This window comes from Roseovarius bejariae (assembly GCF_009669325.1).
Taxonomy (GTDB): domain Bacteria; phylum Pseudomonadota; class Alphaproteobacteria; order Rhodobacterales; family Rhodobacteraceae; genus Roseovarius; species Roseovarius bejariae.
Genome location: NZ_SZWE01000001.1, coordinates 1,019,711 through 1,073,783 on the forward strand (window position 1 = coordinate 1,019,711; position 54,073 = coordinate 1,073,783).

Here is a 54,073-nt window from a genome sequence, read left to right on the forward strand (position 1 = left end):
GTAGCCGACAGACCACAACAATATCTCAAAGATGGTATCAATATCCCGAGTTACAATTCTCGTAAAAGCCTATCCGCAGCCGAGTAAAAAGCACAGTGAGACGGTATGTTGTGCCGGACTTGATGCATCAGGCAAATGGAAACGATTGTACCCAATTCGTTTCCGGCAATTGGCTGACCAACAAGCGTTTCGCCGGTGGAGCATAGTAGACTTTGAATATTCGAAACCCCAAAATGACGTTAGACACGAAAGCTGCCGGGTTCACGAAGAGAGCATAAAAGTCGTTAGCGAAGTAAAAAACAAACAAGAGCGAGAGCACCTCGTAAGTCGAGCCATCGTAACATCTGAGATTGAAGCTGCCTCGAGTGGGGATTCATTAGCCCTAATTCGGCCTGAAAATGTTTCCTTAATTTGGAGGAAACGCAGTCCTGCTGAATTAGACGAAGCGCGTCGAGCTTTTGAAGACCAAGCACGGCAAGCCAGTATGTTTGATAAGGAATTAGACCTAATTGAGCCGTGCCCCTTCGAGTTCACAATGCGTTTTACAGATGGCGACGGTAAAATAAGAAATAAGAGATGCAGCGACTGGGAAACATCAGCTGCGTTTTTTAAACTCTCACGACGGTACGATGAAAATGCGGCGCTGGAACACCTAGAGACTACATATTGTAAAGACTATGTAGAAACTGGTCTAGTTTTAGCTCTGGGCAACATGGCAAAACGCCCACAGACTTGGCAACTGCTCGGTATTTTTCCGACAGCTAAGCCACTGCAAACGATGCTTGATCTATAAATCACTCATCCATCTTCAAAGCGCTAATAAACGCCTCTTGCGGGATGTCCACCTTGCCGAACTGGCGCATCTTCTTCTTACCGGCCTTCTGTTTCTCCAGAAGCTTCTTCTTCCGGGTCGCGTCGCCGCCGTAGCATTTGGCGGTCACGTCCTTGCGCATCGCGGACAGGGTTTCGCGGGCGATGACCTTGCCGCCGATGGCCGCCTGGATCGGGATCTTGAACATGTGGCGCGGGATCAGGCCCTTGAGCTTTTCGCACATGGCCCGCCCGCGCATTTCGGCGCGGTCGCGGTGGACCATCATGGAAAGCGCATCGACGGGTTCGTCATTCACCAGAAGCTGCATTTTCACGAGGTTGTCCTGCCGGTAGCCCGTGATCTCGTAATCAAACGAGGCATAGCCCTTGGTCACCGATTTCAGGCGGTCGTAGAAATCGAAGACCACCTCGTTCAGCGGCAGGTCATAGACCACCATGGCGCGGGAACCCGCATAGGTGAGGTCCTCCTGGATACCGCGGCGATCCTGACAGAGTTTGAGGACATCGCCGAGGAAGTCATCGGGCACGAGGATGGTGGCCTTGATGCGCGGCTCCTCAACGTGATCGACGAGGGTGAGGTCGGGCATGTCGGCGGGGTTGTGCAACTCCTCCATGGAGCCGTCTTTCATGTAGACGTGATAGACCACCGAGGGCGCGGTGGTGATCAGTTCGATGTCATACTCGCGTTCGATCCGGTCGCGGATCACTTCGAGGTGCAAAAGCCCGAGGAAGCCGCAGCGGAAGCCGAAGCCGAGGGCGGCGGAGTTTTCCATCTCGAAGGAGAAGGAGGCGTCGTTGAGGGCCAGTTTCTCGATCGCGTCCCGAAGGCTTTCGAATTCCGAGGAATCCACCGGGAAGAGGCCGCAGAAGACCACCGGGATCGAGGGTTTGAAGCCCGGCAGGGGTTCGGCGCATTGTTTCTTTTCGTGGGTGATCGTGTCGCCCACGCGGGTATCGCGCACCTGCTTGATCGAAGCGGTGATGAAGCCGATCTCGCCCGGGCCGAGTTCGTCTACGACGGTCATGGCGGGGCGGAAGACGCCGATGCGGTCCACGCCGTAGGTGGCGCCGGTTTGCATCATGCGGATCTTGTCACCCTTCTTGAGGACGCCGTCCATGATGCGAACAAGCACGACGACGCCGAGGTAGGGGTCGTATTTACTGTCGACCAGCATGGCCTTCAGGGGCGCGTCGCGGTCGCCGGTGGGGGCGGGCAGGTGATCGACGATGGCTTGCAGGGTTTCGCGGATGCCCTGCCCTGTCTTGGCCGAAACGGGGATGGCGCCCGAGGCGTCGATGCCGATGACCTCTTCGATCTGTTCGGCGACGCGGTCGAGGTCACTGGCCGGCAGGTCGATCTTGTTGAGCACCGGGATCAATTCGTGATCCGCCTCGATGGCCTGGTAGACATTGGCCAGCGTCTGCGCCTCCACCCCTTGGGTGGAATCCACCACCAGGAGCGAGCCTTCGACCGCGCGCATGGAGCGGGAGACCTCGTAGGAGAAATCGACGTGGCCGGGGGTGTCGATGAGGTTGAGCACGTATTGCTGCCCGTCATCGGCGGTATAGTCGATGCGGACGGTGTTGGCCTTGATGGTGATGCCGCGTTCGCGTTCGATGTCCATGCTGTCCAGAAGCTGATCCTTCATGTCGCGTTCGGCGACGGTATCGGTCATCTGGATCAGGCGGTCGGCCAGCGTGGATTTCCCGTGGTCGATATGGGCCACGATCGAGAAATTGCGGATATGCGAAAGCGGTGTCATGGGTGTGGGATATGGAGGGGTTTTGGGGGGTGGTCAAGGTGGGACGTCACCGGCCAGTGGTGAAACCCGCGTTCTGTTGCGGAGGGGCTGCCGGGGGCCCCGGACGGGATAAACATTAGTCGTATGACGGGCTGTCGGGCCTCACGTCTCACTTTGGTGCAATGGATTTCGCGGCCGAAAGGTCGGACCTGTCACGCATACGGGGCATGAGCAGCCTCCTTGTGCGGAGATCAGCAATGAAGACGGTTATTGTCGGGGCGGACGATCGGGACGCGGAGCCGCTGTATGACGGCGCGCTGGAGCATATCAGGCGCAGTTACTGTACGGCGTTTTCGGCGGATACGGATATTCGCCCGGCGCGCTTGGTCGTCACGCTTGCCCGGTCGGGGCAGATCGCCTGTGCCGCGGGTATACGGTGCCATGACGAGGGGTTTTTCTCGCAGCAGTACCTGGACGAGCCTGTCAGTGATGTCATTGCCCGCAAGACCGGCGGCGATATGGGGCCGCGGGATATTCTGGAGGTGGGCGGGCTGGCCTGTAGCACCCCGTTTGCCGCCTATCCCACGTTGCGCGCGGTTTTCGAATGGGGGCGCGAACGCAGGATCGGCTGGGGTCTGTTCACCGCGACGGCGGAGGTGCGGCGGTTGATCCAGCGCTCGAAGATCGCGCCGCTGATGCTGGCCCGGGCCGAGGCGGCGCGGGTCTGCGACCCGGCCCGGTGGGGCAGTTATTACGAGCATGACCCGTGGGTTTGCGCCTTTCGCGATCCGTCGCAGGGGCAAGGCCCGGTGATCCCCCATGCGGAGTCGGCGTGATGAGCGGTCAAGTCTTTCGGGCCATTGCCCGACACGCGGATGACACCCCGGATCGTGTGGCGTTGCGCGCGGGGACGCGGTGCATTGATTATGGACGGCTGGCGGCCTTCCTTGCGGCCAATGGCGCGATGCTGTCCGGTGGCCCGAAGGTGATCGGCATTGCAAGTGCCGACCCCATGGATGCGGCGCTGGCCGATCTGGCGTTGAGCTATCACGGGCATATCCCGGTGCATTTGCCGCCGTTCTTTTCGGCCTCGCAAACCACCCACATCATCGGGGCCGCCGGGATAGAGGCGGTGATCGGCGAGACAGCGTGCGGCGTGCCGACCATGACGCTTATCCGCCCGGAGGACAGCGCGCCCTTGCGGGCCACCTTGGCACCACCAAGGCGGGAGGGCTATCGGGTCATCTTTACGTCGGGGTCCTCGGGGAGGCCCAAGGGCGTTCTGATCGGGGAGCGGCAGATGGCAGCGGCCATTGACGGTCTGGCCGTGGCCATCGGGCCGAAAGCCACCGATGTTCACCTGTCGCTTTTGCCGATGGCGCAGCTTCTGGAGCAGATCGCGGGGCTTTACCTGCCGCTGCTGGCCGGGGCGCAGGTGCGGTTTTGCGCCGAGGCCCTGCCTGCGCTGTTCGGCGGGCCGATGGCGCCGGTTCTGGAGACCTTGCAGGAGGCACAACCGACAACGACGATTCTTGTCCCGGCCTTCCTTGCGCGGCTGGTGGCCGGGTTGAAGGCCACGGGGCGCCCTGCCCCCGACAGCCTGCGCTTCGTGGCGGTCGGCGGTGCGGCAACCGCGCCTGCCCTGCTGACCGAGGCCGAGGCCATGGGCCTGCCCGTCTACGAGGGGTATGGCCTGTCGGAGTGTTGTTCGGTTGTCGCGCTGAACCGTCCGGGGGACAAGCGCCACGGCACGGTGGGACGGGTTCTTGACGGTGTCGAAGTGCGGATCGAAGACGGCGAAATCATCGTTTCCGGCCCGACGGTCATGGACGGCTATCTGGGCCAGCCGCCGGTCGGCGGCGATTGGGCCACCGGCGATATGGGCCGGATCGAGGACGGGCGGTTGGTTGTCGAGGGCCGCAAGGATTGGCGGATCGTCACCCCGGAGGGGCGCAACATCAGCCCCGAGTGGGTCGAAGCCTGTCTTGGGGCCGATCCGCGCATTCCCGCCTCGGGCCTGCATCTGGGCGCCGACGGGCAGCTTGTACTGATCGCGGCGGTCGCGGCGCCGGTCAGCGCCGATGAGGTGGCCCGGCTGCTGGCCGACCTGCCCGGCTATGCGCGGCCCGCGCGGGTGGTGTTCGTGCCGGCCTCATTGGAGGGGCTTCTCAAGCCCGGCGGGGGCATCGACCGAAGCCAGCTTGCCCCGCTGTCGGAAACCAACCCCGCGCATCCACTTTCTTTTGACTCGAAGGAGTGTGTCGCATGACCAAGCAAACACCAACCGCCCTGATCACCGGGGCCGGATCCGGCATTGGCCGCGCCTTGGCGGTCGAGGCCGCGCGGCGGGGGTATCACCTGATCCTTGTGGGCCGTCGGCGGGCCCAGCTTGAAGAGACGGCTGACCTGACGGGGCCGGCGGAGGCCCGGATCGTCAGCGCCGACATCACCACGCCGGAGGGCCGGGCAACCATAGCCGAAGCCGCGGGCGACCGGCTGGACATCGTGGTGAACAATGCCGGGAGCCTCTGTGTCGGGCGTTTGACCGATCTGGACGACGAGGCCCTGTCGCGGACAATCAACACGAACCTGACCGCCGCCCTGCTTCTGACCCGCGACCTTGTGCCCGCGCTGGCGGCGGCGCAGGGCCGGATCGTCAATATCGGCTCGATGTTCGGGATGATCGCCTTTCCCTATTTCGCCGCTTATTCAGCCACGAAATTCGCGACCCGCGGCCTGTCAGACGCACTGCGCCGTGAGTTGTCAGAGTTCGGTATCTCGGTGACATATGTGGCGCCCCGCGCCACCCGGACCCCAGCCCAGAGCCGGTTTGCACATCTGGTGGAGCCCTTCGGCATGGCCCTTGACGACCCCGAGCGTGTGGCCCGGCGCGCATGGGCCGGGATCGCCGCGGGCAAGGCCACGGTTTACCCCGGTCTCGGCGAGCGGGTTTTTGCACTGGTGCAGGCCGTGGTGCCATCGCTGATCGACACTGCCTTGATCCACAAGGCGCACACCCCGCGGACGCAAGCCGCCCTCAAGACTTTCAACGAACAAAAAGAGGCCTGAGCCATGACCTATAACATCATTCGCCCCGATCATGAGGGACAATCGCCCTGTGACATTGCCATTCAGGGCCGTATTCGGCGTGATCTGGACAAGGACGGCTGGACCCTGTTGCGCGGGTTTCGGCCGGATATGGCCGGATTCAGCGCCCTGACCACGGCCCTGTGCAACAAGATCACCTTTGATCCGGCACGCGAATATGGCGATGCCAACACGCAAAAGGTGGATGCCGGGACCGGGCCGATTGGCCTGCACACCGAGAATGGCAACACGCCGGTTTGCCCGGATATCGTGGCCTTCTTCAGCCCCGTTGCCGCCTTCGAGGGATCGCAAACCACGGTTTGCGATGGCCGCGCCGTATTCGAGGCGATGGACGACGAGACCAAGGCGCGCTGGCAACAGCCGATGGTGGTGGAGCGGTATTTGCCGGAAGAGCTGTGGAAGCGGTATCTGGCCAATGAGCACCCGGCCATTTCCCGCCCCGAAGAGGTGACCGAACAGCATGTCGAAGAATTCCGCGCGGCGATCCCGAACCAGGAATTCGACATGCTGGAGGATGGCGGGATCAATTATCGGCTGACGGTGTCGCCGGTGCGTGGCTCGGCCCTGTCCGGCGGGCAGGGGTTTGCCAACGCGGTTCTGGGGCCGTCGCATAATTACGCCCCGCCCCGGTATCGGTTCGCCGAGGGCGAAGAGATCGAGCAGGACGAAATCGAGGCGCTGCGCGACCTTGCCGAAACCTGCACACATGAAATCAACTGGCAGGATGGGGATATTGCCGTTCTGGACAACACCCGCGTCATGCATGGCCGCCGCGCCATCGTCGACAACAATCGCCAGCTTTTCATCGGCATGGGCAACCTGTGACCCGCCCGGCCAGTGATGTGACCATACCATATAGGAGACTTGTGAAATGAAACGTATTGCAGCCTTGATCATGCTTTCGATCCTTGCCGGGGGGCCTGCGCTGGCCGACCCTATCGAGGGGCTTTGGCGCACCGCCCCGGATGACCACGGCGATGTCGGCTATATCCGTGTGGGACAATGCGGCGCGACGTACTGCGGGGTTCTGGAACGGGCCGAAAATGCGCAGGGTCAGGCGATCCAGCCCGATACGCTCGGGCGCAAGATCGTCTGGAACCTGTCGCCGGGCGGCAACGGTGAATACGAGGGGCGGATCTATGCACCGGACCGGGACAAGGAATACATGTCGCGCCTTGAGCTGTCGGGCAATCGCATTTCCGTCAATGGCTGTGTTCTGGGCGGCTTGATTTGCCGGAACGGCGGCCATTGGACCCGCGTGCAGTAAAACCGCCATTTCGCACCGGTCGGATGCGACCGGCGAAAATCAACTCAGGCCTCCTTCGGGGGGCCTGTTTGCCTTGTCCTGCCCGGCCAAATGGCGCAATGATTTGGCAGGTTCGGCCAATGCCGCCTTACGGGAGGCATGACCGCCCGTGTGTTTCGCTCGCATCGAGGATGCCATCAATGCAGTCTACAGGTTCCATGCAGGCCAGTACCCTGAAATATGTAACGGTTTTCCTGATTGGCAGCGTCATATTCTTCGTCTTCGATGTGGCCAGCGACATTTACGAACGGGTGATTGCCAACAACGCACCAAGCCTGCTGGACCTGACCCATTTGTTGTTCGAGGTGTTCTCGGCCGCGGCCCTGATCCTTGCCATTCGGATCCTGATGCGTCAGCTTCGCTGGCTTCAGGCGCGCAACACGGAGCAATCGGAATCGCTCAACTTCCTGCGCGGTGAGATGGACAGTTTCGCGCGGGGCAAGTTTGACGAATGGAACCTGAGTTCGGCCGAGCGTGACATCGCAATGTACATGCTCAAAGGGCTGAGCATCGCCGAGATCGCGCAGGCCCGATCGACCGCCGAAGGCACGGTCAAGGCGCAGACCTCGAACATTTTCCGCAAGACCGGCGTGGCCTCGCGGATGGAGCTTATGAGCCTGTTCATGGACGAGTTCATGGACATTGGCGCCAACCTTGAGCCGGCCCGTCAAAAAGCCGGGTAAATGCACAGGCCCCGGGCATGTGAATTGCCGCGGGTTAAAGCCTGTACGCACGTTTGAGAGCAGACTGACACGATCAACACGGGGGCCGAACTTGGCCCGGCCGACGCGGCGGAGCGTCCGGCCATCTGGCAGGAATGTTGAAGATGAAGGTCGCTGACATCATGAGACACCCCCCGATCACGATCCTGGCCTCGGCCAGTGTTCCCGAGGCCGCAGCGCAGATGCGCGCGGGGCATGTCGGGTGTCTGGGCGTTTTGGAGAACGGCCGGCTTGTCGGGGTGATTACGGACCGCGACATCGTGATGAGGGCCGTCGTTGGCGGCGAGCGGGCGATGCGCCTTCGGGTGCGTGACGTGATGAGCCCGGAAGTGCTGTTTTGTAGCGACAGGCAAAGGGTGGAGGATGCCGCCGCCGCCTTGGGCGATCATCAGGTCCGCCGCCTGCCGGTCTGCGATGCGCGAGCACGGCTGGTGGGTATGCTGTCGGTGGACCGGATTGCCGAAGAGTATTCCGAGCATCTGGCCGGTGAGACGCTTGGGGAGATTGTCGAAACGCGCCTTGGCCCTAGACCCTAGGCCCTGAAGGGCAGGATTTCGCGTTCAAGGGCCTCGCGGTCCACCCCGGCCAAGCGCGCGAGCGCGCAGGCATCGAGAACGCGCACCTCGATATGGTCGCGCATCGCAAGGATCTTGTTGCGGGTCAGGCGGCGCATCGTCCGGCAGACATGCACCGACGACAGGCCAACGTAATCGCCAAGCTGCTGTTGGGTCATCGGAATGTGAAAGCTGGGCGTCTCATGATCATCGGTGCCATCGATACGGATACAGAATTCGAGGATCGCATAGGCGATGCGCATCTCGGCGGTCCCCTTGCCCAATCGTAGCATCCGTTCGGCGCGGCGGGCCTGTTGGGCCGCCTCGGACAGATGGGCCAGTCTTTGCATTTCGGGCCAGTGGCCGGTCATGCGTTCCCAACTGCGGTAAGGCATGGCGGCGAGCGCCCCGTCGCTCAGCGCCTCGATGTTCACCGAAGATGTCTTTCCGTCTGCGGCGACCGGATCGACGATGTCACCGGGCAGGGCAAAATCTATGATCTGGTTCTGGCCCTCCTGCAAGGCTTTCGACAAGGCCAGCCAGCCATCGAGAACGCAATAGACGGCCCGGCATCCCTGGCCTTCGAGAAGCAATGTCCGGTTCTTTGAAAAAGGCAACCTATGCTGATTGAGGGCATTGTGAAGTTCACGTGGGAACGCCTTGGCGCCCCCCGCCCACGGGACGATGCGCGCGGCTTCGGTCATATCAGCGGCCAGTTGGTATTCAGCGAACACGGCTGTGCCCTCCTTATCGGTCAAAACCACCATGTCGGGAAACTCACGATTTACCGCGCCGGACCCGATCACCCCATCCTCCGGCGCTTTTCACTGTCGAACTATACGAGGCGAAAACAGCCCCATCTTGACAGATGTCAAACCGCCGGGGCGCCCTTTGTGGGATATGGTCGATACGGGCGACTTGCCGCTGGTTTGTCAGGTGCGGGGTTTTGGGGGTATCATTGCCGGTAGCAGTGCGAGTGCCCGGAAAATCCCCGGCGTTATGCCGTTTCGATAAGCCATGACAGGAGCCAATGGAATGACCGCCTCGAAATCCTCACCGTCCTCGTTCACCGATATGGTCCGGCAATCGCAGATGATGTTCGCGATGGTCCCGACGGGTGCCCCGCAAGCCGAGCATTTCTGGGACATGCAGGACAAGATGCTGAGTGACTCGGAGGTCTTTGCAAAACACTGGTTCGAGCGGCGCCACACCGCCACGCGCACGGCGCTGGAAACGGCGAAGGATATTGCCGAAACCGGGCCATCGAACCCGGCGGCGGCGGTGAAGGCCATCACCGACTGGCAGGCCCATTCGATGGGGCGCATCGCCGAGGACTTTCGCGAGTGGTCCAACCTGTGCGCGCGCTGTGCGGCGCATATGGGCCGGGCGGAACTGGAGGCGGGCGAAGACGGATTGAAACAGGTGGCGAAATCTGCGGGCTCGACCAAGCGCCGCAAGGACGACATTCCGGTTTGAACCTGAAGGCACGGGGCCATGCCGCGCGTAGCGGATGACATTTCCGGCCTCCCCAAGACAATGAGCCGCGCCTTTGCGCCTCATGCCCTTGTCCCGGCAGAGGTCTTGGAGCAGATGGCGGCCACGCCCGAGGGGTTGAGTTCGGACGAGGCGGCCCGCCGGTTGGCGGCGCATGGGCCGAACCGTGCCCCCGAGATGCAAGGGCGCGGCGCGATCCTGCGCTTTCTGGGGCATTTTCACAACGTTCTGATCTATGTGCTGATTGGCTCGGCCATGGTGACGGCGGCGCTGCGGCACTGGGTGGATACCGGCGTGATCATGGCGGTTGTTCTGGTGAATGCCGTGATCGGGTTCTTGCAGGAAGGCCGCGCCGAGCGGGCGATGGACGCGATCCGTGAGATGCTGGCCCCGCATGCAACGGCCCTGCGCGACGGGCAACGCAAATCTCTGGACGCTGCGGATCTTGTCCCCGGAGATATCGTGTTGATCGAGGCCGGGGACCGGGTGCCTGCCGACCTGCGGTTGACCGACGGGCGCGGGTTGCGGGCCGAGGAGGCGATCCTGACGGGGGAAAGCGTTCCCGTCCACAAGGGCCCGGAGGCGGTCGAGGCCGAGGCCGCGCTTGGGGATCGGTCTTGCATGCTGTTCAGCGGTACGCTGGTCGTGTCGGGGACGGGGCGTGGCGTTGTCGTCGCAACGGGGCGCGCAACCGAGATCGGACAGATCAGCGATATGCTGACGCGGGTTCAGACGCTCACCACGCCGCTGTTGCAGCAGATGGACGTATTTGCCCGGTGGCTGACCGTCTTCATCCTGCTGATCGCGGCCAGCCTGTTGGTTTACGGATATTTCGTGGGGCACATGCCCTTTGCCGATTTGTTCATGGCGGTGGTCGGCCTGTCGGTTGCCGCGATCCCCGAGGGGCTTCCGGCGGTGCTGACGATCACGTTGGCCGTGGGCGTGCAGGCCATGGCGCGGCGCAACGCCATCGTCCGCCGCCTGCCCGCGATCGAGACTTTGGGGGCGGTTTCGGTGATCTGTACCGACAAGACCGGCACCCTGACCCGCAACGAGATGATGGCCGCCACCCTTGCCGCGCCGGGGCATGTCTTTTCGGTCAGCGGCGAGGGTTATGCCCCCGAAGGGGGGCTGCGCCACGGGGATACGGACAGGCCGGTGGAGGATCATGGCACACTGGAGGCCTTCGCCCGTGCCGCCGCGCTGTGCAATGATGCGCGGTTGCGCCGGGTCGAGGGTGGCTGGCATGTCGTGGGCGACCCGATGGAGGGGGCCCTTGTGGCCTTGGCGGGCAAGATCACCGAAGACCCCGGCCAGCCTTTTGCCGGGTGGAGCCGTACGGATACGATCCCGTTCGATGCCGCGCATCGCTATATGGCCGTGCTGCATCATGACCACGAGGGCCATGCCGCGATTCACGTCAAGGGCGCGCCCGAGGCGGTGCTGAGCATGTGCAGGGCGCAGCGCGGGCTGGATGGCGGGACCGAGCCGCTTGATCAGGCGCATTGGCACGCGATGGTCGAGCGGTTGGCGGCACAGGGAGAGCGGGTGATCGCCATTGCCATGCGTTCGGTGCCGCAGGATCATACCATCCTGAACGCCGCCGATCTGGAGGGAACCCTGACCCTGATCGGGTTGATCGGGCTGATCGACCCGCCGCGCCCCGAGGCGATCAAGGCGGTCGCCGAATGTCATGCCGCCGGGATCGATGTGAAGATGATCACCGGGGATCATGCGGCGACGGCGCGGGCGATTGCCGAAACCATAGGGCTGACAAATTGCCGGGAGGTTCTGACCGGCGCGGATATTGCGGCGATGAGCGACAGCGCGCTGGCCGAAGCGGCCGTGGGGGTGGATGTCTTTGCCCGCACGTCGCCCGCCGACAAGTTGCGGCTTGTCGATGCGTTGCAATCGCGGGGGCTGACCGTGGCGATGACCGGCGACGGGGTGAACGACGCCCCTGCCCTCAAGCGTGCCGATGCCGGGATTGCCATGGGGCGCAAGGGCAGCGCGGCGGCGAAAGAGGCCGCCGATCTGGTGCTGGCGGATGACAATTTCGCCTCGATCGCGGCGGCGGTGCGCGAGGGGCGGACCGTTTTCGACAATATCAAGAAGGTCATCAGCTGGACCCTGCCCACCAGTTTCGGCGAAGCGGCCACGGTTGTTGTCGCGCTGTTCGCCGGGCTGGCCCTGCCGGTGACGGCGGTGCAGATCCTTTGGATCAACCTTGTGACGGCGGCGACGCTGGGCCTTGCGCTGGCCTTTGAGCCCTCGGAGCCCGGCACGATGCGGCATCCGCCGCGCCCACGGTCGGCGCCGCTTTTGACCGGGGGGCTGGTGTGGCATATCGTGTTGGTCTCGGCGCTGTTCCTGTCGGCGGGGTTCGGCGTGTTCTTCTATGCGCTCGACCGGGGGTATCCTTTGCCGCTTGCCCAGACCATCGCGATGAACACGCTGGTGGTGCTGGAGCTGTTCCACCTGTTTTTCATCCGCAACATTCACGGCACGTCCCTGACGTGGGCGGCGGTGCGCGGAACGCCGGTGATCTGGGCCTGCATCGTCGTGGTCGTGGCGGCACAGGCCGCGATTACCTATCTGGCGCCCTTGCAAGAGATCTTTGGCACGCAGGCCGTGCCGCCGCGCGACGGCCTGTTAATCGTTGTCATCGGCATGGTGTTTTTTGCGCTGATCGAAACCGAAAAGCAGATGCGCCTGGCCTTTCGGAGCCCCCCCGCCGGGATCAAGACGTAGTGCCTCAGGGCGGGTATGGGGCGTACAAGATCACCTGCACGCCCCATCGCGCGCCTTATCGGGGGGTCAGTGTGCTCATTTGGCCGCTTTGACTTCGATCTTGCGGCTTGGGTGCTGCGCCTCGGGCTTCTTGGGCAGGTGGACCGTGAGCACGCCGTTGTTGAAGCGGGCGTCTATCTTGTCCCGGTCGATGCCCTCGGGCAAGCGAAGAGAGCGGCGGAATGACCCGAAGCGGCGTTCGCAAACGTAATAGTCCCCTTCCTTGTCACCTTCCTCGGTTTCCTCCTTTTTCTCGCCGCTCAGGGTCAGGGTGCTGTCTGTGACCTGAACATCGATGTCCGCTTCGGCCATTCCGGGCAGATCGGCCACGATCTTGATTTCGTCCTCCTTGTCGATGACGTCCCATTGCGGGGCCGTGGCACTCATGGCCAGCCCCGAGGCCGTTTGATCGGCGCCTGGCGCGCGCGAGCGCCGGAACGGGGCAAGGGCGTTGCCGGAGTAGAATTCGTCAAACAGGTTCTCGATTTCCTGACGGAGGTCCCAGAACGGGTGCCAACCGCCTGTCGGGGTCCTTGGCCCTTCTGCCTTGGATTTGGCCGGGGTGGTGTCTTGGTCTTTTGCCATGTGATCCTCCTATGCTTGCAGGGATGTTCATGGGGCGAGTCGCGGACTCGTCCTGCGGAGGATTCAGCCATTGTTGAGGGGGATGCGCCTTAACCGCCGTCAACGCGCGGGTGCGGCTGCAAGGATCGACATTAGATACTGATCGTAAAGCGCCGTCACGCCCGCGCGATTGAGGTGATCGGTATCGAAAAAATAGCGCGGGTCGGGGAGTGCGCCGCCCAGGTCGTGGTATGGGATGCCGCGCGGGGCCAGTTCTGCCCGCAAGCGCCGGTCGAATGCCGCCTCGTCCGGCAAGGCATCGCGGAAGGCCTCCGGCACGGGGAGTTTGATGACGGTGACCCTTATGCCTTGTGCCTGTGCGGCATCGAACATCGAGGCCAATACCCCGAGGTAGCGGGCCATGGTATCGGCCTGCGGCGGGTCGGGATAGAGATAGTCGGCCCGCGCCTCGACCGCATGGCGCGACAGGCGGACCTTGCGGTCAAACCCCGCGGCCCCGGTCCAGCCCTCCTGTGGGAAACGGTCAGGCGGGTTGAGTTTGGAAAACCCTGTCAGGTAATCGGCCAGCCCCGCCGGGTCTGTGCCATGGTGCAGCACCATGGCCGCCATATGGCGCGCGGTCGAGAGGCGCAGGGGCGTTTTGCGCAGCAGCGTGCGGTCACTGATCCGCGCCTCGTTCCAGTCCGGCGCGGCGAAGGCGAAGGCATCGACGACATAGAGCAAGCGACGCGGCGCGATGTCCTGCATGGCTTGCTTGAACACCAGGTGGTTGTAGAGCGGCCCTGCGCCGACTTCGGCCAGAACCGCCATGGTTTGGCCCGTTTCGGCCTGAAGGCGTGCGGGAATATCCCCAAAGCGCAGGGGCAAGGCGTGGGAGGCACCCAGAACGGCCCAGTCCACCTGTTGGCCCTTGAGGGCGAGCAACCTTTGAAACGGGGTGTCCTGCCCGGTGCGTGCGACTGTCGCTTCGGCAACCCATGCCGCCGCACCGTAAAGCACGAGGAACAGCGCAAGGAACCGGGCGATGGCGCGGCGGGGAAAGGGCAGAACGGGGCGGTCGGCGATATCCATGGCAGGGCCTTTCAGAATTGCATGTAGACGAAAGCCTCGCTTTGCCAGCGGCCCAGCAGCAGGAGGGCAAAAAGACCCGCGAAGATCGCCGCCCAGCGCAGGACGCGGGGGGCGCGGGCGAGGCGGTTTCTCAGGCGTTTTTGCTCCATCACCAGTTCGATGATGAGCAGGCCTGCGACAAGCGCCGCAAGGAAGCCTTGTTCGGCAGTGAAGGGGTAACGGGTGACGAGGCGGGGAAGCTCGGGCAAGGCGGCCGCGATGCGCGAGATCACGGTCATCCCGTCGCCAAGGTCGGCGGCCCGGAAAAACACCCAGCTGACCAGCACGAGGTGAAAGACCAGCAGGGTGGTCAGGACGCCGTAGAGCGGGGCGAGTCCTGAGCCCTTCAAGCGGACCCGGATTGTCCGGCGGATCGGGTTGAGTGCGCGTTCCACGCAAAGGTACACACCGTTCAGCGCGCCCCAGGCCAGGAACCCCCAGCCGATCCCGTAGCCCAGGCCAGCGTGCCAGATACCACTGACCATGAAAACGATCATCAGCCCCAGGTACATGCGCAGCGCGGTTCGCGACGGCCCCATGAAGGGGTAATAGAGGTAGTCGCGAAACCAGTCGGCCAGCGAAATGTGCCAGCGGCGCGACCAGAATTCACTGATCGACTGGGCGAAATAGGCGCGGCGGAAGTTTTGCGACAGGCGGATGCCGAAAAGCCGTGAGGCCCCGCGCGCCATGTCGGTGTAGCCCGAAAAATCGCAGTAGATCTGGAAGGCGAAGAAATAGGTGGCGATGATCAGCTCCAGTGGCACGGCATAGGCCGGGATCGCATAGGTCCGGTCGACGAAGGGCGCGAGGTTGTCGGCCACCACCACCTTTTTCACTAGCCCCCAGAGGAAAAGCTGCCCGCCCAGCGCGAAATGCGCGGGCTTCATCGGTGCGCGGCGGGTCAATTCGGCGGTGAAGGGGGTGATCCGTTCGATGGGGCCTGCCAGCAGTTTGGGAAACCATGCGAGGTAGAGCGCATCCTGACGGATGTTGGCGGAGGCCTCGGCCGGGGTGCGGTAGCGGTCGATCAGAAGGGCGATGGCGGTGAAGGCATAGAAGGAAAACCCGGCGGGGGCGCTGAGCCCCAGTCGCGGGAGCCATGCGAGATCTTCGACCAGCGGGTCATAGTATTTCAGGGCGAACATCAACCCGAGGATCGCGAGAATTCCGGACCAAAGCACCAAGCGCCGGTTCCCGGCGTCGGGTGTAGCAAGATACCGACCGGCGGCCAGAGCGATCAGGGCCACCACCCCGAGATAAGCAAGGTTCTCGATGGCGAAACTGGCGTAGAACCCGAGGCTGGCCAGCAAGAGCCACGGCAGGCGCCACCGCGCCGGAAGCCACCAGAACAGAACAACGGCAACCGGCAGGAAGAGCAGGAATTCAAGCGATGTGAAAAGCATGGCCTACCCCGTTGCCGGATACCGTGCGCCCCTAGTAGGAGGCACCGCCCGCCCGAAGCGCGGGCGGGATCAGGTCAATGGGAATGCCCGCGTTGATCACCAGATAATCGGCCATCAATTGTCGTTCCCCGGGTGTCGTTTCGATCTCGATGTGGCTGGGGGAGTTCATGGTTCCGAGCCATGCCTCGCGGGTGCGCTCCTGCGTGACGACGACGGTGATGATATGGCACGACTGGCACAGGGCCAGCGACATGTCGCGCCCGTCGCGGGGCAGATCGCCTTGTGCAGGCAGGGGCGCGCGGGCCGCGAGGTAATGGGCCAGCGTGTCGCGTTGCCAATCGTCGAGCGCCGCAACCGCAGGGGCATTGGCCGCGGCCTTGTCCAGCGTGCCGCGCCATTGCGGGGCATCGGCGGTCTGGGTGGTGATGGCCTTTTCCAAATCCGATGGCAGGCCCTCGGTGCGCAGATTTTGAAGCAAGGTCCGCCCCCCGTCGGGGATGAAGGCGAAAACATCGTCCTCCTGCGCCGCGGTGATCGCCCCGAACGTCAGGGCGGTCAGGAGGGTCAGGATGCGTAAACCGTGTTTTCTCATGTTCGGCCTCCTTTCTACGGAATGGCGCATGTCAGAACCGCCATTCCGGCGGGACGTCCTCGAAACTCAGGGGCATGTTCAGGGCCGAGTAGCTGGCGAAGGTGTCGCGCTCGACCTCGTTCATGGGGATTTCGGTGTGAAACGGGGCCTTGAAGGTGCCTTTCCATCCGGTCAGATCGCGGTCGTGCATCAGGTAGCCGGTGAAGAGCGAATGGCAGAACTGGCATTGGGCGATGGCAAGGTCCTTGCCATCGGGGGGCAGTTGCGCCGCCCAATCCTCGTCTGTGACCTCTGCCAGCGGCAAGTTCAGGGCCGCGTATCCGGCGAGGGTTTCAACAGGGGTCTCGGCCATGTCCGGGGCCTGTGCGCGCGCCCAGTCGGCCCAGTCTGCGGACCCGGCCTTGCGGGTCAGGACGGAGTGCCGGGCGTCGGGTTCCAACCCCGCGACCAGCCCGGCCAGAAGGCTGCGCCCGCCGTCGGGGATGAAGGCGAATTGATCCTCCTCGGCCCAAAGCACCGTGGCCAGACAGACCGGAACCGCGATCAGGAGAGACCACCTCATGACCCGCTGCCCCCTTCGGGTGCGGTGAAGCCGTAGACCGGGACGGACAGGCTGCGTCGCGGCCTGCCCTGAGCGCCCTGCCCCGCTTGCATCATGTCGAGCGCCATGGCGGTTTCATCCTCGAAATACCGCTCGCCACAGCGGATGCAGACCAGTGCCGGGATGTCCTCGATCACCACGAGGTCTTCGCCGCGCCAGAGCGCGGTCTTGACCCGGTCGCGCCGGAGGGTTCCCCCGCCGCAACTGGTGCAGCCGGACAGCGGCGCGGGCGCGGGGCCGTCATTCATCGTATCAGACAAGGTCACGGGCCGCCCCCGCGATACCTTCGGCATTGGGCCGCATCCATGTGAACATCTCGGGCGAGGCGGGCGGCGGCGCATCGGGGAAGGCCACGCGTTTCACCTTGAGGCCCTCGACGTTTTCCGCCGCGCGGGCGATCACCTCGGCCCCCGGGCAAAGGGTGTAGTAGGATTGATCCACCGTCAGGAGCCGTTTCGTCTTGGCGACCGAATTGACGATGGTTTCGGTATCCATGGCATTAAGCGCGCGCAGGTCGATCACCTCGACGCTCATGCCCTCGCCGGTCAGGGCCTCGGCGGCCTCAAGCACGCCGGGCATGCCCGCGCCGGAACTGACGATGGTCAGGTCGCTGCCTTCCATGCGCACCGCCGCCTTGTCGAGCGGCACCTCGTAGGCCTCGTCGGGGACCTCTTCGGTCAGGGTGCGCAACCCGGCGGGGTAGAGGTAAACCACCGGATCCATCGAGCGCAGGGCGGCGTGCATCATCCCCTTGGCGTCATAGGGCGTGGAGGGAACCACGGTGCGCACGCCGGGGATATGCATGTAATAGCTGTCTTCCTCGTAACAGGAGTGCTGCTGCGCGAAACCGGGCGTCTGGCCCGTCATCTCGATGATCCAGACCACAGGCAGGTCGGCCTGCCCGCCGGTCTTGTGGCGCAGTTTGCCCGCCACGTTCTGGATCACCTCGAAGGGAATGAGTGCGCCCTGATAGGGTATGTAGGTGGCCGATTTCGACCCGGCCAGCGCCGCGCCCAGCGCGGCCGATGACATCCAGTTCTCATCGATGCCGGTGTTGACCACGCGCTTGCGTCCGAACTCGGTTTCCAGATTGATCACCGGTTTTCCGGGGTTCGAGGCGACCGGCGGGGTCAGTTCGAAGATCCAGGTCATCGCCGGGTCCTGCTGCATTTCGTATTGCACGGCCTCAAGGACCGAATACATCCAGCTTTTCTGTGCCATTGTCGTTGTCCTTTCAGAATATCGCCTTGCGCCTCAGCCGAACTGGCGGGCGGGCACGGAGCCTGTCGCGAACACATGTTTGAGACCGTCCTCGGGGGTGCAGAGCGGTTGACTGAGCCCCCATTCGAAGGCCTCGGCGATCTCGGTCTTGACCTCGTCCTCGATCGCGGTGGCGCGGGCATCGTCCAGAACGCCCCAGTCGACGAGGATATCGCGCGAGATGTCCACCGGGTCGCGCTGCATCCAGGCGCGGACCTCGCGTTCGGGCCGGAAGGAGGTGATCGCCAGCGGATCATACCCGAAGGCGCCCAGTTCACCGGCCTTGGCGCCCGGGGCGCCCCAGTGGTTGTAGTAGCGATAGGTCTTGGCCTCGATGAAGGTCGGGCCGCCGCCCGCACGGGCGCGGTCCACCGCATCCTTGGCGGCATTGTAGACCTGTATCACGTCCTGACCGTCGACCACCTCGACCGCGATCCCATAGGCGGCGGCAGCATCGGCGATGTCCTTGTGCGGGCAGGAATAGCTGTAATGCGCGTATTGGTGATAGAGGTTGTTCTCGCACACATAGATGAGCGGCAGGTCCAGCAGCCGGGCGTTGTTGAGGGTCGAGTGGAAATGCGGTGCGGCGTAGTTGCCGTCACCGGCGAAGACCACCGAGACCTGATCCGAACCGCGCGCGCGGAAGGAAAAGGCCGATCCCGAGGCAATCACAGGCGCCGGGCCAATCATCCCGTCGGCCCCGATGAAGCCGACCGAAGGGTCGGAAATATGCATTTCCGCCCCGTAGCCGCTGTTCATGCCGGTGGCGCGGAAATCCATTTCCGCCACCATCTTGGGGATGTCCACGCCCTTGGCGATGGCATGACCCGAGGGCCGGTGCGAGGAATAGACAAGGTCGATCTGTTCGAAGGGTCCGTCATTGCGGAGCGCGGAACAGACACCTGTCGCCACGGCCTCCTGCCCGGCGTAGAAGTGGTTATAGCCACGGTAGTCGGGGTTGCTCAGCATCTGGTCGGCCTGTGTCCGCTCGTGCCAGCGGATGCGCAGGATCGTGCGGTACATATGGATCAGTTTTTCATCCGACAGGTCCTTGGCGAAAAAGCCGATGTCGCCGTTGGCCATGGCGCGGTGTCCGGCTGTGGAGACCACCGCGCCGGTCAGCGCGGCAAGTTGCAGGAACCCCCGCCGTGATTCAGAACTGGGTGCATCGTCCTCGCCTGTCTGCGGCGAGGGGTCGAAATTATGTGCCATGGTTGCCTCCTTCCCAAGCATTGGCCCGCAGGTCCGCCGCAGAGGTGGCCCTGCATCATCAATGAGGAGAAGGGTAAGCAGGGTTTGGTGAGTCGTCGTTTACCCGTGTTAATCGGCGGTGGATGGACGGCACCCGCCCTCAGCCCAGTTTGCGCGACAGGTAGTCCACCGCTTTTTCGGGGGTCTCGAGGCGCGGGTAGTCGGTTTCAGGGACCGACAGGCCGAGCCGCGTTTGAAGTGCTGTCACGAGGTTGAGGATGTCCATGGAATCAAGCCCGAGGTCATCCATCAGGTGATCGTCGTCCGACAGGGTTGCCGCCTCGACATCGGGGGCGATGCGGGTGAGTTCATCTATGAAGACGCTGCGTATCTCGTCACGGGTCATGGGGCCTCCGGTGTGGTTTGGTCATGTCTCATCGGTTTCAAGGGTCGAGATGTCGCCCTCGGGCAGGCCCAGTTCGCGCGCCTTGAGAAGGCGGCGCATGATCTTGCCCGAACGTGTCTTGGGCAGGCTTTCGCGGAACGCGATCTGACGGGGGGCCACGGCCGGACCAAGGCGCTTGCGGGCGTGGCCGCGCAGGGCGCGCTCTGTCTCCTCGGAGGGCTCGAAGCCGGGGTTGAGCACGACATAAGCCTTCACGATTTCGCCGGCGGTTTCATCGGGCAGGCCGATCACCCCGGCCTCGGCCACGGCGTCATGTTCGATCAGGGCGCTTTCCACCTCGAAGGGGCCGATCAGGTGGCCCGAGGATTTGATGAGGTCATCGGCGCGGCCCACGAACCAGAAATAGCCATCGGTATCGCGCATCGCCAGATCGCCCGACAGGTACCAGCCATCGCGAAAGCATTTGTCATAGCGCGCCTGTTCGTTCAGGTAGGCCCGCATCATCGACGGCCAGCCGGGCCGCAGCGCCAGTTCGCCCACCTCGCCGGGGCCGCATTCATGCAGGTGCTTGCCGCCGGTCTCGACTATGCCCGCCTCGATCCCCGGCAGAGGCTTGCCCATCGAGCCGGGCTTGATGTCCATGGCGGCGGTATTGGCGATCATGATGCCGGCGGTTTCAGACTGCCACCAGTTGTCGTGAAAGGGCCGCCCGAATACCGTCTGTCCCCAGACGACGGCCTCGGGGTTGAGGGGTTCGCCGACACTGGCCAGAAATTTCAGCTGGCTGAAATCATGGCCCGAGGCGGCCGTTCTGCCTGCCCGCATCATCATCCGAATGGCCGTGGGGGCGGTGTACCAGACCTCGATTTTTTCGCGCTCCAGAATGTCGTACCACCGTTCAAGATCGAATTCGGCCTCGTCCACGATCATCGTGGCCCCGTTCACCAAGGGAGAGATGATGCCGTAGGAGGTGCCCGTCACCCAGCCCGGATCGGCGGTGCACCAGTAGATCGTGCCGGGTTTGAGTTCGAGCGCGTAACGCCCGGTGACGGCATGGGCGACGACGGCCTGATGGACATGCACGACACCCTTGGGCTTCCCGGTGGTGCCGGACGTGAAATGGATCAGGGCCATGTCCTCGGGGTCGGTGTGTGCGATGTCGGCGGTGTCGGGGGCACGGTCCAGTTCCGGCCCGAGCGCGACGCAATCATCGGGCGCATCCCTGCCCACGATGAGCACCAGTTTCAGCGAGGGGATTTCAGCCCGCCACGGGGCGATCTTGCGGCGGTAGATCGAGGCGGTGGTGATCAGCGCGCGGGCCTCGCCGATTTCCATCCGGGTACGGACGGGTTCGGGGCCGAAGGCCGAGAAGAGCGGAGTAAAGACCGCCCCCGCGCGCAGGGTGCCCAGCGCCGCAAAGTAAAGTTCGGGCACCCGGCCCATCATCGAATACAGGCGGTCCCCCTTGCCGATGCCATGCCGTGCAAGGATGTTGGCGAATTTCGAGGCGTTGCGCAGCAGGTCGTCGTAGGTGAAGTCCCGTGTCTCGCCCGAGGCCCCCAGCCATCGTATTGCCAAGCGGTCGCCGTGGCCTTCGGCGACGTGCCGGTCGAGCGCTTCGTAGGCAATGTTGAGGCCGCCCCCGGGCAGGCCCGCAAGGCTTTGGCGGGCTTTTTCCCATGAGAAGCCCGCCCGCGCGGCCTTGGTATCGGGCCATGCGGCGGCGGTTCGATCCGCGGCGGATTTGGTAATGGTTTGCCACGTCATGGCGTTCGCATTGGCATTTCTGGCCTCCCTCGGTTGCCGGTATGAGCCTAACCGTGGAGGGGCCTTGCTGCTTTAACCTATGGCAAGCATGGGGGTTAATCCGGGGCGGTGTCCGTTTTCCCGACAAGGCTGTCGGCTTCGTCCATCAGCCGGATGACCTCATCGTCGGAGGTCTGGCCGAAGTCGTCGTAATGAGCGCCGACGCCGAAAAGCGGTCGGGGCTGGAGCAGGCAGACGACCTCATCGACGTCCCCGCGCAGGGCGGCAAGCGTGTCGGGTGCGGCGACTGGTACGGCCAGCACAAGTTTGGCCGGTCCGCGTTGCCGCAGCGCCTTGAGGGAGGCGCGCATGGTGGCACCGGTGGCGATCCCGTCATCGACGACGATCACGGTTCGCCCTTTGATGGGGATGGACGCGCGACCCTTCAGGTAGACGGCCCGGCGGCGCGCGATTTCCTTGAGTTGCGCCTGTGCCAGACCGTCGATGTCGTCGCGCGACAGCCCGGCCTGTGCTGCGATTGTGTCGTTGACGACGATCTGGGGATCATCGCCGTTGACCACGGCGGCGGCGGCCAGCTCGGGTTGTCCCGGCACACCGATCTTGCGCACCATCACGATGTCCATCGGGGCATTCAGTCTGCGCGCGACCTCGATCCCCACGGGAACGCCGCCGCGCGGCAATGCCTGAACGACCGGATCGGAATAGCCCTTGTCGGCAAGGGCCTTTGCAAGGGCTTTTCCGGCTTCGGTTCGATTGAGGAATCTATCCATGGTTCCACCCATATGCCATTTTACCAATCCCGGCTTGCGCCTCAACCGCGGTCAGGGCGCGCGCCCTGCCCCTGACCTTGCGACGGCCCGTTCATCTTGGCCTTGATCATGCGCAATCGCCCTGCCCCGCCTTTCGACGTATCGACCGCCGGTTGACTTGATCAATCGCAAGGCGGGGTTTCGACAGGTCCCTATGCTTGCCCTTGCAAAGCGCCTAGAGTGCGAACAGGAAAGGGAGTGCCCATGGGCGCAGTTTTTCGAACGCAGGGCCTGACCAAGATTTACGACACCGGCGAACTCAAGGTCAGGGCGCTGGATGGCGTGGATTTGACCCTGTTCACCGGAGAACTGGCCGTGCTTCTGGGGCCATCGGGAAGCGGCAAATCCACCCTGTTGAACATTCTTGGAGGGCTGGATCATGCGACATCCGGCAAGGTGTGGTTTCGCGATCTGGACCTGACGTCGATGAATGACCGGAGCCTGACGAAATACCGGCGCGATCACGTGGGGTTCGTGTTTCAATTCTATAACCTCGTGGCCAGCCTGACGGCGCGGGAGAACGTGCAACTGGTCACCGATGTCGCCCCCAATCCGATGCCTGCCGAGGAGGCGCTGGCGCAGGTCGGGCTGGATCATCGGCTGGATCATTTTCCCGCCGAGATGTCGGGCGGGGAGCAACAACGGGTGGCCATCGCCCGGGCCATCGCCAAGCGGCCCGAAGTGTTGCTGTGCGACGAGCCGACCGGGGCGCTGGACAGCCAGACCGGCGTTCAGGTGCTGGAGGTGTTGCGCGACGTCAATGACCGGCTGGGCACGAGCACGGCGGTCATCACCCATAATGTCGCGATCCGGCAGATGGCGCATCGCGTGGTGTATTTCCTCGATGGCCGGATCGACCGGGTGGAGGAAAACACCACCCGCGTCGCGCCTGCCGAGATCAGTTGGTGAGGGCCGGGCATGACCGCGCTTGACCGCAAGCTGCTGCGTGATTTCCGGCGCCTTTGGGCGCAGGCCTTGGCGATTGCCCTGGTGCTGGCCTGTGGGGTGGCCATCCTGTTGACGACCTTCGGCACCTTCATTTCGTTGGAGGAGACCCGCCGCGCCTATTACGAGCGCAACCGCTTTGCCGATGTCTTTGCCGATGCCAATCGCGCGCCACTTTGGCTGATGCAGGAAATTCGGCGGATTGACGGGGTGCGGGCGGCGGATGCGCGCATATCGCAATTCGCGGTTCTCGATGTCCCCGGGCGCGCGGAAACGGTTACCGCGCGCATTCTGTCGTTGCCCCCGAACGGTCAATCACATCTGAACCTGCCGGTCTTGCAGGCGGGGCGGCTCCCCTCGCCCGATGCGACACATGAAGTCGCCGTGAACGCCCCCTTCGCCGCGGCCAACAACCTGCGGCCCGGGGATACCTTCCATGCCAATCTGAACGGGCACCGGCGCGCGCTGACCCTGACCGGGACGCTGTTGTCGCCCGAGTTCATCTATACCATCGGTCCCGGCGCCCTGATGCCCGACAATGAAACCTTCGGTGTGCTCTGGATGCCCGAACGTGCCGTGGCTGGGGCGTTTGACATGGACGGGGCGTTCAACAACGTGACCCTGAAACTGAACCGTGGGGCGAGCCGGGCAGACGTGATCGACCGCCTGGACGACCTGTTGGAGCCTTATGGCGGTCTTGGAGCCTATGGCCGCGACATTCAACTCTCCAACAGTTTCATCGAGTCCGAGTTGGAGCAATTGAAAACCAGCGCCATGATCCTGCCGCCCATCTTCTACGCAATCTCCGCCTTTCTGGTCAGCATGGTCATCAGCCGGATCATCGCGCTGGAACGCAGCGAGATCGGGCTGTTGAAGGCCATCGGCTATTCCAACGTGGAAATCTGTGTGCATTACCTTCTGCTGGCGGTATTGATTGCCATGGCTGGTACGGTGATCGGATGGGGCGTGGGCACATGGCTGGCGCGGGCGCTGGCGCGGCTGTATGCGCAATTCTTCGATTTCCCCTATCTGATCTACAACCTGAACTATAGCGCCTATGCGCTGTCTGGCCTTTTGGCGGTGGCCAGCGCGGCCTTGGGCGCCGGGCGCAGTGCCCTGCGGGCGGCGCAACTGCCCCCGGCCGTGGCCATGGCGCCGCCCGCGCCGCCGCGGTTCAAGCGCACGTGGCTGGACCGGGTCATGGTGGCCTTGCGCCTGTCCCAGCCGGTGGTGATGATCCTGCGCAGCCTGCTACGCTGGCCGCTACGATCCGGTTTCACGGCGCTGGGGCTGGCGCTGGCCGTGGCGGTTCTGGTGGCCACCAGTTTTTTCCCGGCGGCTTTGAATGAGCTGATCTCGACCACCTTCGACCGTACGAACCGGCAGGATGCGATATTGCTGTTCGAGCCCGACATTCCCGAAACGGCTTTGGCCGAGGTGGCCCGCCTGCCCGGCGTTTTCCGCGCCGAGGGGCAGCAGTTTCAATCCGCCGTGCTGCGCCATGGGCATCGGGAAAAGGATGTCGCCATCGAGGCCCGCCGCCCCGGCGCAGATCTTGCGCGGATCATCACAACGGATGGTCAGGCGGTTGATCCGCCCCCGGAAGGGTTGATGCTGTCGCGGCGGTTGGCCGGGCAGCTTGGGGTGCAGCCCGGCGACATCATCGAAGTCGAGTTTCTGGGCGGGATCAACGAAACCCATTTCGTACCGGTGGCCGGACTGGTGCGGCAATACATCGGGCTGGGCGCCTACATGGACCTGGACACGCTCAGCCGCCTGTTGCGTCAGGCGCCCCGGATCTCGGTTGCCAACCTGCAAGTCGATGCGCAGGCCCTTCCGCAGTTGCATCAGGTGCTGAAGGACACCCCGGAACTCAGCGGCCTGATCCAGATGAACAAGATGCAACGCTCCTTCGAGGCAACGATCCGCGAGAACGTGGATATCATGACGACGATCTACCTGACCGTTGCCGTGCTGATCACCATAGGGGTGGCCTATAATGGCGCGCGCATCCAATTATCGGAACGGGCGCGCGAACTGGCAAGCCTGCGCATCCTTGGCTTTTCGCGCGGCGAGGTCTCGTTCATCCTTGTGGGTGAGACCATGGTTCTGGCGCTATTGGCGCAACCGCTTGGCTGGTTGCTGGGGGCCGGCATCGCCAAGGCGCTGGCCGAGGGATCGACCAGTGACCTTTACGAGATTCCGCTGGTCTTGCCCCCGGCGGGCTTTGCACAGGCCAGCCTGGTGGTGTTGGCGGCGGCGCTGATCTCGTCGCTGGTCGTTCGGCGGCGGCTGGACCGGCTGGACCTGGTGCAGGTGATGAAAACGCGGGAGTAAGGAGAGCCCATGAAGACGAGAACCGTACTTCTTACAGTGTTCGGCGTGGTGACGGCGGGGATGCTGGGTATTGTCACCTTCCGGACCGACCCTGTGCCGGTGGACATCGCCACCGCCACGCGCGGGCCCATGCAGGTGACTGTCAATGTCGAGGGGGAAACCCGGATCGCCGAGGTTTACGACGTGGCCGCCCCGATCCGGGGCGTGGCGCGCCGCTCGCCTGTGCGGGTGGGCGATGGCGTTACGGCGGGCGAAACCGTTGTCGCGGTCATTGACCCGGCCGCTTCCGACCCGCTGGACCCACGCAGCCGGGTGCAGGCAGAGGCCGCCATACGCGAGGCCGAGGCGGGACTGCATATGGCGCAAAGCCGCCTGCGACAGACCGACGAGGAACTGGAACTGGCCCAAAGCGAATATCGCCGCGCCAAGGAACTGGTCGAGCGTGGCGTTGCCTCGATGACACGGCTGGAAAACGCCGAGCAGACGCTTGGCGTCCGGCAGGCCGCACAGGAGGCCGCCGCGTCGAACCTCGAGATGGCCCGGGGCGCGCTCGACCGTGCCCGCGCGGCCTTGATCGACCCCGGCGGCTATGCCGACGATACCGCGGATTGCTGTCAGGCGATCAAGGCACCGGTGGACGGCCGTGTGCTGAGCATCGCGGTGATCAGCGAACGCCCGGTGGCGGCGGGCACCCCCCTGTTGTCCATCGGGCAACCGGGGGACCTTGAAATCGTGGCCGATGTCCTGTCGACCGATGCGGTGCGCCTTGAGGTGGGCGACCCGGCCATCGTCGAACGATGGGGCGGCGCGGGGCAGCTTGCGGCGCGGGTTTCGGAAATCGAACCCTCGGCCTATACCAAGGTCTCGGCGCTTGGCATCGAGGAACAGCGCGTGGATGTGGTGTTCGACCTGATTTCACCCCTTGAAGAGCGGCCGTCGCTTGGGCACGGCTTTGCCGTCTACCTGCGCGTTGTCGAATGGGAGAGCGACGATGTCCTGCAAATCCCGCTAAGCGCCCTGTTCCGATACGGTCAGGCGTGGGCCGTGTTTGTTATGGAGGACGAAACAGCGCGCTTGCGCCCTGTCGAGATCGGCCACACGAACGACCGATCCGCCGTGATCGTGAACGGGCTTTCGGAGGCAGAACGGGTCTTGGTCCATCCCAATGAACGCATCGAGGACGGAACACCTATCGTTTTACGACTCACAGAGTGATGGCGTGGTGGAAAACACCGGTTATTGGTAAGGCTTTCCGATTAAAATGGTGCCCGGGGGCGGAATCGAACCACCGACACGAGGATTTTCAATCCACTGCTCTACCCCTGAGCTACCCGGGCACGGGGAACGCGGCTGCGTTCGGGTGGAGGCGTTCTAGGTCAGGTTGGGCGGGGTGTCCAGAGGGCTTTGTCACTTTTTTCAAGGCTCTGGCTTTTGTCGCAAGAAGCCCGCTTGCGCGCGCCATTGGGCAGGTATGTTGGGTTGGGCGGAACGCAGTTGCCTAATGCGGGATGACGGGGATTAGTGCGGTTTGGCGCGGGCCTTTTGGGCCTCGGCCTCTTCCCAGGCGCGTTCCATATCCTCGGGGTCACGCGACGGCATGGCGTAGTCCCCGCCCAGCCACTTGCCCAAGTCGATATCTGCGCAGCGTTTGGAGCAGAAGGGGCGCGCCTTGGGGTTGCTTGCCTTACCGCAGATCGGGCAGCTCATCACATCACCTCGGACAGCGCGACGCGGTCGCGTTTGCGTTGCAACTCATAATGGCCAAGGCCCGTCCAACCGACAAGCGTAGTCTCGACCGTGCAGGCCCGGAAGGCGGCGCGCAGGGTGGTCTCAAATTGGCGGCGGTCCTTCTTGGGCATCGGCGCGAGGTCGAGCACCACTTGCCCGCCAAGCCCGCGCAGGCGCAATTGGCGTGGCAGATCACGGGCGGCGGCCATGTTGGCCTTCATGCCCGCAGCAGGGGAGGTATCGTTGCCGGTGTTCACATCCACAGCCACCAGCGCGCGGGTGGGTTCGATAAACATCGAGGCCCCGCCGGACAGCGGCGCTTGGGCCTCTTGCAAAGTATCCAGCGCATCCAGAACACCATGATCGATAAATGAACCTTCGTTTGCGTCCACATCCGCCGGATCGGTCCATTCGCGCCAGGCCAGCGTATGCGGCCCGTCGCCTTCGGTAAGTTTTTCCGGCTCGGCCCCTTCGGCATCACCCAGAACCGCCGTGGCCAGATCGACCATGGCGTGAATGTCCTCGGCTATTTCATCGTCGTCGGCCTCAAGGCAAGAGGAGCGCAGGATCAGGCCCATCTCGACCCCGTCCATCTCGGCGTGGGCGATGGCGAGCAACTCGTCGCGGCGGTCGTCATCGCGGATCTGGCGCGAGATATTGAGGCCCGGGGCCTCGGGGGTGACGATGGCGTAGCGGCTTTTGAACAGGAGTTTCGTGGTGACCGGCAGGGCCTTGCCCGGTTCGGCGTGGCCGGTGACCTGTACCAGAAGCGGTTGTCCGGGGCTGAGGCCCTTGACCTGCCGCAGGAACACCGTGCCATCCGGGGTGCGCAGGAACATTCCCCCCTGCCCTTTCATCGGGCGGTCGGCGATGGCGCGGTAGATGGCGCCGGGGCGCGGGCCATCGGGATCGAGAAACAGGTCTTCGAGGCGGCCATCGACCATGAGGGCGGCGGCCTCGACCCCGCTCAGGTGGTCAAGGGCGATCAGGCGGCCTTTCATGGCGTCTCCTTAAACAATGGGTAGCCTGCGGCGCGCAGGAGATTGGCGGTTTCCGCGAGCGGCAGGCCGACGACAGCGGTAAAAGAGCCTTGAATCCACGGAATCAGGACACCGGCGGGGCCTTGGATGCCATAGCCCCCCGCCTTGCCCTGCCAATCGCCGGTGGCGAGGTAGGCGTTGAGGTCTTCATCCGAGAGCGACTTCATCTTGACGGTAGTGACGACGTCGCGTTGCCAGATTTGGTCGCCCCGACGGATGGCGACGGCGGTGATCACCTTGTGGCGGCGGCCCGACATGGCCAGCAGGAATTGCGCCGCTTCGCCGGCGTTTTCCGGTTTGCCCATGATGCGGCGGCCGAGCGCGACGGTGGTATCGGCGGACAGAATGATATCGTCCGGCCCGGCCTCGACGGCCAAAGCTTTTTGCCGCGCCATGCGGATGCAATAGGGGCGCGGCAGTTCGGATTTTTCCGGGGTTTCGTCTATGTCGGGCGGGCGGATGTCATCCGCCACCACCCCGATTTGCGCCAGCAAGTCCCGCCTGCGCGGGCTGCCAGATCCGAGGATCAGTGCCATTCAGGCCGGATCACTTATTTGAATCGGTAATTGATCCGACCCTTGGTCAGATCATAAGGCGTCATTTCGACTTGCACCTTGTCGCCTGCCAGAACACGGATGCGGTTCTTGCGCATCTTGCCTGCCGTGTGGGCGATGATCTCATGGCCGTTTTCAAGCTCGACCCGGAACGTCGCATTCGGCAGGAGTTCCTTCACGACACCGGGAAATTCGAGCGTATCTTCCTTGGCCATGGTCTCTCCTTCGTTGCACGATCCGCCTGATTTGCGGAACGCGCTTTAAATGGGCCTATTCGACGTGTTTTTCAAGGCCATAATCACCTTAGGCGGCGCTGTGTGACATCCGTAACGCGGGCGAGTTGCTCATCCCAATGGGTGGCGTTGAGGACATTGCCATCGGCGCGCACCTTGGCAATGGCCTGCAAATCCACCTCGGCGAAGGTCCACCCGGGGGTGTTGAGGGTGCCCTCGGCCAGCACCCCGGTGGGCGGAAAGCCCGCGTCGGGCGGGCCGAAGATGCCGCCCATGCCGGTGTTCAGATCGGCCACCTCGTTCCAGGTTGCATCGCCCACGGTCGACGCCATGACGGTGACGCATTGCGCCTCCAGCGCGCGGGCCATGGCCCCGATACGCACCCGCCAATAGCCTTCGAGCGCCTCGGTGCAGGAGGGCACCAGCAGAATGTCGGCCTCCTTCAGGGCGTGGGCCAGAAGGGGGAATTCGGCGTCATAGCAGATCAGGATGCCGATTTTGCCCAAGGCCGTGTCAAACAGCGTCAGCGGGCCACCCGCGACCGCTCCCATGGGCGCACGTTCCCAACGGGTCATGATTTGCTTGTCTTGCACCCCCATATCACCACCGGGCGCGAAAAGCCGCGCGCGGTTTACAGGGGCGGGGCCGATGGCCTCATCGTAAACCGGGGCGGAGGCGGCACAGATATGCACGCCGTATTTGGCGGCCAGATCGGCGTGCAGGGCATCCACTTGGGACATCTTGTCTGAAATGGCCCGCAGCGAGGCGGGCAGGTCGGCGGCCACCTCGGGGCCATCCAGCGTGGCCAGTTCCATCGCCCCGTATTCGGGGAAAAGCAACAGATCGGCCCCCTGCCCTGCGGCCTCGGAGACCCAAGCCTCAAGCTTTGTCGCATAGTCGGACCATGCGTTGAATTGATCCAGCGGGTAAGCGGCAGTAGCGATTTTCATGGCCAGCCTCAGAGGTTTCCGAAAACGTCATCAAGGATATGCTGCAGCCCTTTGGCGTCGTCTTGCGTAAACGCGTGTGGTTGATCGCTGTCGATATCCAGTACGGCGATCAGGTCATGCGCCCCGTCGTAAACCGGCAATACGATCTCGGAGCGGGTGGAACTGGAACAGGCGATATGACCCGGGAAAGCCTCGACATCCGCGACCAGTTGCACCGCCCCGGTGCGCGCCGCCGCGCCACAGACCCCGCGTGAAAACGGGATAACCAGGCAGCCATGGCCACCCTGATATGGCCCGATCTTGAGCATTTCGGGGCCGGTGACGCGATAGAAGCCTGTCCAGTCAAAGCGGTCATCGGCGTGATGCAATTCACAGGCCACGGTGGCCATGAGGGACACTGCATCTGTTTCGCCGTCCGTCAGGGCAGCGATGGTTTTGGATATCTCGGCGTAGTCGATGCGCATGGTGGGCGTCCGATCTCAGGTCTCCGGGCGTTTAAACACCATCACGAGCACCGTCACAATGGCGACCTGCCCCGACAACACCGCAGGCCAGATCAGCGGGAAGGCCGGATCGAGATACTTTTGCGGACCAAAGGATATGGCCGCCGCCAGCGCCGCGAAGGCCGCAATCAGGCGCCCCGCGCCGGTCGCCCCAAGCGTCATGGCAGCCAAGGCCGCGGCCAGCGCCATGCCAAGGAAGGGCGCGATGCCAAACAGGGGCGTGGCCTCGGGCGGGTGCGGCGGAACGCCTGCATATAGCGCGGTGAGCATGACAAGTTGCAAAACAACCAAGCCAAGCAAGGCGGCATTCATGGTGCGGGTATGGGAATCGATCGGCATATCTATGTCCTTTCATGACCGTATTAATCTGTACGCTTGATAATATCCGTAATAAAGTGTACGCTTTTCGTCAAGCCGCCGGGAGATCAGATGAAAGACGCCAAGAAATCCGCACGCATGGCCGAGATCCAAGAGGCCGCCTATGCCCTGCTGGCCGAGAAGGGCTTTGGCGGGACATCGATGCTGGCCGTTGCGAAGCGCGCCAAGGCCTCAAACGAGACGCTTTACAACTGGTATGGGGACAAGCTGGGCCTGTTTCGAGCCATGGTAGAGGCCAATGCCGCGCGCGTCCGCGAGACACTTGAGGCCGCGCTTGACCATGATGCCGACCCGGTGCAGACATTACAGGCCGTAGGGCCGCTGTTACTGACAATGCTGACCAGCGAGAAGGCGGTGGCCCTCAATCGCGCCGCGGCGGCGGATGCAAGCGGGACCCTTGGTACAGCCCTTGCGCAGGCCGGGCGGCAAGCCGTGGCACCTTTGATCGCCGATGTGATGGAACGGGCCAAGGCGGCCGGGCAATTGCGGTTTGAGGACCCGGCCGAGGCTGTCGATCTGTACCTTGGCCTGCTGATCGGTGATCTCCAATTGCGCCGGGTGACAGGACAGATACCGGCCCCGGGGCACGCCGCGATCAACGCGCGCTCAGGGCGTGCATTTGACGCCCTGACGCGGCTTTTGGGGGATCGGCGTTAGACCCGTTCTATCGCAATCGCCGTGCCTTCACCGCCGCCGATACAGATCGCCGCAACCCCACGCTTGAGCCCGCGCTTTTCCAAGGCATTGAGAAGCGTCACCATGATGCGCGCCCCGCTGGCCCCGATGGGATGGCCCAGTGCGCAGGCCCCGCCATTGACGTTCACTTTATCACGCGACAGGCCCATTTCGTGCATGAAGGCCATGGGAACCACGGCGAAGGCCTCGTTCACCTCCCACAGGTCCACGTCATCCTTGGACCAGCCCAGTCTTTGCAAAAGTTTCTGCGCCGCGGGCACCGGGGCCGTTGTGAACCAGCCCGGCGCTTGCGCGTGGCTGGCGTGGCCCATGATGCGGGCGCGGATATTGAGGCCCTTGGCCTCGGCCGCCTCGCGCGAGGCCAGAACAAGGGCCGCCGCGCCATCGCTGATCGACGAGGAATTGGCGGGTGTCACCGTGCCATCCTTGCGGAAGGCGGGTTTGAGTTGCGGGATCTTGTCGGGGCGCGCCTTGGCGGGTTGTTCATCCTCGGAAATCGTCACCTCACCCTTGCGGGTTTGCAGGGTGACCGGGGCGATTTCACCGTCAAAGGCGCCAGATTTATGTGCTGCGAGCGCCCCTTCGAGGGAGCCGATGGCATAGGCATCCTGTGCCTCACGGGTGAATTGGAAGGTCTCGGCGCAGTCCTCGGCGAAGGTGCCCATCAGGCGGCCCTTGTCATAGGCATCTTCCAGCCCGTCAAGGAACATATGGTCGATCACTTGCGCATGCCCAAGGCGGGCGCCGCCGCGCATCTTGGGCAAGAGGTAGGGCGCGCAAGACATGGACTCCATGCCGCCTGAAATCATGGTGTCTGTATGGCCCAGGGCGATCTGGTCGAAACCGATCATCGCCGCCTTCATGCCCGAGCCGCACATCTTGTTGAGGGTGGTGGCGGGCACCTCTTCGCCTAGGCCACCGGCAAAGCCAGCCTGACGCGCGGGCGCCTGGCCCTGCCCTGCCGGCAAGACACAGCCCATCAGAACCTCATCTACGGTCTCGGAACGGGCATCGGCAAGGGCCGCGCGAATCGCCGCCCCGCCCAAGACCGGGGCCTCGACCCCGTCGAAATCCCCTTGGAATCCGCCCATGGGCGTGCGGGCGGCGCCCGCGATGACAACCTCTTTCATCGCCTAATCCTCCTCTTTCGTGCCCATGAATACCGAATAGTAAGGAATGGGGTCTAGCCTTGGCCGTATTACTACCTATGGCCTGGAGGCATCATGGACCTGCACAGCACGAAAACCAACGATACGCTTATCATCACCGTCAATGAGGCGCGCATCGACGCCAGCGCCGCGATCCGCTTCAAGGACAGCATGCGCGCCCTGACCGACGCCGGGCCACCGCATGCGGTTCTGGACCTGTCGAAAGTGTCATTCGTCGACTCCAGCGGCCTTGGGGCGATTGTCGCCTCCAAGAAACAGCTGCGCCCGGGGCAGCGGCTTGATCTCGCAGGATTGACCCCCGATGTCGCCAAGGTGTTTCGTCTCACACGGATGGACACGGTTTTCGTCATACACGACAGCCCCGACTCGGTATCGGGACGCGCCGTCGGATAAGGACCACGAAGGTGTGTCACGACAGGCCTGACCCACAGGCAGGGCAGCCCATGTCCTTTCGCTTTTCTCTGACCGCACGCGCGACGGAATGTGGCGTGCGCACCCTTCTGTCTGATTGCCGTGCGCGGCTTGAGGCGGGAGGCATACCACGTCGATGTCTGGGCATGGTGGAACTGGTTTTGGCCGAGGCGTTGAACAATGTCGTCGAGCATGCCTATGCCGAAATTGCCACCGGCCCGGTGAGTATTGAAGCGACAGTCGCGCATGGGCAGGTTTTGGCCCATATTCGCGACAATGGGGCCCCCTTTCCCGGTTTGGAGCCTCCACCCGGGCGCTTACCTACCAGTGACGGTGAAATCGACAATTTACCGGAAGGGGGATTCGGGTGGTTCCTGATCCGGGACCTCTGCGAGACCGTGGAATACCGCCGGGAAGGCGGGGGAAACCGCCTGACACTCGGTATGCGGCTTGAGAAACACAATACATAAGCGAATCGCGGGCCAGAAACCGTATTATGGTCACAATCTGTTCGCAGCAGCGCCAAATTAGAAGCTCATACCATTGAGTGTAGCTGCAAATGGCTTCCCTCGGCGCCGCGCTTTCAACAGCCCCCACCCAGTGCGTGGCGTCGAGGTTTCTTCTTCCCAAACAATTGGCATTCCGGGAAAGCCCCCCTATGGTCAGCGCGCTGACACATGAGGAGGCATCATGCGCGATTTTCAACTGCCCGGCCGCTCGGCCTGTTTCGCCACAAACGGAGTATGCGCCACATCGCACCCCCTGGCCGCCAAGACGGCCATCGACATCCTGCAACGGGGTGGCAATGCCATGGATGCAGCTATTGCCGGGGCTGTTCTGCTGGGGATATGCGAACCGCAAATGACTGGCATCGGCGGCGATTGCTTTGTGTTGATGTCAGAACCGGGAAGCCATGAAATCAAGGCCCTGAATGGCTCGGGCCGGGCCCCTGCCGCGGCCAAGGCCGCCGATCTGCGCGCCAAGGGCCATGAGGCCGTGCCACTCAACGGTCCCGAGGCGGTTACCATTCCCGGCGCCATTGATGCCTTTTGCCGTTTGAGCGAGGACCACGGAAAACTTGGTCTCGATGCCCTGCTGGCACCGTCGATCCACTATGCCGAAGACGGTATCCCGGTCGCCCCGCGTGTGGCGTTCGACTGGCCCGTGGCCGGGAAAGCCCTTCAGGGTCATGGGGTTACGCATTATTCCAAGGCCGGACAGCCCTATACCACTGGCGAGATTTTCCGCGCCCCGGGACAGGCCGAGGTGCTGCGCCGGATCGCCAAGGATGGGCGCGATGCCTTTTACAGCGGCGAAGTGGCCGAAGATATGCTGGCCACGCTGAACGCTATGGGCGGCGTGCATACAGCCGAGGATTTCGCGGCAACGGCGTGCAACTACACTACGCCCGTACGCGGCAGTTACGGTGGCGTCGACTTGGTCGAGCATCCGCCCAACGGACAGGGCGCGACCGCCATCCTGATGCTTAACATACTGAGCCACTTCGATATTTCGAGGATGGACCCGCTTGGTGCACAGCGTGCCCACATCGAGGCAGAGGCCGCGAAACTGGCCTATGACGCACGCAACCGGATCATTGCCGACGCCGATCACACCGCGCGGCTGGAGCATATGCTCTCGCCCGAGACGGCGGCGAAACTGGCCGCCTTGATCGATCCGCAAAACGCGATGCCCGACGCAGCGCCGCTGACCGAAGCGGTGCACCGGGACACGATCTATATCACGGTGGTGGATCGCGACCGCATGGCGGTATCGCTGATTTACTCAATTTTTCATGGGTTTGGCTCGGGGATCGCCTCGGAGAAATTCGGTATCCTGATGCAGAACCGCGGCGCGGGCTTTAGCCTCACGCCCGGCCACCCGAACGAGATGGCAGGCGGTAAGCGGCCCATGCATACGATCATTCCCGGGATGCTGGCCGATGACAGCGGCGTCATCATGCCATTCGGCGTGATGGGTGGCGCCTATCAACCCAATGGACACGCAAGATTTGTCAGCAATCTCAGGGACTTCGGGATGGATGCGCAGGCCGCCATCGACGCGCCGCGCGCCTTCTCGGACAAGGGTGAGATGAAGGTCGAGCGCGGCTATGCCGACAGTGTCCGGCAGGAACTGGCGGATATGGGCCACAAGGTCACGACCCCGCATGAGGCCATCGGCGGGGCGCAGGCGATCCTGATCCGGCCCGATGGGGTGCTGGAAGGGGCGAGTGACCCGCGCAAGGATGGCTGCGCGCTGGGGTATTGAGCGAATCGGGGCTAAGCCCTTGAGTTAACGCGAAAACCCCCTCTCGGCATCGCGTCGGTATGACGTCGGTATCGCGTCGGTATTTTTTACCGACGCCCGGCGGGTGAACAGGCCGCGCGGTGAGAAACGTACGAAACGTACGTGAGTTTCGTACGTTTCGCGACACCCGGATCTGACCCTTACGAGCATCTTCGCGACAACCGGATGTGATGCGCACAACGTTGACGGCGAAATCTTGAAAAGATTTCGGTCCGATTTCTTTTCAAGAAATCGGTTGGCGGTGCGCATGAATGTTCACGGACCCTAGTTCAGCTGGAAATGCAGCGGGTAGGCGCCGTCCTGGAACGGGCCGAAGAGATCGGGGATATCGGGGTGGTCCACCGGCTCACCGGAATAATCGGCCACGAGGTTCTGTTCCGAGACATAGGCCACGTAGTAGCTTTGGTCATTTTCGGCCAGAAGGTGGTAAAATGGCTGTTCGCGCGACGGGCGGCTATCCTCGGGAATGGAGTGATACCATTCCTCGGTATTGGAAAATTCGGGGTCCACGTCAAAGACAACGCCCCGGAAGGGGTGCTTCTTGTGGCGCACCACTTGACCCAGATGATATTTCGCTCGTGTCTTCAGCATCATATTGCAGCCCCTATCCCCGCATCTTAATGGTTTCAAGGCCGGTTTGTCTAATACCGGAGGCAATTTTGATGGGAAACAGTCTGTGAACCTTGCTTTGACAGTGCTTGAAATCGTGGCGCCGGTCTTCATGCTGGCCGCCATCGGATTTACCTGGGTAAAGCTGGGGTTCGACTATAGCGTCGAGTTCGTCACGCGCATGGCGATGACCCTGTCGGTGCCCTGCCTGATCTTTGTCTCGCTCATGCAGACCGAGATCGACCCGGCGGCCCTGACCACGCTGTCACTGGCCGCGATCGTGGCCTATGGCGCGCTGACCGTCGCGATGCAGGTACTGGTGCGGGCGGGCGGTTTGGAGCAGCGGACCTATTCTGCGCCGATGATCTTTGGCAACACGGGCAACCTTGGCCTACCCCTTGCGCTGTTCGCCTTCGGCGAGACCGGCCTTGGCTATGCGGTGGTGGTCTTTGCCATCATGGCGATCTGGTCGTTCACCTATGGTATCTGGCTGGTGTCGGGGGGCGGCTCGATCGTCAAGGTGGTGAAGGAACCCTTGGTGGCGGCGACGGTCCTTGGCGGGGTGTTCCTGTGGCAGGGATGGGAAACGCCCGCTTTCCTGACCAATGCGCTTGATCTGGTGGGGCAGATGGCGATCCCCTTGATGCTGATCACGCTGGGGGTGGCGGTGGCGCGGCTGACGCCGGGGCGGGTGAAACTGGCCACGGTTTTGTCGGCTCTCAAGGTGGTGCTGTGCGCCGCGATCGGCTGGACCGTGGGGATGTGGTTCGGGCTGGATGACACGGCACTTGCGGTTCTGGTTTTGCAGGTCTCGACGCCGGTGGCCGTGACCTCGTACCTGTTGTCCGAAAAATACGGTGCCGATGCGCAGGCGGTGGCCGGTCTGGTCGTGGTATCGACCCTGATGGCGGTGGTCGCCCTGCCCGTTCTGCTGGCAATTCTTCTCTGAGCGGCGCCCGGATATCATTTCATGATTTGAACCTGCGCCGCTTTGCGGTAGAATACCTGAAAAATAAAAGCGAGAGGCAGTATGAGCAGAACTCTTCGCGCCATGATGATTGTTTTGCTGGTGGCATCCTGCGGGGGTGGGCGCAATAGCGGCCCGGCACCCGGAAACTTGGATGATGCCTGTGCGATCGTCTCAGAGCGCCCGCAGTACCTTCGTGCTTTCCGCGCGGCCGAACGCCGATGGGGCGTGCCGGTGCATGTGCAGATGGCGACCATTCACCAGGAATCCAAGTTCGATGGCAACGCCCGAACGCCCTATCGCTGGACCTTGGGCGTGATCCCGATGGGGCGGCAAAGTTCGGCCTATGGGTATAGTCAGGCGCTGGATGGCACCTGGGACGAGTACAGGCAGGAAAACCGCCGCTTCACCGCACGGCGCAACGATATTCATGACGCCGCCGATTTCATGGGCTGGTACATGGCCAAGTCGAACGAGAGCCTTGGTATTTCCATGGCCGACGCGCGCAACCAGTACCTAGCCTATCACGAGGGGCGCACCGGGTTTTCCCGCGGAAGCTATAACGGCAAACCGTGGCTGTTGCGCGTCTCGGCCAAGGTCGAAGAGCGCGCCCGCATGTACGAGGCGCAGTTGCGCAGTTGCGGCCGACGGCGCGGATTGTTTTGATGTGACTGAAAACCCCGGCGATGTCACCGGGGTTTTTGGTTAATGCAAGGGGATCAGTCGCCTTGTCGGCCCACCGGCCCCTTGCCCGGGATTTCGAACTGTCTGTTGGCAAGGCGCACGCCGGTTTCAAGGTCACCCAGAACCACGGTGGTTCGGCTTCCGGCATTGTCGTTGATCACCCATTGACGCAATTCGACCGGATTGGCGGTGAAGACCAGTTCGATATTGCCGTATTCGGGGTGCTCGGGGTCTTGCGCGCGAATGGTCGTGGTTTTGCCATCGCTGGCGTGGCCGGTGACCATGCGTTCGCGGGTCAGGTCGACGTTGCTGGCCAGAATGATCTTGAGCGGCGTACGGTGCAGCGGATAAGCCTCGGGGCCGGTGTTCGACTTGGGGTCGACGATGCCCACGGTATCTCCATCGGCCACGACAAGCGTCCGTTCGGGCGGGGCGTATTCGAACCGCACGCGGCCCGGGCGCTTGATGAATATCTGCCCGGTGTTGATCGTGCCGTCATCGTTGATCTGCGTGAACTCCCCCTTCGCGGTGGAAAAGGAGTTCAGATAAGCAGAAATCTGTTTCAGCGAGAGCTGTTGGGCCTGTGCGGGCAAGGCGAGGCTTGCGGCCAGAGCCACGGGAAGCGCCGCACGGCGAAGGAGATGGGTGATCGTGTTCATGAAGCCTACCTAGTGTGTCGCGGGGCGTATTGCACCCGTCAGATAGGGGGAAAATGGCACGATTGCACGCTGTTAGGCGATATCGTGCCGCCTGATATGGGATAACAGGCGGGGCGGCGGCCCGGTTGTCAGGCCGCCGCGCCTGTCTTTATTGCTCGGGCACGAGGATTTCGCGTTTGCCGACGTGGTTGGCGGCACTGACGACGCCCTCTTCTTCCATCTGCTCCACGAGGCGGGCGGCCTTGTTATAGCCGATGGCCAGTTTCCTCTGGATATAGGAGGTGGAGCATTTGCGATCCTTGATGGCGATGGCGACGGCCTGATCATACAGCGCGTCTTCGCCGTCGGTGTTGCCGCCGGTGGACAGGCCCAGAACCTGATCGATGCTGTCGGCCTTCTCGTCCTCGGGGCCGTCCTGCACGCCGCTGACATAGGCGGGCGGGCCATAGGCCTTGAGGTGGGTGACGACCTCTTCGACCTCTTCGTCGGAGACAAAGGGGCCGTGGCAGCGGGTGATCTTGCCACCGCCCGCCATGTAGAGCATGTCGCCCATGCCAAGCAGTTGCTCGGCGCCCATTTCGCCAAGGATGGTGCGGCTGTCCACCTTGGAGGTCACCTGGAAGGAGATCCGGGTGGGGAAGTTGGCCTTGATCGTGCCGGTGATCACGTCCACCGAGGGGCGCTGCGTGGCCATGATGAGGTGGATACCCGAGGCACGGGCCATTTGCGCAAGGCGTTGGATGCAGGCCTCGATTTCCTTGCCGGCGACCATCATCAGGTCGGCCATCTCATCCACGATGACCACGATATAGGGCATTTTCTCGGGCGCGAATTCTTCGGTTTCGAACACGGGTTCGCCGGTGTCGTCGTCAAAGCCGGTTTGCACGGTGCGCGAGAACATCTCGCCCTTGGAAAGCGCCTCCTGAACGCGACCGTTGTAGCCGTCGATGTTGCGCACGCCCATCTTGGACATCTTGCGGTAACGGTCTTCCATTTCCGCCACGACCCACTTGAGGGCCACGACCGCCTTTTTCGGGTCGGTCACCACGGGCGACAGAAGGTGCGGGATGCCGTCATAGACCGAAAGTTCCAGCATCTTGGGGTCGATCATCACAAGGCGCAGGTCTTCGGGCGTCAGCTTGTAGAGCAGCGACAGGATCATGGTGTTGATCGCCACGGATTTACCCGAGCCGGTGGTCCCGGCAATCAACAAGTGAGGCATCTTGGCGAGGTTGGAGACCATCGGATCGCCGCCGATGTCCTTGCCAAGCGCCAGCGGCAGTTTCTGGTTGCCGTCGCCGTAGTCTCGGCTGGAGAGGATTTCGCGGAAGCTGACCATTTCGCGGTTGTCGTTGGGCAGTTCGATCCCGATGACGCTACGGCCCGGCACGGTGCTGACCCGCGCGGAGAGGGCCGACATGGAGCGCGCGATGTCATCGGCAAGTCCGATGACGCGGCTGGCCTTGAGGCCGGGGGCCGGTTCCAGTTCGTACATGGTGACGACGGGGCCGGGGCGGACCGAAACGATCTCACCTTTCACGCCGTAATCATCCAGCACGTTTTCCAGCATGCGCGCGTTTTCCTCCAATGCCTCGTCGCTGAGGTGGTGGCGCGTGATGCTTTCGGGGTTGGTCAGCAGGTTGAGCGGCGGCAGTTCGTATTCCGGCTGCGGCGCTTCCTCGAATTGCAGGGTCGGCTGGGCCTCGGCCATGGCACGGGTCGAGGGCTGTGGCGCCTTGCGGGGGCTGTGTTGCACGACTTTCTTGGGCTCGGCCACGGGAATGCGCGGCTGTGCCGTCTGCGCGGGCTGCACCTCGGGCGCGGGCTCGGCCATCATCGGTTGCGTTTCGGGCTGCTGCGGCTGCGGCGCGGTGAGCGGCGGCTCGGCGGGCATCATCGGCTGTGGCGTGGCCGTCAGGGGCGGCTCGGGCGGAAGGCCCTGCCCTGCCCCGGTGTTCAGGATCAAGGGATCGGGACCACGGCCCCGCCCCTTGGTCAACGGCGCCACGCTTTCGGCCTGCACGGCGGGATTCTGGCGCACGCGAGCCTTGATGACATCCGCGATACGGGCGCGCACGCGGTCTTCGCCGGGGGCGTCGACATCGACGGTCGCCACCGGGTTTTCGATCAGTTCGGGCTCCGGGTCCGGCTCGGGGCGGCGGATCAGGGAGGGCATCCGCGACAGGAAACCGCCGGATTGCTCCTCTTCGGTCACCTCGGGCGCGGGCGCTTCGGGCGCTACGGGAATGGGCGCGCGGCGCACGGTGGGTTGCTGTGGCACGGCAGCCTCGGCGCGGGCGTATTCCTCGGCCTCGGCACGCTCGGCGGCGCGGCGGGCGCGGGCGTCTGCGGCCTTGGATTGTACACCCTGCGCAGCTTGAACGGCCCCATTGGCCCCACGGCCCAGAAGGGTCAAGGTCCAAGCATAGGTCATGATGGTGCCGACCATCAGGAATCTGGTGATCTGCGACAGCTCCAAACGGCTGAACCCGAGGATGAACGCACCCAGCGACACCATCCCCACCGCCAGCAGCAGCGACAACAGCTTCAGCCCGAAGGTCGCACTGATCGGCAGAATGCCCAATACCGTGCCCAGCGCCATTTCCCCGAACAACCCGCCATAATCAAAACTGTGCGAGGCCGACCAGTCCGCGCTTGGCTCCAGTGACGAGGCATACATCGCCAAAAGCGCGATCCAGATCGGTGCATAAATCAGCCGGCCAACGGCACGCTCTTCACCGCGATGCAGGGCGAAACGCACACCCCACACCCCAAGGACAATGGCGAGGCCCCACGCGCCCCACCCAACGATCATGAAGAGGGGCGCAGCGATGGAGGCCCCGAACCGGCCCATCCAGTTTTGTACCGGCGCATCGGTGGCCGACATCCAGCTGGGATCGTCGGGGTGGTAGGAGGCGATCATCGCGGCGGCCACGGCCCCAAGCACGATAAGTGCGATGCCCATCAACTCCTTGCCGCGCTTTTCGATCGCCTCGGTCATGGTGCTGTCAAGCAGCGGGTCACGTCCGCGTGTCTGATATGCCATTTTGTCCCTCGTCCTCAATTTATCTGTAGAGACAGTCGCGAAGGCGGGTGAGCCCCTGCGCCATCTCGTCTTTTGGGGCCACCATGGCGACCCGGATGTATCCTTGGCCGGGGTTTGTGCCCTCGACCTCGCGGCTCAGGTAGGCGCCGGGCAGCACCCGGACGCCTGTTTCCTGCCAGAGTTTCAGCGCGGCGGCCTCGCCATCCTTGACGGGCAGCCACAGGAAGAACCCCGCTTCGGGGCTTTCATAGCCGGGCACGTGGCCGAGGATGTCGTCGGCCAGTGCGTATTTCTCGGCGTAAAGTGCGCGGTTCTCGATCACATGCGCCTCGTCGGCCCAGACCTTTTCGGCCACCCGTTGCAGGGGCATGGGCAGGGGCGCACCGGCGTAGTTGCGAAGCTGTTTGAGGCGGGTGATGGTTTCCGGCCCGCCGGCCACGAAACCGCTGCGCAGCCCCGGCAGGTTGGAGCGTTTCGACAAGCTGTGAAAGATCACGACGCGTTCGGGGCTTGCGCCCATGTCACGGGCAACTTGCAGGGCACCTGCGGGGGCCTCGCCGCGGTAAATCTCGGAATAGCATTCATCGGCGAAAATCTGGAAATCGTGTTTTTCGCCCAATGCGATCAGGTCACGCCAGTAATCATGGCTGGCCACCGCCCCTTGCGGGTTGGAGGGGGAGCAGAGGTAGACAACGGCGGTGCGGTCGAGCGTTTCAGGCGAGACCGCAGAGAAATCGGGGAGGTGCCCGGTTTCGGCTGTGGCAGGCAGCAGCACGGGCTTTGCCCCCACGCTGAGCGCGGCGACCATGTAGACCTGATAGAAGGGGTTGGGCAGAAGCACGATGGGTTGGCCGCCCTTGGCCTCGGGGCAAAGCGCCATCATGGCATTATAAAGCCCCTCGCGCGTGCCATTGAGGGCCATCACGTGGTGCTCGGCCTCAAGCGGCACACCATAGCGGCGCTGCACCCAATCGCAAATCGCCTGTCTGAGTTCGGGTGAGCCTTCGTTGGTGGGGTAGCGGCCAAATCCGGCAATGTTTTCGGCAAGGATTCCCTCCACCCACGCCGGAAAGGCGTGTTTGGGCTCTCCAATGGTCATATGCATCACCTCGCCGCCGGGCGCGTGGGCGTCCAACAGGCTCCGCAGGCGCGGAAACGCATAGGCCGGTAGGTTCGAAAACCGCTCGGGAAACATCAATACTGCCTCAAAGTTCGGGATCGTTATTGCCCCGTTTGCAGATAAATCTACCCAAGGCCCCGGCATAGGTCCAGCAAAACCAATGCCTTGACAGGCAGATTGTGGCATTTTCGCAGTCGGTGTTGCGCCGCAGTCAGGCGAGCACGCTTTCGGCGGCCTTGGCGAGGCGCAGCAGGCGTTCTTCGCCATATGGTGCGCCACAAAAGAGGATGCCGCAACTGGGCGTGCCGGTGGGCAGGGTCACACCGCAACCGCCCATGAGGTTTCCAACGCGGGTGTTGCGCAGGGTCAGCAGGTTTTCGGTGACGTAATAGTCGTCATCCGACATGAGCTTTTCGGCATCGGGTGGCATGTTGGGGGCCGTGGGCATCAGCACCGCGTCGAAGCCCGCGGTGCGGGCATCATAGGCGGCGCGCAGGTGGTCGAGTTTCTGCCATGCGGCGATGTAATCGGCGGCGGTGAATTCCTTGCCGCCGCGGAAGCGATCAAGGATCGGCGGGAACATCTTGTCTGGGGCGGCTTCGATGGTGTCGGCCCAGAGGCCATACGCCTCGGATGTATAGAGGATACCAGAGAGCGGCATGGCCTCGGAGACCTCGGGGGAGGTGATGTGCTCGATCACGGCGCCTGCGTCTCTCAGGCGGTCAATGGCGTCATTGAAGGCCTTGCGCGGGGTGTCGCGAATATCGTCGAAAACCACGGTATCCAGAACGGCAAGGCGCTTGCCCTTGAGGGTCGTGCCGCGCAGGTCGGCGGGTTTGGTGCCTTCGAGGGCCGCGAGCATCAGGGCGGCGTCCTCGACGGTGCGGGCCAGCGGGCCAACGGTGTCGAATTTCGCGGCCAGCGGCACGACGCCTTCGAGGGAAACACGGCCCGAGGTGGTTTTCAGCCCCACCAGATCGTTCCACGCAGACGGAATGCGGACAGAGCCGCCCGTATCGCTGCCGATACCGCAGGCGGCAAGCCCGAAGGCGACCGAGGCCGCGGCGCCCGAGCTGGACCCACCGGGGACGGCCCGTGGGTCGTTCACGTTGGGGGGTGTGGCAGTGATCGGGTTGAGGCCAAGGCCGGAGAATGCCAGTTCGCTCATGTGGGTCTTGCCAAGGCAGACAAGCCCCGCCTGGGAGGCATTGCGCAGCACGCGGGCGTCGGTGTCGGGCGTACGCCCCTTGAGAAGGGCGCTACCTGCTTCGGTGGCGCAACCCGCTGTATCGAAAAGATCTTTCCAACTGATCGGCACACCATCGAGGGGGCCGAGGCGGAGCTTGGCCTTGGCGCGCTCGGAGGCGGCTTGGGCCTCGGCGCGGGCGCGGTCCTTGGTGATGGCGGCATAGATGCGGTCGCGCTCCTTGAAGGTGTCGATCGCTTCAAGATAGGTCTCGGTCAGGGCGACCGGGTCAATTTCGCCCTGCTCAATACCCCTACCCAGATTCGCCGCTGTCATGCTCAGCCAGTCGCGCATGTCCTGCCCCTTTCATCGCCAGTTTCGAAAGCTACGGTAGCGGCACTGCGGCGCATGGACAATCCCGCCAAAGCCGCCATAGTGCGCGGCATGGAACATGATACCGATATCGCCATTGTCGGCGGTGGCCTGAACGGCCCTGCCCTTGCCATCGCCCTTGCAAAACAAGGGTTTAGCGTGACCGTGATCGACAGCCTGTCGGAAACGGTGCGCAAGAACGCCGCGTTTGATGGGCGGGCCTATGCGCTTGCCATGGCCTCGGTTCGGTTGCTGCGGGCCATCGGGGTCTGGCAACGGGTTGAGAACCACAGCCAGCCGATGCTGGAAATCAAGGTGAGCGATGGGCGCGCGGGCGAAGGGCCGTCGCCGTTTTTCATGCATTTCGATCATGCCGAGATCGAAGAGGGGCCGATGGGTCATATGCTGGAGGATCGCTACCTGCGGCGGGCCTTCCTTGAGGCGATGAAGGAAGAGCCGAATATCACCCAGTTGCGCGATACCGTGGTCGCGCAGGAGGTGGAAACTGGCGGTATGCGCGTGACGCTGGCCTCGGGAAAAACCCTGTCGTGTCAATTACTTGTGGGGTCAGACGGGCGTGCATCCGGCACCGCGCAGCGGGCCGGGATCAAGCGCACGGGATGGGGATACGGGCAGACGGCCTTGGTCGCCGCGATTGAACATGAATTGCCGCACAACGGCGTGGCACATCAGTTTTTCATGCCGCCGGGGCCTTTGGCGATCCTGCCCTTGCCGGGAAACGTGAGTTCGATTGTCTGGAGCGAAACCGATGAGACAGCAGCGCGGTTCGCGGCGCTTTCGGATGCCGAATTCATGGAAGTCTTACGCCCCCGTTTCGGGGATTTTCTGGGCAATATCAAGCTGTTAGGAAAGCGGTTCAGCTATCCGCTGAACCTGACCATCGCCAATCATTTCGTAGCCCCTCGCGTGGCGCTGATCGGCGATGCGGCGCATGGGATGCACCCGATTGCCGGGCAAGGCCTTAACGCCGGGTTAAGGGATGTGGCCGCCTTGGCGCAGGTTTTGGATGAGGCGCACAAGCGTGGTGAGGATATTGCCGCCCCTGACGTTTTGGCACGGTATCAGCAGTGGCGGCGGTTCGACACCGCAACGCTGGCGCTGGTGACGGATGCCACCAACAAGCTGTTTTCAAACGACAATCCGATCCTGCGCTTTGGCCGTGACCTTGGCATGGGGGCGCTGAATGCCGTGCCGAAACTGCGCCGGGCCTTTATCCGCGAGGCAGCGGGCCTGACCGGGGATTTGCCGGATTTGATGAAGGGGTAACGGGCGTACAAGTTATACAGACCGTACGTGAGTTTTGTACGCAACGCCCTACCCGCGCTCCAACACCCTTATCATCGTGTCGCCGTAGCGGCGTTCGTCGAGAAGGGTCAGGCCCTCGGGCGGGGTGATCGCGGCGCTTTCCTCCCAGACGATCAGGGCCTCATCGGCGATCCAGCCGCCCGCGAGGGCAGCGGCAAGCGCCGCCTCGCCCATCTGCTTGCCATAGGGCGGGTCGAGGAAGACGAGCGTGGCAGGCGCGCCGGGGCAATCGCCCAGTTTGCGGGCGTCGCGTTGGATCAGTTGGGTTTTGCCCTCGGCCCGACAGATGCCGATGTTTTGCCGCAGGAGTTTGAGGGAGGTGCGGCCATTTTCGACGAAGGTGACGTGTTCGGCCCCGCGCGAAAGCGCCTCAAGCCCCAAGGCCCCGGTGCCTGCGAAAAGGTCAAGCACGATGGCCCCGTCGCAAGGGTCGCCAAAGCCGCCCGCCAGCATGTTGAACAGGCTTTCGCGCACCCGGTCGGCGGTGGGGCGCAGATGCGCGCCCGCATCCCCCTTGCCCACCGAGGCCAGACGGCGCCCGCCGAAGTCTCCGCCGATGATCCTCATGCCCGCAGGAGGGTTTTGAGATCGGTCTCGGGGTTGGCGATTGCCGAAGGGTCGGCAGTTTTGCCCGCGTCGATCAGGCGTTTGCCGACCATGTAGGCGCGCGCGTCGTTCATGGCGTCCACGGCCAGCAGTTGATCGCCCTTGAAGTACCAGAAGGACACATGCCCTTCGGCGTCACCGGGGCGGGTGACGATATGGTCATAGCCGGTGTTGAGGCCCGCGATTTGCAGTTTCACATCGTATTGGTCTGACCAGAACCACGGTTGCGGCACATAGGTTTTGCCCGCGCCCATGATGTTTTCGGCCACGCATTCGGCCATGTCGATGGCATTGGGGACCGATTCAAGGCGGATGCGGGTATCGCCCAGCGGGAAGGAGGCGCAATCGCCCGCAGCCCAGATCGACGGGTCGCTGGTGCGGCCCTGGTCATCGCATTTGATGCCGTTGTCGATGAGCACGCCCGAGAGTTCGGCCAAGGAGGTGGCGGGGGTGATGCCGACGCCGACGATCACGAAATCGACGCTGAGTTCACTGCCATCACTGAGGCGGGCGCCGGTGACGCGGGTGTCGCCCAGCAGGGTTTCAAGGCCGATGCCTTCGCGGATGTCGACACCGTGGGATTGGTGCAGCTCGCGGAAATAGTCGGAGGTTTCCTTTGCCGCCACCCGTTGCAGGATACGGTCGGACATTTCCACCAGCGTGACCTTGAGCCCCTTGGAGGCGGCCACCGCAGCGGCCTCAAGCCCGATATAGCCGCCGCCGACGATCAGAACGTGGCGACCTTGGGTGAATTCGGGCGCCATGGTGTCGGCATCTTTCAGGTCGCGGACGGTATAGACGCCGGTCAGTTCGCCGCCGATGCTGCCGGGAAGGCGGCGCGGGACCGAGCCGGTGGTCAGCACCAGATGATCGTAGGGGATGGTCTGCCCCCCCGCGACGACGCATTTATCGGCGCGGTCAATGGCGGTGACTGTTTCGCTCAGGTGCAGGTCGATGCCGTTTTCGCCGTAGTAGCTTTCGGGGCGCAGGAAGAGGCGTTCAAGCTCCATTTCGCCCAACAGGTATTTCTTGGAAAGCGGCGGGCGCTGGTAGGGCGGCACGGGTTCTTCGCCGATCAAAGTGATCTTGCCTTCAAACCCGAGGCTGCGCAGTTTGGCAACGCAGGACGCGCCCGCCTGCCCTGCTCCGATCACGACGATGCCGGTCATCCTTTTCCCTTTCCTTTTTCATGGTCACACCCTTGGGCCATGCCTATATCTACCCATACTGGAAACGCAATTGATAGACAGGGAACGACAATGACACTTTCAAAAGGCGACAAACTTCCCGAGGCGACATTGGTTCAAATGGGTGCCGAGGGGCCGGAGCAGGTGGCACTGGCCGATAAGACCAAGGGCCGCAAGGTGGTGATCTTCGCCGTACCGGGGGCCTATACGCCAACCTGTCATTCGGCGCATGTGCCAAGCTTTATCCGCACCAAGGATCAGTTCGATGCCAAGGGCGTGGACGAGATCATCTGTGTCTCGGTCAACGACCCGTTCGTCATGGGCGCCTGGGGTGAGGCCACGGGGGCCACAAAGGCCGGGATCACCATGCTGGGCGACCCCGAGTCGGGTTTCACCAAGGCGATTGGCATGGATTTCACCGCCCCGCCCGCCGGGTTGATTGCCCGGTCGAAACGCTATGCGATGGTGGTCGAGGATGGCGTGGTGACCGCGCTGCACGAGGAAGAAAACCCCGGGGCCTGCGAAGTGTCCGCGGGTGAGGCGCTACTGGAGGCCGTGTAAGGCAGCGTGAGACAAGAAAGCCCCGGTCGTATGGCGCGACCGGGGCTTTTTTATTGTCTGAAGGCGCGGTTCAGCCCGCCTTGCGCAGGTCTTGGATCATCGCGTCGATGTTGCCCTGGCGCCGGTCGAGCATCGCGCCGATCTCGGTGCGTTCGGTCAGGCGCAGGCTGACGCCTTCGATCACCATGTCGAAGAACAGGTCCTTGCCCGAGCGGTCGGACACCAGAAACAGCACCTCGAAGGGCGACTCGCCGCGAAGGTAGACGGTGGAGCGTACCTCGTGCCAGGATTTCACGCGGCGTACGCCGTTCACCTCGATCTTGCCGCCGACGAATTCGTTGAAGCGCTTGCCGTACTTGCGGGCGATATAGCCACGGAAGGCATCGGTGAAGGCGCGCAATTGCGACGAGGAGGCACGGCGCGAATCCGCGCCCAGCGTGGAACGGGCGATGATGTTCACATCGGCATAGCGAGTGAAGATGCGTTCGAAATCGCGGATCATCGAGGACAGGGACCGGCCCGAGGCGATCACCTTGTTGATCTCGCTGACCACGCGGTCGACCAATTGCTTGGCCGCGGAATCAGTCAGCGCGAGCGACGGGGCGGGCATGGCCCCCATTGCGACCGCGGCCGCGCCTGCGGCGATCAGGTGACGGCGTGAAACATCATTCATCATAGGGGTCCTCATACGGGTCACTATAGGGGTCGTCATAAGGGTCGGCGTAACTGCCACCTTCGGTTCCGCCCAGTTCGAATCGGCGGTTCTGAAGATAAAGTGAACGGGCCTGTGCGTAACTGTCAGCACTTTCGTAGAGAATCGAGTCGATCGTATCGGAATACCGGCCTCGGTCACTCAGACGTGAAGACACCGATGCGGCTGTGCCATAATAGTTTTCCGGCTCGTCTATGGCGTAGGTGAGCGGGTTGGTGAACACATCCACCACCTTGCCCCATGTATCGCGCTCGGTCGACGGGCCGAGAAGGGGCAATTCCACATAGGCGCCTTCGCGCGCCCCCCAGACATGCAGGGTTTGGCCGAAATCGGCATCGGTCGCCTGGGGCATGCCCATTTCGCTGGCCGGGTCGAAGAAGCCACCCAGCCCGACGGTGGTATTGATCGCGAACCTGTAGAGGTCTTCGCTGGCGCCTTTCCCGTTGCCTTGCAGGATGTTGTTCACAATGGCCCCGGGGATCGACAGGTTGAAGGCGAAACGCCCGATCAGCGTTTCGATGTCGTCCGGCAAGAAATTGCTGTAGCCGCGCCCGGCGGGGCGGAGGATCGCGCGGTCGAGGCTTCGGTTGAACTCATGCACCTTGCGATTCTGCGACTCGTAGGGGTCGAAGGGTTCATCCACAGGATGCGAGGGCCCGGGGTTGGCACAGGCCGCGAGGAAAGAGCCCATGGCCAATATGGCAAGGGTCCGGAGGCCGGTTGCAAGGGAATTTGGCAGCATAACAGACAAGAGATTACCAAGATTATTTGAATACAGGTGCTTTACATAAACTATCACAGACCTTTGCCCAGAAGCAGGCCCTAGACAACCGTCATTCTGTGGCAGATCGGTGACAGGCCGCAGGTCCGCCCCCGGCGTTTCGCGATTAGCCGCAAAAGCGCCGGGCTTGGCCGCGTTTCGGGTTTCGTTTCCCAAATTGCGGCGCTAGCGTCCGGCCAGACAATCCATGTGGGAGGACAGATCATGGGAACCTTTGAATCGAAGCTGGCCGAAATGGGCGTGACCCTGCCAGATGCCCCGGCCCCGGCGGCGAATTACGTACCCTACGTGCAGGTGGGCGACATGCTTTATGTCTCCGGGCAGATTTCCAAGGATGGCGATACGCTGATCACCGGGAAACTGGGCGATGACATGGACACCGCGCAGGGGGCCGAGGCGGCCAAGGTTTGCGCGATTGCCCTGCTGGCACAGGTCAAGGCGGCCTGTGGTGGCGATCTGGACCGTTTGAAGCGCGTTGTGAAGCTGACCGGCTTCGTCAATTCCACCGCCGATTATGGTGAGCAGCCGCATGTGGTGAACGGGGCCTCGGACTTCATCGGCGAGGCCTTGGGCGAGACGGGCAAGCATTCGCGCTCGGCCGTGTCGGCGGCGGCGTTGCCGTTCGGCGTGGCGGTCGAGATCGAAGGGATTTTCCAGATCGGATGACCCGCCCCCTGCCCGACGCCTTTTGCCGCCTGCCGCTGGCGCACCGGGCCTTGCACGACAAGGCCGCGGGGCGGCCCGAAAACTCGCGCGCGGCGATTCTGGCTGCAATATCTGCTGGTTACGGGATCGAGATTGACGTGCAGCCCTCGAAGGAGGGCTGCGCGATGGTCTTTCACGACTATGACCTCAAGCGGCTGACCGGGGAGCGCGGCCCGATTCAGCAACGCGCGGCGCATGATCTTGGGCAGGTCGTTCTGCTGGGCGGCGACGAGGGCATTCCGACGCTGAACGAAGTGCTGGAGCTTGTCGGCGGCAAGGTCCCCCTCCTGATCGAGTTGAAAGACCAGAACGGCCAGATGGGCGTGACCGACGGACGACTGGAACAGGCCGTCGCACAAGGGGTACAGGGTTACGGTGGGCCGGTGGCGGTGATGTCCTTCAACCCCGAGATGGTGGCGCGGCTGGCCGAATTGATCCCGGAGGTTCCACGGGGCCTGACCACCGCGGGTTTCACACCCGAGGACTGGGGCCTGCTCAAGCCGCAGGTGCGCGAACGGTTGCGGACGATCCCGGATTTCGATCGCGTGGGTGCCTCTTTCATCAGCCATGATGTTAACGATTTGGACAATGTGCGGGTGGCCGAATTGAAGGGTCAGGGCGCGGATATCCTGTGCTGGACGGTGCGATCAGAGGCGCAGGAACGCATGGCGCGCGAGGTGGTCTGCAATATCACCTTCGAGGGCTATCTACCTGAATTTCCGGGTTGATTCCGTGGCCCGAGGCCACAAGTTAGCAGCATGGCCGAACAAGAGCTTTCCATAACCCTGCATGACAGCCTGTCGCGGATCGGCGCGGCGGATTGGGATGCCTGCGCCTGTCCCGAGGCTGCGGATCGGGGCCGGGCGCATGATCCGTTTACCACCTATCGGTTCCTGAAGGCGCTGGAAGACAGCGGGTCCGTCGGCCCCGGCACGGGCTGGACCCCGCATTACATGGTGGTCGAGATGGGCGGGCAGGTGATTGCCTGTGCGCCGCTTTACCTCAAGTCCCACAGCCAGGGGGAATATATCTTCGATCACAACTGGGCGCATGCCTATGAACGCGCGGGTGGGCGGTATTATCCGAAGTTGCAGATCGCCGTGCCCTTTACGCCGGTGACGGGCCGGCGGCTTCTGGTGACGCCGGGGCATGAGGCGGCAGGCCGCGCCGGGTTGATCCAAGGTGCGGTACAAGTGGCGGAAAACAATGGGCTTTCCTCGGTCCACGTGACCTTTTGCACCGGCGAGGAGGCCGAGGCGGGCGCACGGATGGGGATGATGGCGCGGGCCAGTCAACAGTATCATTGGAAAAACTGCGGGTATGAGAGTTTCGATGATTTTCTGGCAAAGCTGAGTTCGCGCAAGCGCAAGACGATCCGCAAGGAACGCAGGCAGGCGCAGGAATTTGGCGGGGACATCAAGCAGTTGAGCGGCGATCAGATCGAACCGCACCACTGGGATGCGATCTGGGAATTCTATCAGGACACCGGCGCGCGGAAATGGGGGATGCCCTATCTGACCCGACAATTCTTTGAAATCGCTCATGAATCCTTGCGCGATGACATCCTGTTGGTGCTGGCCGAGCGGGATGGGCAGGCCATTGCCGGGGCGATGAACCTGATTGGACGCGATGCCATTTATGGGCGATACTGGGGCTGTACCGAGCATCACCCCTGCCTGCATTTCGAGCTATGTTATTATCAGGCAATGGATTTTTCGATTGCGCAAGGCCTTGCCACGGTGGAGGCCGGGGCGCAGGGGGAACACAAACTGGCCCGGGGGTATTTGCCGGTGACCACCCATTCGCTGCACTGGATGCGCGATGCGGGCTTTGCCGATGCGGTGGGACAATACCTTGAGGCCGAGCGGGCCGCGGTTGAAGAAGATATTGAAATCCTTACCAAGTTCGGCCCGTTCAAGAGAACGGAGATGGAGGACCACCAATGACCGAGAAACTGAGCGACACCGCCCGGAAAACCACGCTGGAGCCGCTTCTGGAGCATGGCTGGGAGATGGTCGAGGGCCGCGACGCCATCAAGAAAACGTTTGAGTTCAAGAACTTCGTGGATGCCTTCGGCTATATGACGCGGGTGGCGATCTGGGCCGAGAAATGGAACCACCACCCCGAATGGTTCAATGTTTACAAGACATTGGACGTCACGCTGAGCACACATGACGTGGGGGGCCTGAGTTCGCTGGACGTGAAACTGGCCCGCAAGATGGATGTTCTGTATTCTGGCGACTGATTCTCGTACGAGTCGTACGCAAGGCCCCCCTGTTTCGTACGAAACTTCGGGGGGTCTTTTTATGTTTCGTACGAGTCGTACGAAACTGGCCATCAATCCATCCCGAGGATGCCGCGCAGGATGTTTTCGATCGGGTTGCCGCGGTTGCCCCCGTTGCGGCGCTGTTGGCGGCGCAGCGGTTCCTGTTGCACCTGCGGTTTGGGTTTCGGGTGGATCATCGGCAGGGGTTTCGGCGGAATGCCCTCGTGTACCCGGACCATGGTCTCGTGCCAGATCTCGGCGGGCAGGCCGCCGCCGGTGACGCCGGTCAGGGGCGTGTTGTCGTCGTACCCCATCCAGACCCCCGCCACGTAGTCGGCGGTGAACCCGAGGAACCAGGCATCGCGGGCGGCCTGGGTGGTGCCGGTCTTGCCCGCGGCCTCACGGTCGGGCAGTTGCGCGCGGCCGCCGGTGCCGCCGTGGACGACCTTGTGCATCATGTAGATCAACTCGCGTGCGGCCTCTTCGCGGATCACCCGCTCGCCGATGCCGCCGCCGGCGCCCATGAGGGGGGCGTCATCACCAAGGAGTTTGAGTTCGACAAGGCCATAGGGCGTCACCGAGGAGCCGCCGTTGAGGATACCGGCATAGGCGCCGGTCATTTCCAGAAGCGTGCTTTCGGAGGCCCCAAGCGCCAGCGCCGGGCCATCGGCCAGATCGCTTTCGATGCCGAAGTCGCTGGCCACCTTGCGCACCAGATCGCGGCCCACGCTTTCCGAGACCTTCACGGCAGGGACATTGAGCGAGTCGCGCAACGCCCGCTCCAGTGTCACCCGTCCGTAATGCTTGCGGGTGTAGTTTTCCGGGCACCAGCGGCCCGAGCCGGGGATGTCGAGGCAATAGGGCTCGTCGACCACGGTTGAATCATAGGTGTAGCCCAGTTCGAGCGCCGTGGCGTAGACAAAGGGCTTGAAGGCCGAGCCGGTCTGGCGGCGCGCCATGGTCGCGCGGTTGAAGGCGCCGGTGACCTTGCTTTTGCGCCCGCCGACCATGGCGCGCACCGCGCCATCGGCGGACATCACCACGATCGCGGCCTGCGCCTTGGAGCCTTCGCGCACCTTTTCCTCGAAGATATACTTCAGCGCGTCTTCGGCGGCGGCCTGCATACGTTGGTCGAGGGTGGTCTTGATGATCACGTCCTCGGTTGTGTCGCGGGTAAAGAATTCGGGGCCCGCATCCATGACCCAATCGGCGAAATAGCCGCCGGTCTGTGCCTGCGCGGCTTCGGAGAGGGTGGCGGGGCTGGCCTGTGCCGCGGCGGTCTGCGTGTCGGAGAGGAAGCCCTGTTCATTCATCAGGCGCAGCACGGTGGCGGCGCGATCCTGCGAACGCTTGAGGTTGGAGGTGGGGGCAAGGCGCGTGGGCGCAGTCAGCAGCCCGGCGAGAATGGCGGCTTCCTGTGGTTCCAACTGGCCCGCCGATTTGCCGAAATAGCGTTGCGCGGCGGCCTCGGCCCCATAGGCGCCGCCGCCCATGTAGGCGCGATTAAGGTAGATCGAAAGGATCTGATCCTTGGTGTACTTGGCCTCCATCGCCATGGCAAAGACCGCTTCCTTGGCCTTGCGGGCCAAGGACCCACGGCGGCAGTCCGCCACGTAATCGGCCTCGGACTCCCATTCGGACTTGTCGTATTCGACGCCGAGGCACAGCAGTTTCGCGGTCTGCTGTGTAAGGGTGGAGCCGCCATGGCCCGAGAGCGGCCCGCGCCCTTCGCTAAGGTTGATGCGGATGGCGCTGGCGATGCCG

At 63.1% G+C, this 54,073-nt stretch carries 57 protein-coding genes and 1 tRNA gene (2 of these 58 cut by a window edge); 26 read left to right on the forward strand and 32 right to left on the reverse strand.

Features of this window, described 5'->3' with window-relative positions; translation table 11 throughout:
• On the forward strand, positions 1–87 hold the 3' portion of the coding sequence (locus tag FDP25_RS04805) for a DUF488 domain-containing protein (protein WP_154149452.1). The gene continues 429 nt to the left of window position 1, outside the view; 87 of the gene's 516 nt are visible here — the last part of the coding sequence; its start codon lies beyond the left edge, outside the window; the stop codon is at positions 85–87.
• Entirely contained in the window at positions 32–793 is a 762-nt protein-coding gene (locus tag FDP25_RS17035; RefSeq protein WP_172982749.1) for a hypothetical protein, read from the forward strand. The genes FDP25_RS04805 and FDP25_RS17035 overlap by 56 nt, the downstream gene beginning before the upstream one ends.
• A 1-nt stretch (position 794) precedes the next feature.
• On the opposite strand, the gene lepA is transcribed toward FDP25_RS17035, so the two are convergent.
• Positions 795–2,594, reverse strand: a complete 1,800-nt coding sequence (gene lepA / locus FDP25_RS04815; RefSeq protein WP_154149456.1) for a translation elongation factor 4 — start codon at positions 2,592–2,594, stop codon at positions 795–797.
• Between the two features lie 236 nt (positions 2,595–2,830).
• Here lepA and FDP25_RS04820 point away from each other — a divergent pair, with 236 nt between their 5' ends.
• The 7 genes from FDP25_RS04820 to FDP25_RS04850 all read left to right on the forward strand — a co-directional run bounded on the left by FDP25_RS04820 (position 2,831) and on the right by FDP25_RS04850 (position 8,245).
• Positions 2,831–3,409 carry a thermostable hemolysin gene (locus FDP25_RS04820; protein WP_172982750.1) on the forward strand — a complete coding sequence of 193 codons (579 nt, stop codon included), beginning with the start codon at positions 2,831–2,833 and terminating at the stop codon, positions 3,407–3,409.
• Positions 3,409–4,842 (forward strand): AMP-binding protein, encoded by a 1,434-nt coding sequence (locus FDP25_RS04825; protein ID WP_154149460.1) that lies wholly within the window; start codon positions 3,409–3,411, stop codon positions 4,840–4,842. Before FDP25_RS04820 ends, FDP25_RS04825 begins: the two co-directional genes overlap by 1 nt.
• A complete protein-coding gene (locus tag FDP25_RS04830; RefSeq protein ID WP_154149462.1) occupies positions 4,839–5,642 on the forward strand; it encodes an SDR family NAD(P)-dependent oxidoreductase in 804 nt (267 codons plus the stop codon). The genes FDP25_RS04825 and FDP25_RS04830 overlap by 4 nt, the downstream gene beginning before the upstream one ends.
• A gap of 3 nt (positions 5,643–5,645) precedes the next feature.
• Positions 5,646–6,506 carry a TauD/TfdA family dioxygenase gene (locus FDP25_RS04835; protein WP_154149464.1) on the forward strand — a complete coding sequence of 287 codons (861 nt, stop codon included), beginning with the start codon at positions 5,646–5,648 and terminating at the stop codon, positions 6,504–6,506.
• A 46-nt stretch (positions 6,507–6,552) separates the two neighbouring features.
• A complete protein-coding gene (locus FDP25_RS04840) occupies positions 6,553–6,948 on the forward strand; it encodes a DUF2147 domain-containing protein (RefSeq protein WP_154149466.1) in 396 nt (131 codons plus the stop codon).
• Between the two features lie 179 nt (positions 6,949–7,127).
• A complete protein-coding gene (locus FDP25_RS04845) occupies positions 7,128–7,670 on the forward strand; it encodes a helix-turn-helix transcriptional regulator (RefSeq protein WP_172982751.1) in 543 nt (180 codons plus the stop codon).
• A gap of 161 nt (positions 7,671–7,831) precedes the next feature.
• Complete coding sequence (locus tag FDP25_RS04850) at positions 7,832–8,245, forward strand: CBS domain-containing protein (protein WP_246175762.1); 414 nt, start codon at positions 7,832–7,834, stop codon at positions 8,243–8,245.
• On the opposite strand, the gene FDP25_RS04855 is transcribed toward FDP25_RS04850, so the two are convergent.
• Positions 8,242–8,997 carry a helix-turn-helix domain-containing protein gene (locus FDP25_RS04855; protein ID WP_172982752.1) on the reverse strand — a complete coding sequence of 252 codons (756 nt, stop codon included), beginning with the start codon at positions 8,995–8,997 and terminating at the stop codon, positions 8,242–8,244. The genes FDP25_RS04850 and FDP25_RS04855 overlap by 4 nt on opposite strands.
• Before the next feature lie 301 nt (positions 8,998–9,298).
• Between FDP25_RS04855 and FDP25_RS04860 the strand changes: the two genes are divergently transcribed.
• Both FDP25_RS04860 and FDP25_RS04865 read left to right on the forward strand, forming a co-directional pair.
• Positions 9,299–9,739, forward strand: a complete 441-nt coding sequence (locus FDP25_RS04860; protein WP_154149474.1) for a hypothetical protein — start codon at positions 9,299–9,301, stop codon at positions 9,737–9,739.
• Positions 9,740–9,757: 18 nt separating this feature from the next.
• Positions 9,758–12,508 (forward strand): cation-transporting P-type ATPase, encoded by a 2,751-nt coding sequence (locus FDP25_RS04865; protein WP_425500498.1) that lies wholly within the window; start codon positions 9,758–9,760, stop codon positions 12,506–12,508.
• Between the two features lie 75 nt (positions 12,509–12,583).
• Here FDP25_RS04865 and FDP25_RS04870 read toward each other — a convergent pair whose 3' ends face one another.
• From FDP25_RS04870 to FDP25_RS04920, 11 genes are all read right to left on the reverse strand, one after another.
• Positions 12,584–13,132: an Hsp20/alpha crystallin family protein gene (locus FDP25_RS04870; RefSeq protein WP_154149476.1), complete on the reverse strand. Its 549-nt coding sequence runs from the start codon at positions 13,130–13,132 to the stop codon at positions 12,584–12,586.
• 99 nt (positions 13,133–13,231) lie between these two features.
• Positions 13,232–14,203, reverse strand: coding sequence for a hypothetical protein (locus FDP25_RS04875; protein ID WP_154149478.1), 972 nt, complete (start codon positions 14,201–14,203; stop codon positions 13,232–13,234).
• Between the two features lie 11 nt (positions 14,204–14,214).
• Positions 14,215–15,645 carry an MBOAT family O-acyltransferase gene (locus tag FDP25_RS04880; protein WP_154149481.1) on the reverse strand — a complete coding sequence of 477 codons (1,431 nt, stop codon included), beginning with the start codon at positions 15,643–15,645 and terminating at the stop codon, positions 14,215–14,217.
• Between the two features lie 31 nt (positions 15,646–15,676).
• Positions 15,677–16,237, reverse strand: coding sequence for a hypothetical protein (locus FDP25_RS04885; RefSeq protein WP_154149483.1), 561 nt, complete (start codon positions 16,235–16,237; stop codon positions 15,677–15,679).
• A gap of 31 nt (positions 16,238–16,268) precedes the next feature.
• Positions 16,269–16,799 carry a hypothetical protein gene (locus FDP25_RS04890; protein WP_154149485.1) on the reverse strand — a complete coding sequence of 177 codons (531 nt, stop codon included), beginning with the start codon at positions 16,797–16,799 and terminating at the stop codon, positions 16,269–16,271.
• On the reverse strand, positions 16,796–17,104 hold the full coding sequence (locus tag FDP25_RS04895) for a type II toxin-antitoxin system MqsA family antitoxin (protein ID WP_218939966.1): 309 nt from the start codon (positions 17,102–17,104) through the stop codon (positions 16,796–16,798). Before FDP25_RS04895 ends, FDP25_RS04890 begins: the two co-directional genes overlap by 4 nt.
• Positions 17,091–18,059 (reverse strand): alpha-ketoacid dehydrogenase subunit beta, encoded by a 969-nt coding sequence (locus FDP25_RS04900; protein WP_154149487.1) that lies wholly within the window; start codon positions 18,057–18,059, stop codon positions 17,091–17,093. The genes FDP25_RS04895 and FDP25_RS04900 overlap by 14 nt, the downstream gene beginning before the upstream one ends.
• A 33-nt stretch (positions 18,060–18,092) precedes the next feature.
• Positions 18,093–19,310 (reverse strand): thiamine pyrophosphate-dependent dehydrogenase E1 component subunit alpha, encoded by a 1,218-nt coding sequence (locus tag FDP25_RS04905; protein ID WP_154149489.1) that lies wholly within the window; start codon positions 19,308–19,310, stop codon positions 18,093–18,095.
• A 139-nt stretch (positions 19,311–19,449) separates the two neighbouring features.
• Positions 19,450–19,695 (reverse strand): acyl carrier protein, encoded by a 246-nt coding sequence (locus tag FDP25_RS04910; protein WP_154149491.1) that lies wholly within the window; start codon positions 19,693–19,695, stop codon positions 19,450–19,452.
• Between the two features lie 21 nt (positions 19,696–19,716).
• Positions 19,717–21,462, reverse strand: coding sequence for an acetate--CoA ligase (gene acsA, locus FDP25_RS04915; RefSeq protein ID WP_154149493.1), 1,746 nt, complete (start codon positions 21,460–21,462; stop codon positions 19,717–19,719).
• Positions 21,463–21,557: 95 nt separating this feature from the next.
• Positions 21,558–22,232 (reverse strand): phosphoribosyltransferase, encoded by a 675-nt coding sequence (locus FDP25_RS04920; RefSeq protein ID WP_154149495.1) that lies wholly within the window; start codon positions 22,230–22,232, stop codon positions 21,558–21,560.
• A gap of 243 nt (positions 22,233–22,475) precedes the next feature.
• On the opposite strand from FDP25_RS04920, the gene FDP25_RS04925 reads away from it, so the two are divergent.
• The 3 genes from FDP25_RS04925 to FDP25_RS04935 are packed head-to-tail and all read left to right on the forward strand — an operon-like array spanning position 22,476 to position 26,768.
• Positions 22,476–23,180, forward strand: a complete 705-nt coding sequence (locus FDP25_RS04925) for an ABC transporter ATP-binding protein (RefSeq protein WP_154149497.1) — start codon at positions 22,476–22,478, stop codon at positions 23,178–23,180.
• A gap of 9 nt (positions 23,181–23,189) precedes the next feature.
• Complete coding sequence (locus tag FDP25_RS04930; RefSeq protein ID WP_154149499.1) at positions 23,190–25,553, forward strand: ABC transporter permease; 2,364 nt, start codon at positions 23,190–23,192, stop codon at positions 25,551–25,553.
• A 9-nt stretch (positions 25,554–25,562) separates the two neighbouring features.
• On the forward strand, positions 25,563–26,768 hold the full coding sequence (locus FDP25_RS04935) for an efflux RND transporter periplasmic adaptor subunit (protein WP_154149501.1): 1,206 nt from the start codon (positions 25,563–25,565) through the stop codon (positions 26,766–26,768).
• A 47-nt stretch (positions 26,769–26,815) separates the two neighbouring features.
• Here FDP25_RS04935 and FDP25_RS04940 read toward each other — a convergent pair.
• The 8 genes from FDP25_RS04940 to FDP25_RS04975 all read right to left on the reverse strand — a co-directional run bounded on the left by FDP25_RS04940 (position 26,816) and on the right by FDP25_RS04975 (position 30,900).
• Positions 26,816–26,890 (reverse strand) — tRNA-Phe (locus FDP25_RS04940).
• 181 nt (positions 26,891–27,071) lie between these two features.
• Entirely contained in the window at positions 27,072–27,260 is a 189-nt protein-coding gene (locus tag FDP25_RS04945; RefSeq protein ID WP_154149503.1) for a DNA gyrase inhibitor YacG, read from the reverse strand.
• Positions 27,260–28,282 (reverse strand): ribonuclease E/G, encoded by a 1,023-nt coding sequence (locus FDP25_RS04950; RefSeq protein WP_154149505.1) that lies wholly within the window; start codon positions 28,280–28,282, stop codon positions 27,260–27,262. The genes FDP25_RS04945 and FDP25_RS04950 overlap by 1 nt, the downstream gene beginning before the upstream one ends.
• On the reverse strand, positions 28,279–28,857 hold the full coding sequence (locus tag FDP25_RS04955; protein WP_154149507.1) for a Maf family protein: 579 nt from the start codon (positions 28,855–28,857) through the stop codon (positions 28,279–28,281). Before FDP25_RS04955 ends, FDP25_RS04950 begins: the two co-directional genes overlap by 4 nt.
• Before the next feature lie 14 nt (positions 28,858–28,871).
• A complete protein-coding gene (gene infA / locus FDP25_RS04960) occupies positions 28,872–29,090 on the reverse strand; it encodes a translation initiation factor IF-1 (protein WP_005978431.1) in 219 nt (72 codons plus the stop codon).
• A gap of 83 nt (positions 29,091–29,173) precedes the next feature.
• Positions 29,174–30,058 (reverse strand): carbon-nitrogen hydrolase family protein, encoded by an 885-nt coding sequence (locus FDP25_RS04965; protein ID WP_154149509.1) that lies wholly within the window; start codon positions 30,056–30,058, stop codon positions 29,174–29,176.
• Positions 30,059–30,066: 8 nt separating this feature from the next.
• Positions 30,067–30,522, reverse strand: coding sequence for a GAF domain-containing protein (locus FDP25_RS04970; RefSeq protein ID WP_154149511.1), 456 nt, complete (start codon positions 30,520–30,522; stop codon positions 30,067–30,069).
• Between the two features lie 15 nt (positions 30,523–30,537).
• Positions 30,538–30,900, reverse strand: a complete 363-nt coding sequence (locus FDP25_RS04975) for a hypothetical protein (protein ID WP_246175763.1) — start codon at positions 30,898–30,900, stop codon at positions 30,538–30,540.
• A 90-nt stretch (positions 30,901–30,990) separates the two neighbouring features.
• On the opposite strand from FDP25_RS04975, the gene FDP25_RS04980 reads away from it, so the two are divergent.
• Positions 30,991–31,596, forward strand: a complete 606-nt coding sequence (locus FDP25_RS04980) for a TetR/AcrR family transcriptional regulator (protein ID WP_154149513.1) — start codon at positions 30,991–30,993, stop codon at positions 31,594–31,596.
• Here the strand turns inward: FDP25_RS04980 and FDP25_RS04985 are convergent.
• Entirely contained in the window at positions 31,593–32,765 is a 1,173-nt protein-coding gene (locus FDP25_RS04985; protein WP_154149515.1) for an acetyl-CoA C-acyltransferase, read from the reverse strand. The two genes, FDP25_RS04980 and FDP25_RS04985, sit on opposite strands and share 4 nt — an antisense overlap.
• Before the next feature lie 93 nt (positions 32,766–32,858).
• On the opposite strand from FDP25_RS04985, the gene FDP25_RS04990 reads away from it, so the two are divergent.
• The 3 genes from FDP25_RS04990 (at position 32,859) to FDP25_RS05000 (ending at position 35,483) form a co-directional block, all read left to right on the forward strand.
• Positions 32,859–33,197 (forward strand): STAS domain-containing protein, encoded by a 339-nt coding sequence (locus tag FDP25_RS04990; protein WP_154149517.1) that lies wholly within the window; start codon positions 32,859–32,861, stop codon positions 33,195–33,197.
• A gap of 50 nt (positions 33,198–33,247) precedes the next feature.
• Positions 33,248–33,685: an ATP-binding protein gene (locus tag FDP25_RS04995; protein ID WP_154149519.1), complete on the forward strand. Its 438-nt coding sequence runs from the start codon at positions 33,248–33,250 to the stop codon at positions 33,683–33,685.
• A 220-nt stretch (positions 33,686–33,905) separates the two neighbouring features.
• Positions 33,906–35,483, forward strand: a complete 1,578-nt coding sequence (locus FDP25_RS05000; protein ID WP_154149521.1) for a gamma-glutamyltransferase family protein — start codon at positions 33,906–33,908, stop codon at positions 35,481–35,483.
• Between the two features lie 303 nt (positions 35,484–35,786).
• Here the strand turns inward: FDP25_RS05000 and hspQ are convergent, their stop codons facing one another.
• The gene (hspQ, locus tag FDP25_RS05005) at positions 35,787–36,113 is read right to left on the reverse strand and encodes a heat shock protein HspQ (protein ID WP_154153125.1); all 327 of its coding nucleotides are present in this window, start codon (positions 36,111–36,113) and stop codon (positions 35,787–35,789) included.
• 85 nt (positions 36,114–36,198) lie between these two features.
• Here hspQ and FDP25_RS05010 point away from each other — a divergent pair, with 85 nt between their 5' ends.
• On the forward strand, positions 36,199–37,080 hold the full coding sequence (locus tag FDP25_RS05010; protein ID WP_343031961.1) for an AEC family transporter: 882 nt from the start codon (positions 36,199–36,201) through the stop codon (positions 37,078–37,080).
• 81 nt (positions 37,081–37,161) lie between these two features.
• Positions 37,162–37,764, forward strand: a complete 603-nt coding sequence (locus FDP25_RS05015) for a transglycosylase SLT domain-containing protein (RefSeq protein ID WP_154149523.1) — start codon at positions 37,162–37,164, stop codon at positions 37,762–37,764.
• Positions 37,765–37,817: 53 nt separating this feature from the next.
• Here the strand turns inward: FDP25_RS05015 and FDP25_RS05020 are convergent, their stop codons facing one another.
• From FDP25_RS05020 to FDP25_RS05035, 4 genes are all read right to left on the reverse strand, one after another.
• Positions 37,818–38,441 carry a LolA family protein gene (locus FDP25_RS05020; protein ID WP_154149525.1) on the reverse strand — a complete coding sequence of 208 codons (624 nt, stop codon included), beginning with the start codon at positions 38,439–38,441 and terminating at the stop codon, positions 37,818–37,820.
• Positions 38,442–38,589: 148 nt separating this feature from the next.
• A complete protein-coding gene (locus FDP25_RS05025; protein ID WP_154149527.1) occupies positions 38,590–41,487 on the reverse strand; it encodes a DNA translocase FtsK in 2,898 nt (965 codons plus the stop codon).
• A 19-nt stretch (positions 41,488–41,506) separates the two neighbouring features.
• The gene (locus FDP25_RS05030; RefSeq protein ID WP_154149529.1) at positions 41,507–42,682 is read right to left on the reverse strand and encodes an aminotransferase class I/II-fold pyridoxal phosphate-dependent enzyme; all 1,176 of its coding nucleotides are present in this window, start codon (positions 42,680–42,682) and stop codon (positions 41,507–41,509) included.
• Positions 42,683–42,818: 136 nt separating this feature from the next.
• On the reverse strand, positions 42,819–44,147 hold the full coding sequence (locus FDP25_RS05035) for an amidase (RefSeq protein ID WP_154149531.1): 1,329 nt from the start codon (positions 44,145–44,147) through the stop codon (positions 42,819–42,821).
• 54 nt (positions 44,148–44,201) lie between these two features.
• On the opposite strand from FDP25_RS05035, the gene FDP25_RS05040 reads away from it, so the two are divergent.
• Positions 44,202–45,452, forward strand: coding sequence for a UbiH/UbiF/VisC/COQ6 family ubiquinone biosynthesis hydroxylase (locus FDP25_RS05040; protein WP_154149533.1), 1,251 nt, complete (start codon positions 44,202–44,204; stop codon positions 45,450–45,452).
• A gap of 48 nt (positions 45,453–45,500) precedes the next feature.
• Here FDP25_RS05040 and rsmD read toward each other — a convergent pair whose 3' ends face one another.
• Together rsmD and FDP25_RS05050 are read right to left on the reverse strand one after the other, a co-directional pair.
• Positions 45,501–46,058, reverse strand: a complete 558-nt coding sequence (gene rsmD / locus FDP25_RS05045; RefSeq protein WP_154149535.1) for a 16S rRNA (guanine(966)-N(2))-methyltransferase RsmD — start codon at positions 46,056–46,058, stop codon at positions 45,501–45,503.
• Positions 46,055–47,266, reverse strand: coding sequence for an NAD(P)/FAD-dependent oxidoreductase (locus FDP25_RS05050; protein ID WP_154149537.1), 1,212 nt, complete (start codon positions 47,264–47,266; stop codon positions 46,055–46,057). The genes rsmD and FDP25_RS05050 overlap by 4 nt, the downstream gene beginning before the upstream one ends.
• Positions 47,267–47,356: 90 nt before the next feature.
• On the opposite strand from FDP25_RS05050, the gene FDP25_RS05055 reads away from it, so the two are divergent.
• Positions 47,357–47,845 carry a peroxiredoxin gene (locus FDP25_RS05055; protein ID WP_154149539.1) on the forward strand — a complete coding sequence of 163 codons (489 nt, stop codon included), beginning with the start codon at positions 47,357–47,359 and terminating at the stop codon, positions 47,843–47,845.
• A gap of 70 nt (positions 47,846–47,915) precedes the next feature.
• Here the strand turns inward: FDP25_RS05055 and FDP25_RS05060 are convergent, their stop codons facing one another.
• Together FDP25_RS05060 and FDP25_RS05065 are read right to left on the reverse strand one after the other, a co-directional pair.
• Entirely contained in the window at positions 47,916–48,521 is a 606-nt protein-coding gene (locus FDP25_RS05060) for an MlaC/ttg2D family ABC transporter substrate-binding protein (RefSeq protein WP_154149541.1), read from the reverse strand.
• Positions 48,511–49,248 carry an MlaA family lipoprotein gene (locus FDP25_RS05065; protein ID WP_246175765.1) on the reverse strand — a complete coding sequence of 246 codons (738 nt, stop codon included), beginning with the start codon at positions 49,246–49,248 and terminating at the stop codon, positions 48,511–48,513. Before FDP25_RS05065 ends, FDP25_RS05060 begins: the two co-directional genes overlap by 11 nt.
• Before the next feature lie 294 nt (positions 49,249–49,542).
• On the opposite strand from FDP25_RS05065, the gene FDP25_RS05070 reads away from it, so the two are divergent.
• Genes FDP25_RS05070 through FDP25_RS05085 form a run of 4 tightly spaced genes read left to right on the forward strand, consistent with a single transcriptional unit; the run spans position 49,543 to position 52,288 of the window.
• Positions 49,543–50,004, forward strand: a complete 462-nt coding sequence (locus FDP25_RS05070) for a RidA family protein (protein WP_154149543.1) — start codon at positions 49,543–49,545, stop codon at positions 50,002–50,004.
• Complete coding sequence (locus FDP25_RS05075) at positions 50,001–50,771, forward strand: glycerophosphodiester phosphodiesterase family protein (RefSeq protein ID WP_154149545.1); 771 nt, start codon at positions 50,001–50,003, stop codon at positions 50,769–50,771. Before FDP25_RS05070 ends, FDP25_RS05075 begins: the two co-directional genes overlap by 4 nt.
• A 30-nt stretch (positions 50,772–50,801) precedes the next feature.
• On the forward strand, positions 50,802–51,989 hold the full coding sequence (locus FDP25_RS05080; protein ID WP_154149547.1) for a GNAT family N-acetyltransferase: 1,188 nt from the start codon (positions 50,802–50,804) through the stop codon (positions 51,987–51,989).
• Positions 51,986–52,288, forward strand: coding sequence for a 4a-hydroxytetrahydrobiopterin dehydratase (locus FDP25_RS05085; protein ID WP_154149549.1), 303 nt, complete (start codon positions 51,986–51,988; stop codon positions 52,286–52,288). Before FDP25_RS05080 ends, FDP25_RS05085 begins: the two co-directional genes overlap by 4 nt.
• A gap of 92 nt (positions 52,289–52,380) precedes the next feature.
• Here the strand turns inward: FDP25_RS05085 and FDP25_RS05090 are convergent, their stop codons facing one another.
• On the reverse strand, positions 52,381–54,073 hold the 3' portion of the coding sequence (locus FDP25_RS05090) for a transglycosylase domain-containing protein (RefSeq protein WP_154149552.1). 461 nt of this gene lie beyond the right edge of the window; only the last 1,693 of its 2,154 coding nucleotides appear in the window; its start codon lies beyond the right edge, outside the window — the gene reads right to left on this strand; the stop codon is at positions 52,381–52,383.

What these genes read in the sequence shown, in the direction of transcription:
- FDP25_RS17035 (WP_172982749.1), top strand. Translation starts at nt 32, where the DNA reads ATGGTATCAATATCCCGAGTTACAATTCTCGTAAAAGCCTATCCGCAG.
- lepA (WP_154149456.1), bottom strand. Translation starts at nt 2,594, where the DNA reads ATGACACCGCTTTCGCATATCCGCAATTTCTCGATCGTGGCCCATATC.
- FDP25_RS04820 (WP_172982750.1), top strand. Translation starts at nt 2,831, where the DNA reads ATGAAGACGGTTATTGTCGGGGCGGACGATCGGGACGCGGAGCCGCTG.
- FDP25_RS04825 (WP_154149460.1), top strand. Translation starts at nt 3,409, where the DNA reads ATGAGCGGTCAAGTCTTTCGGGCCATTGCCCGACACGCGGATGACACC.
- FDP25_RS04830 (WP_154149462.1), top strand. Translation starts at nt 4,839, where the DNA reads ATGACCAAGCAAACACCAACCGCCCTGATCACCGGGGCCGGATCCGGC.
- FDP25_RS04835 (WP_154149464.1), top strand. Translation starts at nt 5,646, where the DNA reads ATGACCTATAACATCATTCGCCCCGATCATGAGGGACAATCGCCCTGT.
- FDP25_RS04840 (WP_154149466.1), top strand. Translation starts at nt 6,553, where the DNA reads ATGAAACGTATTGCAGCCTTGATCATGCTTTCGATCCTTGCCGGGGGG.
- FDP25_RS04845 (WP_172982751.1), top strand. Translation starts at nt 7,128, where the DNA reads ATGCAGTCTACAGGTTCCATGCAGGCCAGTACCCTGAAATATGTAACG.
- FDP25_RS04850 (WP_246175762.1), top strand. Translation starts at nt 7,832, where the DNA reads ATGAGACACCCCCCGATCACGATCCTGGCCTCGGCCAGTGTTCCCGAG.
- FDP25_RS04860 (WP_154149474.1), top strand. Translation starts at nt 9,299, where the DNA reads ATGACCGCCTCGAAATCCTCACCGTCCTCGTTCACCGATATGGTCCGG.
- FDP25_RS04865 (WP_425500498.1), top strand. Translation starts at nt 9,758, where the DNA reads ATGCCGCGCGTAGCGGATGACATTTCCGGCCTCCCCAAGACAATGAGC.
- FDP25_RS04870 (WP_154149476.1), bottom strand. Translation starts at nt 13,132, where the DNA reads ATGGCAAAAGACCAAGACACCACCCCGGCCAAATCCAAGGCAGAAGGG.
- FDP25_RS04875 (WP_154149478.1), bottom strand. Translation starts at nt 14,203, where the DNA reads ATGGATATCGCCGACCGCCCCGTTCTGCCCTTTCCCCGCCGCGCCATC.
- FDP25_RS04880 (WP_154149481.1), bottom strand. Translation starts at nt 15,645, where the DNA reads ATGCTTTTCACATCGCTTGAATTCCTGCTCTTCCTGCCGGTTGCCGTT.
- FDP25_RS04885 (WP_154149483.1), bottom strand. Translation starts at nt 16,237, where the DNA reads ATGAGAAAACACGGTTTACGCATCCTGACCCTCCTGACCGCCCTGACG.
- FDP25_RS04890 (WP_154149485.1), bottom strand. Translation starts at nt 16,799, where the DNA reads ATGAGGTGGTCTCTCCTGATCGCGGTTCCGGTCTGTCTGGCCACGGTG.
- FDP25_RS04900 (WP_154149487.1), bottom strand. Translation starts at nt 18,059, where the DNA reads ATGGCACAGAAAAGCTGGATGTATTCGGTCCTTGAGGCCGTGCAATAC.
- FDP25_RS04905 (WP_154149489.1), bottom strand. Translation starts at nt 19,310, where the DNA reads ATGGCACATAATTTCGACCCCTCGCCGCAGACAGGCGAGGACGATGCA.
- FDP25_RS04910 (WP_154149491.1), bottom strand. Translation starts at nt 19,695, where the DNA reads ATGACCCGTGACGAGATACGCAGCGTCTTCATAGATGAACTCACCCGC.
- acsA (WP_154149493.1), bottom strand. Translation starts at nt 21,462, where the DNA reads ATGACGTGGCAAACCATTACCAAATCCGCCGCGGATCGAACCGCCGCC.
- FDP25_RS04920 (WP_154149495.1), bottom strand. Translation starts at nt 22,232, where the DNA reads ATGGATAGATTCCTCAATCGAACCGAAGCCGGAAAAGCCCTTGCAAAG.
- FDP25_RS04925 (WP_154149497.1), top strand. Translation starts at nt 22,476, where the DNA reads ATGGGCGCAGTTTTTCGAACGCAGGGCCTGACCAAGATTTACGACACC.
- FDP25_RS04930 (WP_154149499.1), top strand. Translation starts at nt 23,190, where the DNA reads ATGACCGCGCTTGACCGCAAGCTGCTGCGTGATTTCCGGCGCCTTTGG.
- FDP25_RS04935 (WP_154149501.1), top strand. Translation starts at nt 25,563, where the DNA reads ATGAAGACGAGAACCGTACTTCTTACAGTGTTCGGCGTGGTGACGGCG.
- FDP25_RS04945 (WP_154149503.1), bottom strand. Translation starts at nt 27,260, where the DNA reads ATGAGCTGCCCGATCTGCGGTAAGGCAAGCAACCCCAAGGCGCGCCCC.
- FDP25_RS04950 (WP_154149505.1), bottom strand. Translation starts at nt 28,282, where the DNA reads ATGAAAGGCCGCCTGATCGCCCTTGACCACCTGAGCGGGGTCGAGGCC.
- FDP25_RS04955 (WP_154149507.1), bottom strand. Translation starts at nt 28,857, where the DNA reads ATGGCACTGATCCTCGGATCTGGCAGCCCGCGCAGGCGGGACTTGCTG.
- infA (WP_005978431.1), bottom strand. Translation starts at nt 29,090, where the DNA reads ATGGCCAAGGAAGATACGCTCGAATTTCCCGGTGTCGTGAAGGAACTC.
- FDP25_RS04965 (WP_154149509.1), bottom strand. Translation starts at nt 30,058, where the DNA reads ATGAAAATCGCTACTGCCGCTTACCCGCTGGATCAATTCAACGCATGG.
- FDP25_RS04970 (WP_154149511.1), bottom strand. Translation starts at nt 30,522, where the DNA reads ATGCGCATCGACTACGCCGAGATATCCAAAACCATCGCTGCCCTGACG.
- FDP25_RS04975 (WP_246175763.1), bottom strand. Translation starts at nt 30,900, where the DNA reads ATGCCGATCGATTCCCATACCCGCACCATGAATGCCGCCTTGCTTGGC.
- FDP25_RS04980 (WP_154149513.1), top strand. Translation starts at nt 30,991, where the DNA reads ATGAAAGACGCCAAGAAATCCGCACGCATGGCCGAGATCCAAGAGGCC.
- FDP25_RS04985 (WP_154149515.1), bottom strand. Translation starts at nt 32,765, where the DNA reads ATGAAAGAGGTTGTCATCGCGGGCGCCGCCCGCACGCCCATGGGCGGA.
- FDP25_RS04990 (WP_154149517.1), top strand. Translation starts at nt 32,859, where the DNA reads ATGGACCTGCACAGCACGAAAACCAACGATACGCTTATCATCACCGTC.
- FDP25_RS04995 (WP_154149519.1), top strand. Translation starts at nt 33,248, where the DNA reads ATGTCCTTTCGCTTTTCTCTGACCGCACGCGCGACGGAATGTGGCGTG.
- FDP25_RS05000 (WP_154149521.1), top strand. Translation starts at nt 33,906, where the DNA reads ATGCGCGATTTTCAACTGCCCGGCCGCTCGGCCTGTTTCGCCACAAAC.
- hspQ (WP_154153125.1), bottom strand. Translation starts at nt 36,113, where the DNA reads ATGCTGAAGACACGAGCGAAATATCATCTGGGTCAAGTGGTGCGCCAC.
- FDP25_RS05015 (WP_154149523.1), top strand. Translation starts at nt 37,162, where the DNA reads ATGAGCAGAACTCTTCGCGCCATGATGATTGTTTTGCTGGTGGCATCC.
- FDP25_RS05020 (WP_154149525.1), bottom strand. Translation starts at nt 38,441, where the DNA reads ATGAACACGATCACCCATCTCCTTCGCCGTGCGGCGCTTCCCGTGGCT.
- FDP25_RS05025 (WP_154149527.1), bottom strand. Translation starts at nt 41,487, where the DNA reads ATGGCATATCAGACACGCGGACGTGACCCGCTGCTTGACAGCACCATG.
- FDP25_RS05030 (WP_154149529.1), bottom strand. Translation starts at nt 42,682, where the DNA reads ATGTTTCCCGAGCGGTTTTCGAACCTACCGGCCTATGCGTTTCCGCGC.
- FDP25_RS05035 (WP_154149531.1), bottom strand. Translation starts at nt 44,147, where the DNA reads ATGCGCGACTGGCTGAGCATGACAGCGGCGAATCTGGGTAGGGGTATT.
- FDP25_RS05040 (WP_154149533.1), top strand. Translation starts at nt 44,202, where the DNA reads ATGGACAATCCCGCCAAAGCCGCCATAGTGCGCGGCATGGAACATGAT.
- rsmD (WP_154149535.1), bottom strand. Translation starts at nt 46,058, where the DNA reads ATGAGGATCATCGGCGGAGACTTCGGCGGGCGCCGTCTGGCCTCGGTG.
- FDP25_RS05050 (WP_154149537.1), bottom strand. Translation starts at nt 47,266, where the DNA reads ATGACCGGCATCGTCGTGATCGGAGCAGGGCAGGCGGGCGCGTCCTGC.
- FDP25_RS05055 (WP_154149539.1), top strand. Translation starts at nt 47,357, where the DNA reads ATGACACTTTCAAAAGGCGACAAACTTCCCGAGGCGACATTGGTTCAA.
- FDP25_RS05060 (WP_154149541.1), bottom strand. Translation starts at nt 48,521, where the DNA reads ATGATGAATGATGTTTCACGCCGTCACCTGATCGCCGCAGGCGCGGCC.
- FDP25_RS05065 (WP_246175765.1), bottom strand. Translation starts at nt 49,248, where the DNA reads ATGGGCTCTTTCCTCGCGGCCTGTGCCAACCCCGGGCCCTCGCATCCT.
- FDP25_RS05070 (WP_154149543.1), top strand. Translation starts at nt 49,543, where the DNA reads ATGGGAACCTTTGAATCGAAGCTGGCCGAAATGGGCGTGACCCTGCCA.
- FDP25_RS05075 (WP_154149545.1), top strand. Translation starts at nt 50,001, where the DNA reads ATGACCCGCCCCCTGCCCGACGCCTTTTGCCGCCTGCCGCTGGCGCAC.
- FDP25_RS05080 (WP_154149547.1), top strand. Translation starts at nt 50,802, where the DNA reads ATGGCCGAACAAGAGCTTTCCATAACCCTGCATGACAGCCTGTCGCGG.
- FDP25_RS05085 (WP_154149549.1), top strand. Translation starts at nt 51,986, where the DNA reads ATGACCGAGAAACTGAGCGACACCGCCCGGAAAACCACGCTGGAGCCG.